Genomic DNA, 55,238 nt, shown 5'->3' with positions numbered 1-55,238 from the left:
CGCTGCCGCTGCTCGCGGCTTTTCATTTCCTGCAAGGCAAATTCTTTCTGGGCGTTAATACGCGCAACCTCGGCGGGGCTGGCCGCTTTCTGCGCCTGTATTTGGGCTTCCGCCTGAGCGTGCTGCATTTGCGCCTGGCTTGCGGCCTGCTGGCCCTTGATAATCACCTCCTTCGCCTGGCGAAAGATCGCTTTCGCCTCGGCCGGGCTTTCCGTGTAAAGGATGTCGATGAGTGGTTCCAGCATTTCAATACCTCCGCTGCTCAGCACACTTATCACCGCGTTGTCGATGATCAGCTTCTTATCTTTCAGCATCGCGCCCGATTCGAGAAAGATGTCATAATCCCCAAACCTGAGCTCTTTCATCAGTTTAAGAATTTGCCTTTCGCCGGTGCTCAACGTCACCGTCATGTAGCCCTCCCGGGCGTAGACATACTTGGCCACGTCCGCCGTCCGCTGCAATACCTGGTTCATGAACAGGTTATGCTCGTAAAACTTCTCTACCTTCAGCTGGCTTTGGTTGGCGATATTCTGCTGCTGCTGGCGGACGCCATCATAGGGCTGGGAAATCCCCTGCACCTGCTCGCTGACACCCACCATCCGGTTGTAAATCTCCGACAGCAGGCCTATCATGGCCATCATATTGTTGATCTCCTCGATATGGTTCCCCATTTTCAGGATGCCCAGGTGTTGGGCTGTAAAGGAATTGCCGCCCACCATCCGCGAGCTGTTAAACATTACCAGCCCGGCCTTTTTGGCGTTATAGAGCATACCTTTCGCCTGTGCGGCCCCGAGTACACTCTCATCGATCATGATCGCCGTCGAGAGCCCCGCTTGGTTCAAAAGGTCTTCCACGCGGTTGAAGAGGATATTTGTCCAGCGGGCGATATTTTCGCCCACCAGCACCATCGATTTCTCCCGGCTGATCTGCGCGACGATGGGCATGCCCACATACGCTTCCTTGCCTTTTTTCAAAGAGGCGTATTCATACCGCCCGACATTGATCAACGTACCATGGCCAAGCCTTGTGGCTTCCCACAATTCCTGCTTGTACTTGGAAACCACATAGCCACCTTTGGGAGCTTTTTCTTCCTTGCTGAGCTCTTTGAAATCAGCAATCAGGCTCCGGTCATAGTCTGCCTGTTGCCATCTTTTGAATTCCTTTTCGTTGGTAAATTTTCCATTGATTTCAACCAAGTACCGCTTAGGTACAAACACTTTGAAAAACATCCGGTGCTCCAATAGACTATGACCTAAGCCGTAGGGCGCCTTCCGGTACGGATAGAACATTCCCTTCATATAATCGGCCCGCCCGAATACGCTGCCGCCGCCAAGGCCATCACGTTCAGGCTGCGAGGTCCAAGTGCTTGAAAGATAATATTCAGAGAAGTAAGGCCTGGTTGGATCATAGGAGAAGTGCGCCCCTTCTTTCAGTTTGTCAATCGCGTCCAATAGGCCAGCCGGGCCAGTACCGGTATCGAGCTTATCACCATATTTGTTGATGAGCTCCGTGAAAGTCAGGTAATTCACCAGCGAACATGCCGTAACCGCTGGATCTTCAAAAGTTTCCACCGGCTTGGACGCGATCCATCTAACCTGTGAAGGATGTACATGTGAGGGGATCACCTGGCCGTTTACGACATCGATGAAAGCAAACTCTGCATTCACGTCAAACTTATTGTCAAAGCATTTCCTGGCAAGGCCCAAAATGTTATGCTCATAGGAAATACCCTGAATGATCTTGTACATCAGCAGTTCAAGCTGCTCCTGGCCGAAGAGCCGGTCCAGCACCTCGTCTTTCGTCCCGTTTAGGTTCAGATCTGCATCTTCCAGGAAAGAAACGTTCGTCCCATCTTCCTGCATCATCATCTGAGCAAACAATGTACGGATCAGCTTTTTAGCTACCGCTTTGTTTTCTTCCAGTTTACGGGTTGTGTACTCATTGCTGATATTCTTACACGAGAACCGGAACGGCTGTTTGACGATCTCGCCCAGCGTATGGCTCTTGGCCGGGTAGAAGAAATGGTTATCTCGGATCGGCGTATTTCCCTTATACCCGTAGGCATATTCGGCTGCGATGTAATCCTTCGGGTCAATCTTTCCTTTCGCGACGTTGAACAGATCTTGATGATTCGGATTTTCGTCATCAAACAATCCCGCGCCATTCAACAGCATGTAGTCGCTGGTCTGCTGGATAAACGTCAAAAACTCAGCTGGCTTGTCCTCATACTTCGCATCCCAAATGATTACCGGAGCTTCCAGAATCTTACCGCGTTTATACATAGACGTTAGGCCTGAGTGCTTCTCAGGCACCCATAAATCACGCGCTAAATCGAAGTCTGGTTGATACATTTCCTCGAATTGAAATATGCATTCATTTTGTAAAAATATGCATTCATTTTTAGTAAATGAATGCATATTTTTAATTAATTTCTTCGAGGCAGTTCACAAACAAAATCGCTAGGGTGGCAGGCGGCGGGCACGGGCGGGTGGCGTGTTTTGGCAAGGCCCCCGTCTTCGAGAAAAATGAGGCTGAAAGGAATCTATTAGGGGTTTTGAAGCAATTGCAAGGGAGAATACGCGAATCAAGCAAGCTATTAAACTCGCACTTGCGGACTAGCAAAGGCAAAGGGATTTATTAATGGTGAGCTACCTACACTACTTTCAAGGTGGGGATTGCAAATCCATAAACGACCGTTTAAGGATTTGCAATTGATAATCAGGCATTCCAGCTAAACGGCAGGGTTTCAGGATTAAAATAGGCCGTGCGGTCGCCTTTCCATGCAATCAACGGATTGACATAGTAGTTGTTATAATCTCCCTTGTGCCTGAATATCAGCTTATTTATCTGCAATTCGCGCATTGCATTACTAGCCTTCATCATTTTGCGCGATTCGCCTATTATCGCCTTCAAATGCCTGATTGTTAGTATGATCGGCCTGTCATTTCTTTCTAGAAGGCTGAGCAGTACAAAGAAGCAGCGGACCGCCGTAGGGCTCAAAGCAAGGGTCAGCGGGTAAAACCGCGCTGCATCAATGAAAAGGGCTTTTGAGTGCCCGAAATCCGCTATTCTGCCGGAGCCAGTGAGCACGATAGGCAAAGATTTTTCAGGAAGAGCTCCCAATATCCGAAAGTCAAACCCTAATTCACTAATAAACAAGTCATTAGCAATCTGATCCGATCGTATCTCCCTTTTAAAGTTCATGCAGCGACATAAAAACTAGCAGCTCAAACTAAGCGTTGACAAACCTAAAAAAATATGCATTCATTTTTCAAAAATATGCATTCATTTTCTTGCAAATATCGCTTTCAAGATATATCTTCGTATCGTTCAATTACTCATCAGGAAAGCAGGTGTAAGCCCTGCGACAGTAACAGAAAGCGCACCCCATGTATGCAGCGGCGTTATGTCTTAGATGATACTATTTCCTCAACTTCCGTTACTCGTTCCGAATAAATTCCCTTGCGCGCAGGGAAGTACTCAACCGTTCCTTTTTGCATGCTCTGCCTGTCGCCAGCTTCCGGGCGATACGTTAACAAATTTTTATGCTTGCTTCCTTCCTGTGGACGAAAACAAAAACAGGACAACAGGAAGAACCGGTTGATTATCAACATTTATGCACATTCACTATGAGGAAAACAAATGAACAGGTAAAGGCGATCCTGAACAGGTACATCGAGCGGCAACGTAGCCAATTGAACGCAGTGATTGAGAATAGAGCCGGCTACGAAAGCGAAGCCGAATACAACAAAGTAGTATTTAAGCTATCAGAGGACATGATCAGGGCACAAAACCACTATCTGAGAATCCTAGGGTTCAACATTTAGCCATTTGCATTATTCACAATTTAAATTTCACCACTATGTCACATTTAATTGATGACTCGAAAGGGTTCAATGCTTTTGTTTCATTCGCTGCTCCTGGCTGGCACGGGCTCGGGAAGACATTTGAAACCGAACTTACCACCGCGCAGGCGTTGGAATTCGGAGGCTTAAATTTCCCCGTTATTAAACTCCCAAATATTCATTGGCTACCTGACGGCCAGGAAATTATTAGTCCTGATTCATTTTTTACCTGCCGGACTGACGTTAACAAAATCCTCGGTTCCCGGCTCGGAAAAGATTACACAGTGCTTCAAAACGTCGAATGCTTTGATTTGGTAGATGAGATTTTACAATCGGGAAGGGCACGAATAGAAACAGCGGGTAGCATTGATGAAGGTCGTAAAGTTTTTATCTGCCTGAAAGTGAATGATTCTATACGTGTCGGTTCGTCCGATTTTGTTAATCAATACGTGTTGATCGCCAACAGCCACGACGGCAGCATGGCAATAACGGCAACCCCTACAAACATCCGCGTAGTGTGTAACAATACCCTTACCGCCGCATTGGATCACGCAAAAGGTGCTATCAAGATCAGGCATACGGAAAGGGCTCCTGAAAGACTTGCGGAAGCTGCAAAGGTGTTAGGCCTGATCGCTAACAATACCAGCGCTAACACTGACAACTACAACAAAATGAGAAGTTTCGAAATTTCCAAAGAGCAGATGTTTGACTACTTCGGTAATGTGTTCTGTACTCCAGAAGAAATCAAAGAATTGCAGAAAGGTAAGATCACAAAAGAGGTCATTAGTACGCGGAAACAAAATATTATGGGAGAGGTTTTAAGGTTCGCCACTCAGGGACAGGGGCAGGCGATGGCGATGGACGGCGAAAATCTCAACATGTGGGCTGCATACAATGCTGTCACCGGTTACATCACACGTAAAAAATTCAGTAATGTGAACGACCGGGCTAACAGCCTTCTTTTTGGCTCATCGGCTAATGTGATACAAAGCGCTGGGGCACTCGCATTATCTCCGCAAAAGCTTCAACCCCTTCGCAAAATCATATTCAATGATTTTAGCCTGAACTAATCCAAGGTTTTCACAAGTGGGCGGACGTGATAACCGCCCACCAAAATATTTGATCCAATGAAGCCAGAAACCAGAGAAAAACTCCTCGCAATACTCTTAGAGGCGCAAGCCAAGGTGCCATTTACAGCCTATTCTATCAAGCCTGAACAACTTAAAGAAATAGAAGTGACAAGTCAGCCGGACAAGAATATTAGAGACTTCGTAACCCGCGGGGCCGATATACAACCTGCGCAAAAAGGGATAGAAACTGTCAACATCTTCCCACCGGAGACAAGGACAAGGACGGTGCCTTATCAGGGCTTCCGCACAGGAAAACATCAACCGAGCCGGAAACGTCAAGGGAACACAGTTGCCTCAACGGCGAACAAATTCACTGTTGAGGCATATAGTGAATGGTCAATTGTCGTACGTGGCGATACAAAACCCATTAAAGACCAGCTCAAAGCGCTAGGCGGTCGTTTCAACTTTCGCCTCCAAGGCGGGGCAGGCTGGATTTTCCCCAAACGGCAAGAAACACAGTTAAGGCAACTACTTTCCTAATTCACCACAGCGCGCAGGCTGTCGAAGGCCTGCGCGCAATTACTGAATACCACCATGAAAAAGAAAGACTACGCTAAGCTCAAACCGCATGAACAAGCCGCCGTGCATGAGCTGATCCGGGACACCCCCACAGCCTTACACACGAAAGCCAGAGACCGCAAAAAAGGTCACACGGATTTATCACTTGTCCAGCCAACGGCACATCAAACCGCCCTGAATTTGGGTGACGATGCGGGACAAAGGGAGGTAAATAGAATAAGCGTATGTAGTATGCCGTTCAAAGCAAATTCTGATAAAACCCGCTGATATAATGGACGAAACAATGAACGGTATTCCCTTCGACTGGTGGGGATGCCAAACAGCTACAATTATCAAGTTGTGCCCGCAAAAAGGGATCCATTCAACATATGACATCGATCGCGCGAAAGCCTGGCTTTTCACGAACTATCGTATCAGAAAGATTTCTGTTTACTGGGTCAACGATGACCTACAAACCCCCTACACATTATGAAAAAGCTTAAAACGTTGGACGTTCTTTTGCTGGCAAACTATAAGGTAAAAGTAGCCAGGCAGAGGGCGGCAGAATCGGAATTTATCACCTTTTCAACCCGATCGAATATAACATTTCAGCAATTTATCAGCGATGATCAGCCATTTACATGCTGGATTGAGCCTGTGACTGACGCTGTGTTTTATATTCATCCTTATCAGTCAGACGAGGACCAAACGATAGTCCTTGTGAAAGACAAGCATGGGCTTTCCCTGTATTACTCCGAAGCTGGCATGAGCATGCTTGCATGGGAAAATTTACAGGAAATCGAAGCTGCGAAGCAAACTCTGCAACGGGCGGGCTTCTTACTTCCCGTCTGGCAGCGTGATGATATTGTTTGGCAAGCAAATAAAATGTCCGAGAAAAGAAAGGCATGCGGGCTTGCGCCGTACAAAATAACAAAAACAGGTATTGATCAGGTAATGACTTCGCTGGTTGAACATCACGAACCAGAAACCGGAATCAACTGGTTTACAATCAAAACGGCGATTGCAACCATACTTTCTACCAAGTAGCAATTTATCCATCCTCATCATGGCTTACTTAGACGACGCGCCGAAAGACGTGCTACCGATCGCGCGAGTTCTCCGGGAGTTCGGGCAATACCGCTACGATCCGGCACAGGTGTTTTCAGACTTCATTGATTACGCTGTTGCCTGTTTTCTGACGACCGGCGACCGGTCTGTGGCAGAGCAGCTTCGGCAAACATACGGCAAAGAATACCCGAAATTTCAACAAATGTTTGCCGCATGGATAACCATTCTCCATCAGCAATTTAACAGGAATAAGGCTTGGTTCGACGCGCTCGGCATGCTCTACGAGTACCTCGGACACAATAGCAAAAAGAGCATCCTAGGCCAATTCTTCACTCCGCCTGACCTTTGCGATATGATGACCGCGCTGAACTCGCCAGCAGAAAAACTAACGAGCAGGCGTGTCAACGATCCAGCCTGCGGATCAGGCAGGACGCTACTGAGCTTCAATGCAGCGCATCCAGGTAATTATTTATTCGCAGAAGATAAAGATCAAATTTGCGCAAAAATAACTGCAATAAACTTCGCAGTTCACGGCGTCCAGGGGCAGGTAACCTGCATGGACTCCCTTTCCCAAGAGGATTGGCGACTTTGCTATCAGGTCAACCGCTACCATCGGTTTGGTCTGCCGCCTATTCCTCACCTGGAAAGCATTTCAAGGAATCAAAGTTGGTTATGGCGTGAACAAATTTCTGACAATGGCGGGGAGCCTACTATGGAGCGACCCGACGCACCGGTCACAGATGTCGTTGCCGAAGCCAAGCCGAAAATGAATAAGAACGGGCAGCTATTAATCTTCTAAAAATGAAACCTAAGACGATCTACCATCAAAGGGTGCAGAATTACATCCATGATGCACGGAAGTTCGCAAAACTAAGTCAAAAACAGCTTGCGAAGGAATTGGGAGTAAATCAAAGTATGATTTCTGCATGGGAGAAAGGTGTAAAGACACCGTTTGCAGCCGTTGTTTTCCGCATTATGGAGGTTACCCATTTTCGCCCAGATAATTTTTAACAATAAACACTTATGGCACACTACATTGCTTATCTCAGGGTAAGTACCCAAAGGCAAAAAAACTCTGGTCTTGGAATAGAAGCCCAACGCGCTATCATCGAGTACTACGCCAAAATTGACCAAGCAATCATCGTCCGTGAAGTCGTCGAGTCTGTTTCTGGAAAGGAGACCGGAAACCGGCCACAACTGCGTGCTGCTATCACCGAGTGTGTTCAACATGGATATACACTTGTTGTAGCTAAGCTTGACCGCCTTAGCCGCGACGTGCAAGACACCTTTCAAATCCTGAAAGCCCTCGAAGGGCGATTAAAGTCGTGCGACATTCCGCAACTTGACAGCTTCACGCTGGCGATTTTCGCAGGCTTGGCGCAACGGGAACGGGAGCTGATCAGTATCCGCACCAAAGCCGCCCTAGCCGAAAAGAAGAAGCGAGGATTTCAGCTGGGCACCCCTGCAAATTTGACGATCGATAACCGAAAGACAGGAATCTTAGCGGCAGCAGAAAAAGCGACAAAGCACCGATCGAACAGGTTAGTTCTTGCCCTGGTCGAAAAGTGCCGACGGGAGCACAAAACCCTTCCTGAAATCGCGCGCGAGCTCGATGAAAGTGGTTTCAGGACCGTCCGCGGAAAGAAACACTCAATCTTTTCCGTCCGCCGCCTGCTCAAACCTGACGGATGCAAACCATCCGCTCGGCCTATCTACGAGTCTCCAGAGCACAACTCCTGATCCGTTCTATATGATCGAAAAAAAATCGATCAATTGCTTGAACGAGAAGTACGTATCACAAAGGTCCGGCACATGCCCCTGCTCTTTGAGCGAGACTATATAGCCCGTAAAAATCGTCCCGCATGACACATTCTACCCCAAACCCCGGCATACACCAAGGCCGGAATCTAAGACGCTTTCTCGAAATGCTCGGCACCAAGTAAGACTTCCTTGTGTTCGAGCTTAGCGAATCGGTTTCAAGCAAAAAATAGAATCCTTTCTTGGAGTTTCCAAACAACTCTAAACCAAACCTATACAGACAGGTTCGTTGTGGTACCAACTCTTGCTCTGCGAATTATTATTCGGGTAAATTTTATTAAACACGAACATTAAATTGAATTAACGAATCAAAAGCCGCAGAAATGCGCGTTAAGAATCGTTTAGGAACAGTAATTGCCTTTCCCCTAATCGTTAACTAACTACCTAGTATTTAATCACTCGGATTCAACCAAAAATATGTAATAACTGATGGAGCCATTCATAGAAGTAGGAAGTAATGAAGATTTATTCTTTATTCAAGTCAATGAAGACAAGAATATTTCAATCAAGCCGGTAAAAAAGGCGGAAAAGGGGTCGGTTATGTCCGCCGCGGATAAAGCAGCGGTCAGCTTAGAAAAATTGACAAAACCATCTTTGCTAACTGACATTGGAAAATGTATAAAACGGGTCAGCGATACAATCAAGCAAGGCATCACAGAAGGTAATTCTCAAACTTCAGTCAAGGAAATTGAGGTCGAATTCGCTATTAGCGTTAAGTCTGGAGGTACTATCGTGGTAGTAGATGTAGAAGGCTCTGCTAGTTTTAAAGTAACAGCAAAAATTGTTCTTTGATTAAACACTTGTGCTACAGCCATGGATTATCCTTGCAACCCCGCCATCCCCGGTCACTTGATTGTGCTGTTTATGCGTCAGAATGAATTTGCCGTAAATTTTTTTGCCCAGCCAGATGTTTCCGGTCCGGAAGGATACGTAAGGATTTTGGCCCAAATGACACAAAGTTTATCAGAAAAAGATATAGATATTTCCAACACTGCCTATGAATCTTACCTGATTGAAGTCGATCATGGAGAAGAGCTTTTGAAAATCAACTGGATTCAAATGGAATACTATAAGTTCTTATTCTCGGATGAAAATAATTTTGCTCAGTTTAATCGTCAGTACATGCTGAATAACTGGCGATTTTTTGCACTAACAATCGACAGAAACTCACCATACACGCTAAATTCACCCCCTCATTTCTCATACGGGTTTTCCCCAACTCACACTACCAATATGGGTATCATAAATCCATCTGGCAAAGCAAGCTCTTCACCGGCGCCTGTCGCTTTGATCGATAGCGGGATCGACGCACTCCTTGGAGCAAATATCGTAGGTAACCAAAGTTTTGTGACCGACTCCTTGGGTGTCCTATTAACACCAGATGATGAAAATGGCCATGGTACGCAAATGGCTCAGATAATCAGCGAATTAAGTCCCAAAGTTGAGATATACAATTATCGTGTGGCGGATATTTCCGGCGACCTTTTTGAATGGGCGCTTCTTTCAGCTTTGTTCACAACCCTAGTTGATGATTCACAAATTATCAATTTGAGTTTAAGTCAAGGGATTTCCCAAGATAATGACTGTGGTGATTGTGGGTTAGCCATCAAACAAGCGAGATCGCTTGTCCTAGAATTGGTCGTACAGGAGGTTTACTCAAAAGGGAAGCTGTTGATTGGCGCTGCGGGAAATGCTGGATTAGCAGAGTTGAATTATCCTGCAAAGATAGAGATGGTCTTAGCGATTTGTTCAATAAATACCGGTTCACAAATCAGCGATTTTTCAAACTTCGGAACCGATGCTTATAAAACTTTGACTGGCGTTATTCCCCATAAACATGTCTACGTCGCTCCGGGCGGCAATCGCAGCCCTTCTGAGAGTATTTTTTCGTCAACGGGCTACTACGGTACATCCCATGCCGCCGCTTATGCGTCAGGGGCAATTTCGGTACTTTGGGGTAATAACCCGTCATGGTCGTTAGCGGATCTCCTAGACCATCTTGATACAACCTACAATGTAAGTATGGTATCAAGAGGGAGTACTTGGAGGCGAATTAAAATATAAGCTAAAAGTGAAGCAGTTAAAATGAAGTACTATCACATCGTTGCCACTTCTGTGAAAATCATCTCGAAAATACTTCTGAGTCCTGTGAAATCGAAATCCGAAGCTTGCGTTTTCTTACTTTCGATAGAGTCCATAGCGGCATCAAACCTGTCCTGAATCTCGCCCTTTTCAGAAATAGCTCCCTGATAAACTAGAGTTTTGTGATTCCAAGACCCCCACTGTACAGGTATTAGCTGATTGTTAGCATTCCTCAATACCGACTCCCCTAGATACAACTCGGTACTTGCCGCCTTGCCGTTAATGTCTACCTCCACCTCCCCCTGCGGCCCGACGGTCGGATAATTGGACGCTAGTCGGTTGTATGGTAACACCAGTGGTTTGATGTTACTCGGAAGCCTCGTGCTGGAAATATATTTCCAATGTTCTACCCCTGCGGCATCATTATCAAAAAGAGCTACTATCTTGTTATTAATTCCAGCAGCTGCAAAGGATTTTATTGTTGAAACCAACGCTGGTGCGCCCCCTTCTGTTTTGGACGGGCCAAAATCCATAAAAGAAAAATACTCACATAGATGAGGATATAGAATTCGTAGCGTCCTTTCGAATATTCGAGAATCGGATTTCCCTTCCGTTAGAATTAGTATCTTGTCAAACTGCCGCGTTTCAGATAAGGCATCCTCAACGGTGCCTGAACAGATGTGGTCGTCAGGCAGGTAGTAACCGCCGCCAATAAGTTCGGTAATATCCAAGATTACATTAATCTCGCTAGGAATGTCTTCTATCACGGCACGGAGGAACATGCCTATTTCCGCAACCGGAAAACCTAAAAACGTGTCCCTCCGCTCGAAGAATACGCTATAAGGAGGACTCAGCGTTTTTGAATAAGCTTCGTCGGTAATATTCGATCTGTTACTTACAAAACAATCTGCGATCAAAGCAGATATTGCTCTGCGCCAGCCATCGAAGCCATATTGTTGCAGCTGTTGAAGAGTGTGAAACTCGCTCTCGTGGTAGTCGTCCATCACACCCTCGCGTAATTCCCTCAATTCGTTTTGCTCCTGTAGGGCTTCTTCAATACCATCTAAAAATTGTTGTCTGACCGCACGCTCAGTAAAGCCCAATAGATTCAATCTGTCCTTTGCACAGTTTAGCGACATGACTAATTCATAACGGGTAGCATAATCATCGTCGCAGTCTTCAGGTGGATCAGAATAGTAGTCTTGATAAGGAACCTGACTGACAACCAAATCCGTATCTCTGAAAATTATCGCAAGTTGAGATGGCACATGCCCCTTAAATGAATCGACATGATAGCGACCAATATATAATTCGCAGTAGCTTCCCATAATAAGTTATATAGTGGAATTCTCTCATTGACAGAACGGTGACAGCTTAGTAACATCAGAAACTCCGTGAATATCTTAGGCAGTTCTAGCGTGTCACCTCCAGAATTAGCTTCTGTAAATCTTCCTCGCTATGACTGCCGGTCGCACGAATCCTCAAAAGCTTATGACCTGCTTTGGCGATGATCTTATCTTTCATCCGATCCTTTCTGAGTTGTTCTTCATCATCATGGTACAGGCTATCAATTTCCAACATTTTAATCGGCCTGAATTCGTTCTGCGCGTCGACGACGACACAGTCAATCAGAGCGGTAAAGAAGTAGGCGCGCTCTTTTTGATCCAGGTGGTGTTTAACGGACTCGAAATCAACTACTGCTGAGATTGCTACATTCGGAAGTACCAAGTAGGTATGAAAAATCGCACGGACTGCCATATAAAATCGGCGTTCGTGTTGTGACTTAAAAACGCTTGTCGTTGAGTCAACTGGTTCTATCTCACGATTTTCAGTAACCTTTATTGTTGAAGACAAAGAATGCTGAATAACCTTAGGTTGGGAGTTCTCTATTTCCGCCAAAATTTCAATACTAACTGGTAAATTTGCGTACTTTTTGGCATAAAAGACTGCTTTCTCCAAGCTATCGGCACGGTAGATACCTATGATTTTCTCGACGAGAGGGTCTACATGTATTGCCTTCAACGAAAATTTGTAGTGAGGACTTACATGGAGAATGTGAAACTGTTCAAGGTAGAAAAGGTATTCGGGGTCGTCATCAAAGCCGCTGCCTCCAATGAGCTCCGAAATGAACTCCCTCTCCAGGATCGACTGAATAATCGAGTCTTGCTCAATCTCCAGGTAGATTCGATTATCCTTGAATAAATCAATCAATGAGTTCCAGTCGCGCTGCTGCAGCATTAAAAGCGTATTCTCCCGATCGTATTTCATGCTTCTTTCCGGTAGTAGACACAAAGTAAGTTTCTAAAAATTGACGTCAAAATCAACCTCTAACCTTTGAACGATTAAACTGTAATTTTTACGTGCTTCAAATAGTTAGCTAACAAAGCTTCTCGCTAGTGTCTTTGATTATCATTCGAGACAATCCTCTATCACAGGAGAGTCATCTTCTGGCATATCGTCTTCATCCACACCCTTAGTCACCTCCACAAATTGAGGATTCGAGCAAATAGTCAGTGTGCCACTATCCCTAAAGTCCTTGGAGATTAACTTCCACCTCAACTCTATCAGCTGCGACTTTGCTAAGGGCTTGATATAAATTTTATCAGTAGTGTAAAAGTCTTCCCCAATAAGAATTTCCTTCCGAGGGAGGATACGAAGTAACCATCCGGATTCAGAGATTTGATAATCAGTGCTTTCTCCAAGTGGCAGGCCGGCAACATTTGCCAAAGAAGATTCTGATCTCTCTCTATTCGTAGTTGCGATCTGACTAATTTCTCCTTCAAAGTTTACACTAAGTTGAAACTTTTCTATCGGTAGTGTGCCGGTGTTATGAATCGAAAGCCTAAATCCGAAAAAGCTGTTATTTGTCCATACTTTACCAAAATTGTCTGGCATAGTAATCACAATAAAACCGTCCCCATCATCATAGTATCTTGGCTCGAAATACTTTGACGGATCTATCAGATACGTGACCTCATTAAAAATTGGCCAAACCTCCTGTCGATCTGTACCGCCATCAAAAACGACCTTAACTGACTGGGTAGACCTGAATTTTTGATTGTTCGCATACCAATCATGTGTGCGCCGGTTTTCGTCGATCAACTCAACGATGTCCTCCCAACAGAATAAGTGGATTTCAAACATACCGGCCTTTATACTCGAGAGGTTTTGCGCACGAACAAATTCTTCTGTCTTAGCATCTTTCACAGCTGTGGTAGCCAGATACAACTTCTTGAGTGGCGGTTGAAACAATTTGGCTTTGTCGATTTCCTCAATAATTTCCGGCTCGGTAAATTGCCGATGAGTATACTCATCTTTTCCTTTGCACTGGATCCCGTAATATTGAATTTCACCGGACGGTATTCCATACACGTCCACACCATTCTGATTTTGCCCACTTCGCCCATTCTTTTTTATTTCGGCGCAGTTCCATATCTCCCCCCAGAGCTTTTTGCATAACGTTTCAAAATCTTGCCAATTTGTAGGTTGTCGTAATGACTTTGCTGCTTCCATGTCAGCAAAATAAAAAAATATCTCTCATGTTAGAAGAACGTTCTCAGATTATGGGACGATTTGGAAGATCTTTAAAGCCTTCTTGAATATACTCCGGTAACCACTGAGAATTCGAACCAATGCCGTAACTTCGTGTAGTGCCAGCGTGATTGCGGTAGATGATACATAAGTTTTTAACTTACTTTTTATGATTGTTGGGTATCGGAATGTGCTTATATTAGCTGGGCACATATCCCTCGATCTATGTCAAACAGAATTCGGCCCTACATTTCGCAGCTAGAAGCTCCAAGTGCTCTTGCTAATCCAGTGGCAGATGTTGAGCGTATCCTACGTGAGATGCTTAACGTTATTGGCCAAAGAATGGTCTTAGGTCAGTATGTGCTTCACCCAGGTGACGCAGCTCACGGAATCCCTTTTCACGAAATTATTCGTGTTCGACCACATCGCCTCGATTCAGAAACCTTTACGACAAGAGAAAGCCTGTCATTTAAACCACAGGAATTTAACACAACGTTCCAACGAGCCAGCACGCCTGACCAAACAATGTTTTATGGCGAACTTAAAGACCATAGAACAAATGGCTTGCCGAACAGATTGACATCCACTGTAGAGGGTGTTCCATGGCTGCGAGACACTGGCAGTTCAGGAAAGCAAAAAGTCACATACAGTAAGTGGATTGTAAGAGAGCCTTTGTTGCTTTTCCCGGTGATTTTTAATAGTGAATATTCGGGAAATCCTCACGTCGCAGCGTTGCTAACCAGAACAATCAATTTTATTAATGAACTTAACCCTGAATTTGCTGACGACATAAGGGGTTTCTATGAGTACATAGCTTCCAAATTCGCAACGATGCACCTCGGTAATGATGATATGAATTATCTAGTCACAGCCATCTTCACAAAGATAATGCTTGAAAAGGGAGCAGGTCGTTTTGACGGCGTTTTGTATCCTAGTTGTCGAGTCTATGGCGAAGGTACTAACGTCGCAATTTTACCAGAGTCAACGGCAAAACTTGATCTTGTGACTGCGGGCGAATGTATGATATATAAGCATGGCGAGCACACAATAGTAGACAATCTAACTGTATCAGATTCTGATGGTATTACGCCGTTAAGCTCGTTTAACTACAGACCAATATCCAACGAATTTACGCGAGGAGAGCACGCTGTTTATCGAGAGTTAGGGATAGCTGCTCTTGACTATAGATCTTAAGGTGTAGATATAAGACCAATGACCTTATATTTCATACACAAGACTGGAACAACTACGTCTATTGAGCCGCAGTTTCAGGTCCCCCGACAGCGGAATTTTGTCGAAGGTTAATAAAATAATTAGCGATCTTTGGTTTCGCCCTTATAAATTTGTGATTCGGTGATTCTGCAAGAATATGGTCAAAATAGCCTTTTTGGGCTGCGTCCGTTGCCATATTGTCCATGAATGCTGTGTGCTCATCCCTAACGATTGCTTGTAGACACGTCGAAAATTTCGAAACTATGTGCTGCTCGTTAACGTCACAGCCAAGGGCTTTCAAGTAAGATGTGATACTTGAACAATAATTGACTACACGATATGGCGCACATGGATGTGCCCCCGTAAATTGATATACGCTGAATTTGCCGTGCGAAAGCTCATTGTGCACAAAGAAAATTCCTAACATTGCGCAAACCACAATGTCTTGTAGCACCCTGGCATTTTTCTGTCCCGCAGGGACTTTTGAGTAAACTCTCAGGATATCTTCTGCCACTATTATGCTCGAGAAGTTGTCCGCATCCCATTCGGCGAGATGTGATTCTATAATTTCTTCACTGGGCAGCCCTTTTGTATCGCCATCCTCAATGCTTTCGTCAAACTCTTGCGCTGTATTAGTTGATTGCGCTGCATGCCCAACTTCATGATATATGATGGCAGATGCTCCAAACATGAAAATCAACATATTTGGGGGTAACGCAAGGTCGTTTTCAGCCAACAACGAGAGAACGGGGAACATTTTGAAGGTAGGCTCAGCAGTGTCGACTATTTTCAACATCCGCTCAAAGAGTCCAGTACTGAATTTTATAGTGCATAGGTCACTGCCACCATTAAATTTGAAAATTGTGTCCTCATCCTTTACGAAAAAGACGTAGGTCGGTCGCAAATCAATGGATGACACAAGACTGTTAATCATATCGTGGACATATTCATATAGCGTGTGGTATACCCACCTGTTCGGCTCGTCATCTCCCCAATATTTGTACAAAAACTTATAGCCTCTGGCTTCATCTAGATAGGACATCATCCTACTGTAATGTAGGGCATCGATGAAATTCTCATCATCTTTTTCTTCCCCTGGATATATAATTTCGTCCATGGTATGTGCTGAATTGCTCCTTTCTCCAATGTTAACGGGTGAATTCCCTTGATTTTCAACCGGCAATATATAAAGCATTGTGATGATATGAGTCCCGAATTCAAAGTTTTGCCAATTTTCGCGTTGCTGATTGTTATGTGTTCATGATGATTCAGGTTGTCTAAGATCTGCTAACCGGACAAGGATATTCTTTTGAAAGTCCGTATCGACCCGTGCGTGGACATTATGGCCGACTTTGGTAATAACTGCAGGTATGATAATTCTATCGGAGTTGCGGGTGCATTCATGGACAATCAGCACCTTATCACCCACATGCAGGGGATCATACTCATCCATTATATGGTTAGTCAGTCGTACAAGCTCCGAGCTAAGTGATACATATGCATTGCGTCTGCCTCGTTGTCATCATCGCCGAGGTACCCGTATTTTTCTCTCGCTGCTGCGATCATTTCCGCCTTCTTTGAACCTCCCTTACCCGTCGCAAAAACCTTGATCTCTTTAGCGGAAAAGGCCACGTATTGGATACCCATCTCCTCGCACATAGTCTCTATAATACCAACCATTTTCGAAAGTAAAATCACCGAACTTTTATATTGGCTGGCCACTCTTTCGTACGCCACCAGTTTGATGTCTTCACTTTGGATCACTTCCCGCAATTTAGCTTTGAACCTGATCAGCCTCATGCCTGAGCTTTCATCCTTGCGGTTACTGATATCCCACATGCCGTATAAATCTTTTCCACAACACCAGCCACAATGAGTGGCTTGGTCAATCGCAAGAATCTTCATTTTATATTTAGCTTGATTCAAAAAGGTGCATCATCGCGAGGCTCGTAATCGAAACTGGTTGGCTCACGGACTTTTGGAGAACTGATCGGCTCGACATGTGGCAAATCGCTAAAATCCAAGGATGTCTGTTCACTTTGTCGTAGCAGCAATTCCAGTTCGCTCACGTATCCGTATCCTTCTGGTGTATATCTACCGGTAGGCATATCATATTTGAAACTGCAACTGCCCGGCCGGCCAATGAACTTGAACTTGATCTTCTGGATATAAACAGTGACAATGTTCGTTTCAAAATCCCGGTATACTGAAATGCCGTTATCGGTCTTATTGAAAAAGTGCGCCGATCCTGCAATGTCATACATGGTCGCAACGGCATACTTTCCTGCTTTATCCTTTGCAATTTTCACCGGGTGGGCAATCAGGAAAATGTGCACTAGGTTAGCTTTTGCAAAATTCACGACCTTAGTCATCAGCTCGGAGATATACTGTGTCTCTGTATACCCTTTGGGAATTTTATGCTCGATGTAGTTGTATGGATCGATGAGCAGGATATTTATCCCTTTTCTGACAATCAGTTCCCGTGCCTTCTGCAAAATGCCGTCAATCGTAGCATCAATCTCGCTTACCTTCATAAAGAAGAAATGATCGTTGAGAAAGCTCAGGCCCTGGTTCAACCGATGTTGGTTCATGGAATTATTGCCTACAAACCGGTCGCCTACAAACTTGGCAATGATTGCTCCCGCATGTAATTCTGGAGGTTGATGTTCCGGAGAAAATATCCCGCAACGGCTCCCGAACCTGGCTGCGAGCCTTACCATCAACTGATCCACAAATTCCGACTTTCCGCTTCCAGGAATGCCAGTAACCACGGTAACCTCTCCATACCGACAGCTCCAATGATCGTCGAAGCCCACAAAGCCTACTTTCAAGCCTTTTGGAAAACCATTGTTATAAATCTCGATTACCCGATCCGAGATATCGTCACCAGTAAAAATCCCTTCCAGTGGCACCTGCTGGGCCTCGCGATACATTTTCCGTACCGCGTCTTCGCCAAGCTTCATCAACACTTCATTGGTGTCTTTGCAACCAGGTGGATAACTCACAATCCAACACCTTTCCCGGCCCAACCTCCTTATCAGCTCATCCCTCAGCCTCAGTCCCGGCTCGTCGTCATCCGTTGCAACGACTATCTTTTTTTTGTTCTCGAAGTACTCCCAGCAGTTATCAAGATATTCCAGTTTTTGCGTGCCCTTGCTGGCGCCATTAGGTACTGAAACTGACTTAAAAACATTGCATTGGTAGGCACTCATTGTATCCAGCTCGCCTTCCTGAATCGCACATTCTTCGCTTTCCCTGATCTGGTTAAGATTGAAAAAAATTAGCTTGGCATCCTTGTACAGCCTGAAACGCTTTCCAGACGCCCTGAATTTGACATTGATCAGCTCTTTGCCCAGGTAGTAGTTAAAATTAATACAGGCCGTAATCCCGGCTTTTACGCCCTGGTCTTCCTGCATCCACTCTTTGGATTCATTGATTTGAAAGAATTCCAGCGTCCTTTCTGCAATACCGCGGCTTTTAAAAAATGCAAGGGCTTTAGGTGAAAGGGGTAGCGGCTTAACAACAGGCGTCTGATATCTCTTTGGGATGTATCCCTGGAAGTCCTGTTTTCGAACCACAAACACAGTTCCGCAGTTATGGCAATTAGCAACCCCATCCTTTGGCTTGACCGACAAGCACTTGTTGCTGGCATGCTTTCTGCTTTGAGAGCACTCGGGGCACACTGTCTTCATGCTCGTCACATTGGGCCGGACGATAATCCCCGCGTCTTCCCAGCAGTCAAAATATTTCGTTTCAGTGCCCATCACACGATGATCTTCTTCAAACCGTTAGGCCATCTGGAATTGTCCTGCTGTTGTTGGGAGGGCTTCTCATCCTCCCAATTTTTCCACCTGAGGTAAACCGCCGGACTTTTTTGGAACTGCTTATCCGGATGCCTTCTGTTGTACTCGGCGGCATCTGCAAGCGCAAACTTGCGATCGGCCTCAGTTAAGCCCTGCCAGATTTTTAGGGCCCTGAGCTTGTCAACCTTTTTGCCGTAGGCTTCATAAAATGCCTCAAATTTTTGCTGAATTTCTTTTTCTTTTTTCTTGATTTTTTCTTTTTCTAACTCTTCAGCTAGTTCCCTGGAGTTATTAATATTTAAATAATTATTATTTAACTCTTTAGCCGCGCGAGGGAAAGGCGATTTGTGCTGATTATCAGGCGTTTTGGACACTCCAAAATTTTGCTCGTTCACCGATTGTTCACTGCTTGCGCTCTGCCTGTTCAGTGCCGGTTCAATGTCTGTACGGTGCTCGTTCACTGCCTGGTCATTGCCTGTACTTTGCTTATACAATGCTAGTTCACTGCTTGCGCTTTGCCTGTTCAGTGCCTGTTCACTTTTGAACAAGCAAAGCTCAATTACATACGGCTGAAATTGATTTTTGCCATGTTGCAGAATCCTGACAAACTCCCATTTTTCAAGGTCTGCCAGCGCATTCGAGTACGTATTTCTGTTGCCAATCTTCAATGTCTGCATCGAATCGGCCGTCGACAGCACCAGTTTATTTTTGGCCGCTGATCCACCGTTATGCCTAAGAATCAGCATGTACAATGCGATGTGTTGCACCTTGCATTCGACGCAGTCTGAGGCAAAGTCAAAATAGCGGTTCATCAGCGCAGATAGCAGCTCATTATTCTCCATAATATTCCATGATCGGCATAGATGGTCAATTACCCGATACCGGCAGGGCCCAGTGTGCCCACAATAAGCTCTTCTCAGATAGCAATCAGGAAACCGAAACAGTACCTAACGCTAACTGATATACGATTAGATTTTTCTGTACTTTGTTTGAGTTCACGTACCATCTTTTTCATGCGTGGATTTCCAAACAGCATAGAACAAAAGCAGCAAAATGCCATAAAGTAAAAGGGTGAAAAACCTCTCTATCGCTTCCATATCTTACTCAGAAAATATAGGCCGGCATATTTGCCGGCCCAATTGTCACTACTACCTACGACTCGTTAGCGAGTTTCTTTGCACACTTTTTTCCAGCTCTTCGCTGGCCCGGAAAATAATTTTGTGTCGTGCAGGGATACGGACGGAAACCCCTCTGTTGATATCTTGGCCGATCTTGCTCTTTCTCTTCTCAATCACGAAGCTTCCAAATCCGCGCACGCTCACGCGCCCCTGCACAACCATTTCTTTTAAGGCGTCGAACACATCTGCAACCGCCTTTTTAGCTGCCTTGCGATCATAGCCGCCACACCGATAAACCTTGTTGGTTAAGGTTTCTTTGTTGGTATTCATGTAGGATAGACATTGATAGTTATTTGTTTGGTAGTGTTGCCAACAGGCTTTCCACGAATTGATCCACGGTCATACCTTTCTCACGCGCTTCCTGCGCCTTTTTGTGAAATTCGTTATGCTGGGTAGGCTGCTTCTTGGTTTTGATTTTCATCAGCAATTCACTTAGGCTTACCGGGCCGCGATTGGCAAGAAGTTCGGCCACTTTTCTGGTTGCGAAATCCTCTGATGTGTCTTTCCCGGATCCATGCCTGGTGATATCATTAATCACCGAGTCAAACAAGTCACGCAGCAGCGATGAAATCCCCGAGAACCGCCCCAATCGGACCTCGGCCTGCTGCTTATACGTTTCTGAGACAGCATACAACTGTTCGGGAGAAATCCCGTGAATAAATGTCCGAAAGTGATCGGAATGCCCGACTCCTGTAATAGTAGTCAACGTAAAACCATCAATTTCTTCCTGACTGGCAAACTGCCTTTCCAGTTCCTGGAATACCTCGTTTTTGGTCATAGCTAAGTAATTATTGTGATAAGATATAATTGCGTATTGTAAACGCGTCAGTCACTTGGTTTTCCACAGGTGCTAATTTGTCAGAGTATTAATCTTCAACACGTTAAAATGGGTAAATGCCAAACCCGTCGATGCACATTCCTGCCCGAGCAATGTGGGTAAGCTTCCCTGTTTGTTGTTGAATAGATTTCTGAAATCCAGCTGGATCAGCGTTGCGTTTAGAAAGGTGTATCAGCACAATGTTGGCAACATTATCCAAATCGCTGGCGAGAAGAAAATCCCTGCACGAATCGATAGACATGTGGTTTTGTTGCACTCGTTCTGCAACCACTGCTGGCACCAATCCGGCTTCTACATTCCTTCTTAAAATTTCCGGGTCGTAATTGCATTCAACTATAAACTGATTGACACCTTGAAATTTGTATTCAACAAAATAGCTATCTGTGACAAAACAGATAACCCCACTTTCCGGATGTCGTACCAAAAAGCCCAGTGGTTCTGGGGCGTCATGAATAACGCCAAATGCTTTTATCTCGAATTTGCCCGCGGTGTACCTCCCACCATCAGCGATCGTTTTCAGATGATGCCCTTGTATATGCAGTGAATCCGCTGTCCCCTTACTGGTCAACACGTCTACACCGGCTTCCAACGCACCGGCCACGCCCATACTATGGTCATTATGACAGTGGGAAACGATTGCAATTTTCACACACGAAGTATCGAAATCCAGCGCTTGCAGTACCGTATTCCACGGCAGACCAAGTTCAATGATCAATGTTTCTTGTTCACTTTCCAGTAAGTAACAATTCCCTCTTGAACCCGAGTCCAGGACTTTCAATCTCATCAGAAACCACGTTCATCTTCCGCTGGTGCGGCCTGCTCTTGATCGAAGATTTCAGGGTCGGGGCGTGTAAGTCGTCCTTTTCCGGATTCCTTTTTGTTATTTGGTGCATCTTCGGATTGTTGGACGTTTACCGCACCAGGCCGTGTATTGCTGTCAATAATCTCCGCTTCGTCGAAAGCCATCGGCTTACTATTTGCCTGGTGGATCAGGTCTGTCTGTGTTTCTTTGCCATATGCATGGTCAACGTCCAAATCCCTGGAAATTACGGTGCTCAATTCAGCGGACAGTAATCCATAATGGCTCAGCAGATATCGTAACACAGTTTTGATCCCCATCCCTTGCTCATTCGTTACCCAAATGTTGTTCTTTTCTTTCGGATCATAGGATTTACTGTTTTTGGCTGCATAGGCATGCAGCTCGGCCACAGTCATGTACATTGTCTTTTCAAAACCATAGAGCAGCTGAATGTAGGCAAAGTAGCCAATTACAGTATCGCTGGTCCTATTACCATTCAGGTCATAAACACCCGTTAGTTTGTCGACCGTGCGAAACTCGCCTTCATAAACCACACCCGCGTTGATATAGCGATATTCACGGGTTCGGAGCGCGAGCTGGATATAACCCTTGTATCCTGGGACGAATGTCGGTTCAAGCCGCTTTTTCCATTTGCCATGCTCATCCTGATAGGACACGTTGTAAGGAATGATGTAAGCAAACCCAAGTGACCTATCCACAGGAAGTTTAAGTAAAGCTGCTTTTAACGCTTCCCTGATCAGTGCTTTGGGATCACATTCCAAAAGTTTTGAATCCCTAGCTACCAGTTCGATCATAGCAGCGGCAAACGCGTCCTTATGTTCCCGCCAAGCGTTGACAAACTGCTCCTGGACGCTAGCCGAGTTCATCATATTTTTCAACACCTCCACCTTGGAAAGCCTGGTTTCCGCCGGAGTTTGTACTTCCGCGCTCATCTTCAATTCACAGGTTCAAGTACAGTTAAGTTTTTATGTGCCGCATCCGCTATCAGATGAACAGTCTGGCCATTGGCTTTTGGCAGCCCGATAACGATACTTTCCATATTGTCGATCCACGCCGGCAGGCAAACGCCGTAGTGTTCGGAGAAAGTGCTGACAATATCCAAGTACATAGATGCTTTGCCTTCGGTGTTTACTTTGGGATAGTACACCCCGTTTAGCGTCGGCATACAGAACTCCTTGGGAGTGCCGTCATTCAGGTATTTGAAAAGCTGGAACCTGACAATCTTAAATCTTTGGTTTACTTTCTGTTCGAGTGCCGCGCTTCTATCTTTGGAAAATTGCTCCACAATAAACTTCGCCCTCAACCACTCGTTCAACTGCTGATTGACGGCGGCTTCCTCATCTAGTAATTGTTGCATCCGCGCCCGGCTTGAAATCAGGCTTGCTGTGAGCGCTTCGGCTTGATGAATTTCGCTAATCCGGCGGATCAACTCCGCCTTTTCTGCCTGTAAAGCCGCATCGTCTACTTCCGGCGGGTTTGCAAGGGCCAGTTCCAGTTCCTCTATTTCTCTCAGCACCTGAACATAGGGCGTAAAGGTTTCAATGGCAGCTTCCTGGTCAACAAGCCCTTTTAGTTGAATTTCGGCCTCCCTACATTCTTCAACCAAGCGCTCTTTGAGTGGGATACTTTGTGCCAAAAGTTCTTTGAGCTTATTCAGCTCGTTCGTTTTGGTAATGCCTTGTGTTCTTATTTGAGAAAGGGAGGATACTTTTTGCTCGTTGAAATTGCTGATCAATTGTTGAAGGCCTGTCTGTAACTGTGCCTTTGAGAACGGTCTTTTGCACACCGGGCAATTTTCGTCCGTTTCGCCCTCAAATTCCTGCTGCTGCACAGAGTCGTAGCGCTGCCGAAGGCTTTCAATCTCAGAGTCCAGCCTGTTAATTTGGTCTTGCGTTTTAAGGATCTGGTAACCTATTTCCGTTGCCTGCTCAGAATTTCTGTCGATAACCCCTTGAAACCTGACCCTTTTTGATTTTAAATCAGCCTTTCTTTGTAATTCCTGGGAAGCAAAGTCCAGCCGGATTTGCTGCTTTTTAAGCATCAGCGTGTTCTTTTTTTCATGTGCAGCCCTGAATAGGTCAAACTCTTTTCCAGAAGAGAGTTTGTTAATAGCCAGTACTACCTCGTCAAGCTGTGTTTGCAACTCTGGCAAGCTAACTCCCTCTATATGAGACAGGAGTCCAAGTTGCGCTTCGATGCCATTTATATCCAAGGCCTTCTCATTGATCCTCGGCTTCAATTCACTCTTTTGTTTTTCCAGCGTGGCTAGGTTGGCATTTACCTCTCGGCAGTATTGGTCATAAGATTTACGCCGAAGTACTTCCCCAAGCTTTTTATACCGCTGGTTTGCCTCAACAATCTGCTGTTCAGAGATATCCCCGCCGACAAGTTCCAACAGTATCTCTCGTTGTGGCTCAGGCTTCATGCTTAGAAAGTACTCAGGGCTGGAAAGAATTCTAAAACCTTCTGCTGATATTATTTCATTCAGCTGCTGCCGATACACGGTTTCCGTTTTTTGCAGAACACCGTCGATGTAATAGCGCGTCGAGTTCGTTTTTAGGTATGGTTCCCGGGTTTCAATAGCAGGTTCCCAGACCTCCACAAATTCCCTCTTCAAAGAAAGTTCCTCACCATCAGGTCTAATCCACGTCTCGCACACCACCACATCCACGGAAGGAGTCGTCTTACCCCAGGCATCCCTTGGCTTAATCTCATAATTCTCTCTATCCAACGCATCCTTTCCTGTCCAAAGCCAAAGGTGTGCATGCAGCAAAGTCGTTTTTCCGCTACGATTTATTCCTGCAATGGTCGTGCTTTCGCCGAATTGCACCGCAAATGATTTGATACCGGAAAAGTTATGCACTTCCAGTGATTTCAGCCTGTACACCCTCATTTTCTTCCTCCTCTAAAATTCTCACGGATCACTATATAGGCAAGAGTTAATCAGGGCCCGGTCAAACCGCCGGGCCTGAATTGGAAACCCTCTTCTATGTAAAGTCATAGTAATACTGCCGCCAATATTATGCAGCCAGCTCTAAACTTAGCACCATCGCTTCAACTTCCCTCAGGTCGTTAGAAACTCTCGCCTCCTTTGCTGCAATCTCATGCTCTATCCATTTCACGACGTTTTTTATCAGCAAATTTACCTCGGGCCTGTCATCAACCGGGCTCACGAGGTTATTCTGATATAATTCAGCTAACGCAATGCAACCGTCGTTAAATTTTAGTTCTGACGCATTAAAGCACCCATTTATGTCTAGAGCCAGATAAGCGTCACGCTCACCGAATTGTTTGATTTGTTTGTTGCCGGCCTCAATCAGGCTGGCAAGAAGAACCCTGGTAGGTTCTCGCAAGTCCAAATAGTGTACTAGTTCCGATCTCATTTTTTGATTTTGTTTGCGGATCTGGTAAACCTGATCCGTGGTGGTCTCGCAAAAAATTCATGAGTCGAGGAACTTGTGTTGAGTTTAGAATTAGGTTCTCTTTTGTGGGATTCCATATAAGCGATTAGATCGCTCTTTTTAAAGTAAACCTTAGTCTTAGGTTTGTAGAAAGGAATGGTTGATTTTAGGTGATAGACGTAACTTTCCTTCAACTTCAAGAATCTGGCAGCCTCTGCTAGGGACAGATATTCAGGCTCCTCAGTAACGTTGCTCGCAGTGCTGGCCCTGACGACCTCCTCTCGTAAAATATCGCGTTCTTCCCTCAAAATATTGCGAAACTGTTCGAGAATTTCTTCGAACGGATTGCTTATCGCGGCCATAGCCCAACTTCCTTAAGCAAATCTTGGCTCTCTCTTTCATGCTTTTCCCTTTCCGTAGCCATCTCTTTAAGCAGCGCCGTTGATTTTCGCAAAAATGCTACCCTCTCGTCAGATTTTGGTGCGTAGACCCCCCTTCTCCATTGACTTAAGATGGCAGATTTCTTTCCAGTTACTTCGCACAACCGGTTCACGCCCCCCTTCACTTTTTTGGCCTGATCCATAATTTGTCCAACTGTTTGAGCAAAGCTTATCTCCTTTTTCATCCTCCAAAACTTTTCTGGTTGATACTTGCATTTTATTTGCAATTGCCAAGTATATTTGTTGGAAAGCTGGAATTTTACCGTTTGATAATTGCAAACAGATTCAAATGTACAATTTGTTTGTAAATATGCAAGCAAAATTCACAAAAAGTGCCAAATAGTTTACTTGGCACATTGACCACTTATATTATGTCAACAACACCAGGTGAAGAATTAGAGAAAATCCGAAAATCCAAAAATCTGAACCAAACTGCGGTAGCTCGCGAATTAGGCCTTTCCCGCGAGTCAGTTCGGTTGTGGGAAAAAAATAAGTTGATGATAAGCGGAAGCCACTTCGACTCCCTGGCTAAACTTTACAAGATTTCCCCAAACGAATTTGCAGTAAAGTTGGGATTATCACGATCTGGCGTAGATTTAGAAAAGGGGACCGATAAGCTGACTAGACTTGACCCACATGAGGCGGTTGGTCGGAACGTCAGCCTCGTTGCTGGTTGTGAGTTTTCACAGCTTAACGAACGGGAAATGCTTGTTTTGATGCCCCTACTGGAATATAACCTGTGGAAAGATTATTTATCCCAACATTTGGATAACGATTTCTTGACTCGATTGCCCAAACATAGTATGATTGTCCACCCGAAAGATGTAGGCACCTACCGAGGGTTTAGAATTCATGGGGATTGGATGGACAACGGGTCAAAACAATCTCTCGTCGCTGGGCACATCGCTACTGGGCTAGCCGTAGATTCAGACTTACGGAAAGAAAAACTAAGTTTGCATACCTTCGTCGACTACGCTATTGTGCATCGGCATGAAGGTCCTATGATTAGGCGAATTATAGACCATGATGTATCAAAGCAGAAGTTGATATGTCAAAGCCTCAATGAGTCATATCAAGGTTTTAATATTGATTTGGAAAACGTTTTGGAATTATACAAGATTGTTGCTACAACAAGAAGGTTTGGTAACTTATGACGGATAAACTTCTGTTAGCGTCTCTTCTAAAGATGGTGCGTAAGCAACATAAGATCAGCCAAAAGAAATTGGCGGAAATGTTAGGTTTGGACCAATCCGTCATTTCCAGAGTAGAAAGAGGGCTCGTTTATAGTTTGAGTGATAACTATTTGGAAACATTAGCAAAGATTTTCAATATCGACAAATCGCTATTGCCCGAATCTCGCCGAGGCAAGTCACTTCCAATCGACAACACCGCCGATGAAACCGTGGTACTGCACGGGCAGTCAGACTTGTACAACAAGTTACAGAATCTCATACTTTGGAAAAGTAAGGGCATCATTACTTCGGAAGAGTTTGAAATCGCTAAGCAGGCTCTGTTCGGCAGCCTGAAATCATAGCGTTATACTTGCAATGAACTTGCAATGTTGTAAGCGCAAGCCGCATCCAAAAGAGTCAACCCAACACCAACAAATTTTTAAAAAAGGCAAAAAACAGGTAGTTTGGTATTGCTAAGTGAAAAAATGTCTAACAAAAGATATAAGCTGACTGACTTGTAATCAGTAGGTCGTTGGTTCGATCCCGACTGGGGGCTCTTAACAAAAACACTTAGCAACTTTGCTAAGTGTTTTTTGCTTTATACCCTTCCTTAGGATCAGTCCGAAAACTTGGGGGCGGAGAAATCATTCGCCGACTGAACTTTCATTCGTTGCGGGCACCACCTTCTCAATCCGTTCCGCAACCGTAGTATCTCCATGAATCTCGACCACCCGGCACGAAACCTTCCTGAGCCATTCTTCATGGACCCCCACATTACGACCGGTGAAATCCCTGTCATCGTATTTCGATGCCCAGTCGTAAAATTCGCGGAAGAGGCGGCTACGCACCGGATCGGTGTAAATAATGTCCCCGTACCGCTCGATTTCGCGGTCTACCAGGCGCCGCATTCTGATTTCGTTAGGAACGTAAAGAAAAACTACGAGGTCGAACATCGACAGCCATTCGTCTCCCCAGCTGATCAGCGACCCGCCGATAATGTAGCTGTCGTTCCGGGAAATAGCTTCTTGCAGCATCCGGCTTCGCGTAGGCGCATCCCTGCGCACCGTATAAGGCACGGCCGAGCGCTCCCAGAAAAAGTCATCGGTATCGAAATAGGGTATTTTTAACCTCGCGGACAGCGCATTTCCCAGCGTAGTCGAGCCCGCACAAGAAGCGCCCATGATGTGAATTTTCATAACCAATAATAAACAATCGGCAGCAAAGTATTTAAAAAGTTATGTCGGAGGTAAAAGCCACAAAAAGAACCCCACCAGCACTAGCAATGCCATATTGGTGACGGTAGCAATGCGGTATGCCGAAATGTATGCCGCCACATCCGGCGATGCGCCGAGACTCGAAAAGAAAACCCCTCCTATTACCCCGATTCCCAGCGCAATTGCCGTTTGCTGAAAGGTGGAAAAGGTTCCGGACGCGGCTCCTGCGAGTTCTACGGGTATATTTTTCAATCCGACAGCCAGCAGCGAAGGTAGTACCGAACCGCAGCCTGTGCCATAGGCGAAAAGAATCGGGTATAGCAGCTGCCGATCAGCCTCCGGGCCATCCAGCACGACGATATGCAGTACCAATGTACCAATCATGATCAGCACGCCGACTTGCAATACTTTCTTGCCAAACAGCGGAACCAGCCGCAACGAAACCAGCGAAGCGATCACATAACCAACTCCCTGAAACACGAAGAACATCCCCGTTTCTGCGGAACTGAACCCTAGGCCCGTTTCAAGCAGCACGACATTGATCAGGAAATAAGAATCCTGGACCATGAAATAAAACAGGACAACGGCCATCCCGATGTTGAAATCCCGGAAACCGAATAACCGGACGTCCAGTAAGGGCAACCGGCCTTTCAGCCGCTTTTGTTCTTGGTTGCCTGCAAAAAGTACCAGCAAAATACCTCCTGCGACGAGCATTAAGATGCACCACAACGGCCAGCTCAGTTCGCGTCCGCGTATGAGCGGGTATATCAGGCACACGAGCGCTCCCGTGAGCAGGAGTACGCCCGAAAAATCGAACCGGCTACGCTGCCCACGCCGGTCGGGAGGCAAAAGAAACAGCGCCATCGGTACCACCAGCAGGCCTATGGGTAAGTTAATAAGAAAAATAAGCCGCCAGCCTTCCAGCAACGTGTCCGTTTCAGGCAGGATACCTCCCAGAAACTGGCCGATCACCGAGGCGCTTCCAGCGATAGTCCCGTAAATACCAAGGGCTTTGACGCGCTCCCGACCAGCGGGAAACAGCTCCTGAATGTAGGTAATGCCCTGCGGGATCATCCACGCAGCGCTGACGCCCTGGAAAAACCGGGCGGCATTCAGTTGCCAGGGCATTTGCGCAAACCCGCACACCGCCGACGTTACCACAAACATGAGCATTGCCACTACAAAGACCTTCTTTTTACCAAAATAATCCCCCGCCCGGCCACCTGTCACCAGAAAACTCGCGTAGCCCAGCAAATAGAGTGCAATCACGAGCTGGATATCGCTATCCGCGCCTTGAATGCCCGTTTTAATATGTGGGATCGCCACATTTACGATGAAAATGTCCATCACCGACAGGAATACCGATGACGAAATAATGGCCAGCAGAAGCCATTTTGAAATTTGTATGTTCATTGCGTTGTTGGATGATCAGGGCGTTCCGAAATGGTCGGTCCGCATTCATTGCAGCCAAAAATCAGGCAACCAACGCTCGTAATCAAGTAGTTTATAAGACGATACCAGGTATGGCGAATGATACTATTAATGTAGATCAACCGGTTACAAATGCAGATTCTGCATCTTTTTCAGAAAAAAATAATCCGATGAATATTGCGCTCGACATCATTGGCGGGAAATGGAAGCTGATGCTCCTGAACAGGATCCGGGAAGAGTGCCCGATGCGTTTCGGTGTGCTGCGCCGCAAGCTTCCCCACATTACGCAGGCGACGCTTACGGCACAGCTGAAACAATTGGAACGGGACGGTATTCTGCTGCGCGAAGCTTATGCAGAGTCACCGCCACGGGTGGAGTATAAATTGACGGAGCTCGGCAAAAGCCTCATCCCCATTATGGATTCGCTTTGTGCATGGGGCGAGGATTACCAACGGCAAAACCAGCCCGGTGAGGCGTCACCCGGTGAGGCGTCACCCGGTGAGGAGTCACCCGGTGAGGAGTCACCCGGTGACGCAGTTATTCTCTGACTACGGTTGCTTTTAACACTTTCTCGGGCGCTTTGCGCAAACTCAGCACCTTGAAAGTCTTCGCCTCCGCATTCACGCGGGTGAATGCATACGCGCACGAGCCGGCGAGGACGATGAACAGTGCGTCGATAAAGAAAATGTCGAAAGCGCCCTGCTGCCAGGTGTTCCAGATCCAAAGGCCTGTGGAAATGCCGTTCGCGATGGGTACGCCCAGGCAAAGAACAGTCGAAAGGATCAAGGTATGACGGTTCATCCGCGGCAGGCTCCGAAGGACCATCAGGTAAATACCCAGCACAAGCCAGCTGTAAAAATAGGTACGGTAAATCACGGCCTGATCGACGTGGTTAAGCATTTTGACCATGATAAATGTAAATGCCGTCACAGGCAGCATGCTCAGACAAGCCGCCAGGAAGAAGTTGCTCGCCCAGAAATTGAACCGGCGCTTGCGGAGTTCAGTAGCGACCTTGTCGCGTGCCACGAGCCAGATCATAATACCCGAAATAATTACGGCGCAGCCCATCAGTCCCAGCAAGAAGAACACGATCCGCAGCGGCTTCCCGCCAAAATCCCCAAAATGCAGATGGTACACCAGGCTCTTGACGCCGTCGATATAGTTGCCGTCGGTATTAGGCGACTTTTGTTCCAGCACTTTTCCACTGGCGATGTTGACCGTCGCAAATCCCGATCCGGCGAAGTTGGTCTCCGCGTTCGGCTTTGCTTCGAGACTTACCTGCATACTCTCGTCCATGTAATTGCGGATGTAAATGCGCGAGATTTGGGCGTCTTTCCACTCCTTCTGCCATTTCCCTACAAATGCGTCCATGTCGAACGTTCCGTTCATAGGCTTGTAGGTATAATCCACCTTAATGGTCTTGTTGTATTGCAGGCTTTCATACAACTTGTCGGAGTCGCCGTTGTAAAGCAGGTTGGCAAATGGAGCCAGCAACACATAGTTCACGATCAGCACGACGCCCGTCACCGCAAATACCAGCTGGAACGGGAAACCGATCACGCCCAGAGCGGTATGCATGTCAGTCCAGACGGTCTTCCATTTGCTCATCGGCCTAAACAGGAAGAAATTGGATTTGATCTTGTCCCAATGCAGTAACAAACCCGTAATCAGCGCAAACAGGAAAAGAAATGCGACGATACCCGCCACCAGGTAACCAAACGGTGTGCCGATATTGATACCAACCTGATTCAGCTGCGCCAGGAAATGCAGACGGTACAGGAATTCAGCCATGTCGTAGCTGTCGGAATAATCACCCGCTTTCTTATCGGCAAAATGGTAGCGAAAATAAGCCGCGTCATCGTCGCCCCCCCGCCCTTTTCTCCTTCGTCCTCCCTCCTTTTTAGGTTTCAGCTTGGGTTTGCTGATGGTCGTATCCTGCGAGGCCGTCATATCCACATATGTCCCCTGTCCCTGGCGAAGCAAGTAAAAATTGAAGTTACGCCCCCTGAGGTTATAATGCTGTGAAAGCGAATCGAGCAGGTGATTGTAGGGTGGATCAAATCGCTGCCCTACTTCCGACCTCCCCTTTTGCCAGGCAGCAATGTCGTCTTTGAAAAAGGAAAAAGACCCGGCGAAAAATATGACGTACAACAATGCGGCAATGATGATCCCGCTGATCGTGTGGGTGTGAAAATAGATGTTATACTTCCTAGGATCCATGGTTGAAGTTGAATTTCAGTAGATAAGGCAGCGCAAACACGAGAGTCAGGAGAATGTAAAGTCCCCACACACGCCATACGTTCGTAGCGATGAATGCGTAAAGCAACAGGAACGCCCAAAGGAGATAGCCCGTGAAACAGGCCGTGATAATGACATTTTCTTTGGGCAGGAAAGCCGCAAAAAACAAATGCAGGCTCATCATAACGGCATATCCGCCGACGCTGCCGGCGAGAATTTTGCTCAGCCGCAGCCAGGGTGATTTGGTCAGATATTTCTTATTGGCAGGCATAAATCAGTTGGTAGCAAGTTCGAGCGTCAATGCACACAGGTAAAGTATCGCAACTCCCGCCGAGCCGAAGTAGCGGAACGGAAAAAGCAGCACGGATACCGAGCCGGCCATCATCAGGATCACCACCGCGGCAAACAAGCCGCTCCCTACCCCAAGTAAACTGACGCAAAGCGCAGTGGCAATCAGAAACAATGCGCCAGCGGCCGAGCGGCTATACACTCGATTAGTGGCCATAAAGGCCATTACCTCGTTTTTATCGGTCCAGGGAATGCGCGTGGACGTGTTCATCCAGAACATGAACCCGAGGAGAAAGAGTAGACAGATCGTACTAAACATAAGATTGATTCAAAGACCGCATTCGGGAACAAACGCGTCTCAGGCTATTGGTTATGAGAAATTTGGAATCAATTATTTATAATTAGTTTAAATAAATTTCACAAATATAAATTGAAACCTGGAAAGTAGCTGTAAAAATCGCTTGATTTTGAAAAAAAAGAGACGGGAGGTTACATGGAAAACCAGGCGAGCAACTAGCAGTTAGCTTTAACGGGCAGGCTGTCTATTTGAAGTATGCCGGCCGTGTCAGGAATCATCTATCACCGTACTTATAGAAACCTATGATCTATGTTATTTTGAGGATACATTAATCCAGTGGAATTTTGTAGCCACAAATATCATATTGATCAAAATGGAATACAGAAAATTAGGAAATACCGACCTTGAACTATCAGCGATTACCTATGGCGCATTTGCGATCGGCGGCACGATGTGGGGCGGAAATGAGAAGAAAGATTCGATTGAAGCCATTCATGCGTCAATCGATCATGGGGTTACTTCGCTGGACACCGCTCCATTTTACGGTTTCGGACTGAGTGAACAGCTGATTGCGGAAGCACTGAAAGGCAAAGACCGGACAAAGGTACAGATCCTGACCAAATTCGGGCTCGTCTGGGATGGCAGTAACCACGGAAAAGGAATGCATTTCTTTGATATGGAGGACAATGGCCAAAATCTTTCGGTTTACAAGTACTCCTCGAAAGCGAATATCATTAAAGAAGTGGAGGAAAGCCTCAAAAGGCTGAATACCGACTATATCGACTTGTTGCAGCAGCACTGGCCGGACATTACCACGCCTATCGACGAGACGATGGAGGCAATGGAAATGCTCATTCAACAAGGAAAGATCCGTGCGGCGGGCGTCTCCAACCATGGCCTGCCATTGCTGAAAGATGCATCCAAGACATTCGTACCGGCCTCCAACCAGGTGGCTTTCAGCATGCTGAACCGCGCTATCGAGACCGAGCTGGTCCCTTACACGGTGGAGAATAATATCGGAATCATCGCTTACAGCCCTATGGAAAGAGGGCTGCTGTCGGGCAAATATTTCCGGAACGAATCCCTGAAAAGCGACGACCATCGGAATGGCTATTTCGGCCAGTTCGACCTCGCCAGAGTGCAGGCGCTGCTCGAAAAACTTTCGCCGATTGCCGAAGAAAAGAATGCGACGCTCACCCAGCTGGTACTTCGTTGGACCACGCTTCAAAAGGGCATTACCGTCGTGCTCGCAGGCGCGCGCAATGCAGAACAAGCTGTTTCGAACGCGCAGGCAATGAATATCACACTTTCTGGTGATGAGCTGCAGGCGATCAATGGATTCGTTTTGGGGTTGGGGCTTTAGGCTATAAGCTGTAAGCTGTGGATATAGGCCATACGCTTACAGCTTATAGCTTACCATTGTTACACGCGCAGCGTCCCGCGGAACCCTCTGGCGGCATAATATGACTCCGCGCCGTTGTGATAATAGAAAACCGTGTCGTACCGGCGGTCGCAGAATACCGCGCCGCCGAGTTTACGGATATCGGCCGGCGTTTTGACCCAGCTCGACGTCTTGAGATCGAACTTTCCGAGCGTCTGCAAATGGCGGTATTCGGCTTCATCGAGGATTTCAATACCTATTTCGGCGGCTATGTCCAATGCGGTGTTTTCCGGCTTGTGTTCCTTCCTGAAATTCCACGCGTCGCGGTCGTAGCAGAGGCTCCTGCGCCCTTTGGGACTTTCGGGTGCGCAGTCGCAGAAAATGTATTCGCCCGTCTTTTTGTCGAAACCGATCACATCCGGTTCGCCGCCTGTAAGCTCCATTTGATCCAGCGACCACAGCTTTTCGCTTTTAGCATTTAACCTCGCCTCCACGTCGGCCCATTGAATGCCCTCGTGGCGGTTTTTATGTTTTTCAAAACGTGCTTTTAAGGTCTTGAACAGTTCGTCGCGGCCTTCCGCCGACAATTCTTTTTTATCAATGGCCATAATGTATTTTCTTTTAATTAAAAGTCTCTAAAAAACGCTAGTCGTTCAAACCTTTGCCATTCAGGATCCGCTCGATGTTTTTCTCGATGCGGAGCTGGCGGGTCTGGGATTGTTTTGAGGCAGTGAAATAGATAATATATGCCCGCTGCCGTCCGGGCGTCAATGCATCGAAAGCTCTTTTCAATGCGGGTATTTCGTCGAAGGTTTCCTGCAATTCTGGCGGCGTAGGTAATGATTTATCGATCCTCACCTTCACACCCGATTGCTCGGCTTGCACCGCTTCGCGGATGTAGGCTTTCAGCACCGGTTCCAGGGCGACAACATCCTCCGCCGTGGCGAAGCGAATCTGCCGTCCGACCTTCGTATTTTCGCCCGTTTTGATGAGAATGTTCTCAGGGTCGCTCAGCAGGTAACCTTTCATGAATAGCAATGCGCAATAGGCCTTGAAACCCTGAATAACCACGATGTTAGTCCCTTCGAACGAGTAGCAAGGTTTGCCCCATTTAAACTCCTCGGTCAGCCCGCAGTCTATCGCGATGGTTCGCAGTTCCTCTATTATTTCCCGCCATTGTCCTGCCTGGACTACATATGCATCGACTTTGCTATTCATGATAAAGTGCTTTTAAATTTGAACAGGGACCAACCTTCTGCTTGCCGGCCGGAAATACCACGATATGATGGTCAATACGAGCAGCAAAAGCGGCGGCGCCACCTCACCGATCGGGTCGCCGAGTGCTATGTGAGAGACAATCGCGCCAGACATACAAAAGAAGAACCCTGCGTACGCCCATTCTTTCAGAAGCGGGAATTTAGGAATAAGTACTGCTACCACGCCCAAAATTTTCCAGACACCGATGATCGTCAGCAGGTATTCCGGATAGCCCAGGCGTGCGAACATATCTACTTCTTCCTTCATTTTCATAAGCTGTACAATGCCGGTCGAAGTCATTCCCAGGGCGAGCCAGGCGGTAAAAATCCAGTAAATAATTCTGTTTCTCTTTTCCATGGTAGTTTATATTAATTGTTTGATAACTTGTTCCAACCGGTTGTGCGCCATATTGATACCTTTCGCAAATGGCAGTTTCAGCATGGCCTCGCGGTCGGCCGGTGATTTATACACAATCTGCATCGTAAGCTTGCTGGTGTTTTCGGCAAGTTTTTCGAACACGAGAAATTCAAGCTGCACGGGGAAGGGCGTATTCTCCATCTGAAATGTACGCGTGATCCTTTGCTCCGGTACAAACTCATGGATGACCCCATTCGTTCTCAATACCACATTACCCTGCGCGTCGGACGTTTCATACTGCCAGCTTCCGTGGGGTTTGCATTCGAGTTTCACCACTTTGGTACCCATCCATTGCTCCACGATTTCCGGCTCCACGTACGCTTTGAAGAGCAAGTCCAGCGGCAGATCAAACTCCCGGGTGATCACCAGGTCCTGCCGGCCGTCCTCAGCATTGATTTTCGTTTTCATTTCCATGTTCTGCTACTTTTTGGATTGATAGTTTTTCATAATGGATTCCAGCTTGTTGAACCGGTCATCCCACATTTGCCGGAAAGGCTCGATGAAGTCGGCGATCTCTTTCATTTTGCTGGGATTTAAGTGATAGTGAATTTCCCGGCCGGTCTGCTCCTGTTTCAGCAGTTCGCATTCGGTCAGTATCTGCAAATGCTTGGAAACCGTAGGTCTGGCGGTATCGAAGTTCGAGGCAATCGCCCCCGCCGTCAGGGATTGCGACGCCAACAGCAGCAGGATCGCCCTTCTCGTAGGGTCTGCTATGGCTTGAAAAACATCTCGTCTCAGGTTCATTGCGTAGTTATTTGGCTACGAATTTATATGTAGCCACTTAGCTACGCAAATTTTTTGTGAATTTTTTTGAAAAATTTATAGTTAAATGACTTTTCGTAAGTGTATTGGGCATTTTAAACTAATGCAGAAACATGACACGCCGCTATCTTCTTCTGATTGTATTGCTTTTGACGGGCATCGTCGCGCAGGCAGCACAGCCGGTCAATATCATATTCATCATCGGTGACGATATCAGTTGGGACGACATCGGCGCCTATGGCAATGGCAAAGTAAAGACGCCGAACCTCAACAAGCTCGCGCTTGAAGGGATCAAGTTCACCAATATGTTCCTCACGGCCAGCTCTTGCAGTCCCAGCCGTGCGAGCATTCTTACAGGCCGTTACCCCCACAATACCGGTGCGGCCGAGTTGCATTCACCGTTGCCCGCCCATTTGAAATACTTTCCTGAACTCCTGAAACAGAAAGGATATTACACGGCGTTGGCCGGTAAATGGCACGAGGGCCCCAACACGCGCCGCGCTTACGATACCTTGCTGGTGAACCAGGCGCAAAATGGCGAAGGCGGTGAAGCACAATGGATTAATCTCCTGAAATCCCGGCCCCGGACCAAGCCGTTCTTCTTCTGGCTGGCACCCTACGATGCGCACCGGCCCTGGTCCGCTTCGACCAACGGCCCGCAACACGATCCCGTACGCGACGTGGAGGTGCCGCCTACGCTCGTGGATACTCGCGAGACGCGGGAGGACCTGGTGGCCTATTACAATGAAATCGCCCGGCTGGACCACTATGTGGGAGAACTTGAAAAAGAGCTGGCAGCCCAGGGGCTTTCAGAGAATACCCTCATCATTTTCACGGCGGACAACGGCCGGCCGTTTCCCGGAAGCAAAACGCGACTGACGGATGCCGGCATTAAAGCACCTTTCCTCGCAAAATGGCCGGGCGGAATTGGGGCCGGCCAGACTTGCCAGAGCCTGCTCAGCGCGGTGGATATTGCCCCCACATTGCTGGCGCTCGCAGGTGTCGACGCCGGGCCGACATTTCAGGGCAGAAGCTTCGCACAATTATTCAAAAATCCGGCCCAGGAGTTCAGAAAATACGTTTTCGCCGAACACAACTGGCACGACTACGAGGCTTACGAGCGCGCCGTTCGCACGAAGGATTTTTTATACATCATCAATAAAAGGCCCAAACTAGACAACGGCGGCCCGATCGACGCTAACCAGAGCCCGTCGGCCAAAGCACTGAAAGCCGCGCGGAAATCCGGCAATCTAAGTCCATTGCAGGAAGATGCATTGAAGGTACCGCGACCATCGGAAGAGTTCTTCGACAATTTCAAAGACCCGGCACAAGCGGAGAACCTGATGGAAAACAATGCCTATGCCTCGCAAATCCAGGCATTAAAAAAGGTGCTGGCCCAATGGCAGAACGACACCGGCGACACCGTCCCGGAACACCTTACCCCCGACTGGTACGACCGCCAAACCGGCGAACCGCTTCCCGCAAAGGACAAACGTGGCGAAATGCCCGGCGCCGCCAAACACGCCGACCATGTGAACGGGAAGGGGCCGTTTTGAGATCAATCGGGTCCATTTTCAAAACCTACTTCTTAAAATACCGATCCTGCGTGTACTTCGGCTGGAATTTGTCCATGGTCCGGTCGTACTTCGTGGGGTCGTATTGCATCGGCAGAATCGTTTTGGCCGTGTAGGCCACGGTATCCCCGGTTTGCTGCTGCCACTGGATCAGCAGTTTTTTCAAACTTTCCTCCTTCTGACGGTATTCTGCTTTGCCAGATAAGTTTTCCGTTTCCAGCGGGTCTTTTTTGAGGTTGAAAAGCTGGGTGTAATCGCGGTTCGGATAGCGGATAAGCTTCCATTCCTCATCACGCACCGCCCTGATCAGGTTTCGGTAAGCCGTAAAACTGCTTTCCCTCACGCCTTTGGATTTTCCGCTGACCACTTCCGAGAGGCTTTTGCCGTCGACCGTCTCAGGTTCGGGTAGGCCTGTCAACGATGCCAGCGTCGGAAAAATATCGTAGAGGTACACGAGCGCATCGGACACCCGGCTTTTTGGAATACCTGGTCCTGTGATAATGAAAGGTACCTTCATGCTGTGTTCGTACAGGCTTTGCTTGCCGAGCAATCCGTGGCTACCCACCGCCAGGCCGTTATCAGCGGCATAAACGATGATCGTGTTATCGTAAAGCCCCTTTTCCTTCAATGACCGGACAATGTCGCCCACGCGGGCGTCGAGGTGACTGATCAGGCCATAGTAGTCGGACAATGTGGCTTTGATGATTTCCGGCGTACGCGGCCAGGGCGCCAGGTTTTCGTCACGAACCTGCGCCTCACCGTAGTCGAATGGGTGCACCGGCTTGAAATTCCCAGGCAATGGAATGTCCTTTTCGGGGTATTTACCGATATAATCTTCTCGCGGCGAACGCGGATCGTGCGGCGCGGTATAAGCAATGTAGCAGAAGAACGGCTTAGTCTTTTCGCCTTTTGCATATTCATCAATATAAGAAAGCGCTGCTTCGGTGAAAATGTCGGTAGAAAATCCTTTCACTACCGGCTCGCCGAGCTTGCCATTGTTCAAATCCCGCACAGGCACCTGGAAATGGTCGCTCATACCGCCCAGCATGACTGCCTTACCCTTCTGAAACGAGGCTTCGAAGGTTTGCCCGCCGTTATGCCATTTACCGGTGCCGAAAGTTTCATACCCATTTTCCGCGAAATGCTGGGGCATGGTATGAACGCCGTCGAGCATATCGTAAACATGGAAAAGACTCTTCCCGCTCATGAGCATCGCGCGGCTGGGCGCGCAGATTGCCCCGTGATGCCCACCCATGACGTAGCAATTCGCAAACCGCGTTCCCGATTTCGCCAGCTGGTCGATATTCGGCGTTTTCACCACGCTGTTGCCGGCTATCCCCAGCGCGTCGGCGCGCTGATCGTCGGCGAAAATGAACAGGATATTGGGTTTGGCGGCAGGCCTGGGGGCGGGCTGCTTTTCAGGGAGAGATTGAAGGAAGAATGGCGCGGCCAGCAAAACGGCCCACAACCAGCGCATACTTGTAAAGCTTTTCAATGCAGGTTTAGTGTTACAGTGGGAACTTGAACAGAGATAAGTGCTAATTTACATACAAAAGCCGGCACCCAAAACCATTCCTGCCTTCGGGTACCGGCTCGCTCAATAATGCCTGTCTCTTATTTCCCCAATACTTCAAGCATCGCCAGTCCTACTGCTTTCGCCGACTGGGGGTTTTGCCCGGTAATCACCCGGTGATCGGTCACGACATGCGTCTGCCAGTTGCCCGATTTCTCGAATTTCGCCCCACGTTCAATCAGCCGCGATTCCAATGCGAAAGGCACTACCTTCTCCATTCCTACCGCCAACTCTTCCTCATTGGTGAATGCATTGATTTTTTTGCCATTGACGAGATAACTCCCATCGGCGAGTTTGATATTGACCAGCCCCGCCGGGCCATGGCAAACAGCCGCCACCACGCCATTTTGCGCGTAAATCTCAGATGCAATGGCCGCGATTTTCGCGTCGTCGGCTAAATCCCACATCGCCCCGTGGCCTCCGGCGTAGAAAATCGCCTGGTAATCCTGCGGTTTTACGGCGTCGGGGGTGAGGGTGTTCTCCACCTTTTGGCGGGCCTGCGCATTGTCCCAAAATTTCTTGTTGACTGGGTCCGTCAGATCTAAACCGTCCACCGGTGCCTTGCCGCCTTTCGGGCTCACAAAATCAACCTCATATCCCGCATCACTCAACACTTCCCACGGATGGGACACTTCGCTGAGATAATATCCGGTAGGTTCGCCGGTACTGCCTTTCGTATCGTGGCTCGTTACCACGAAGAGAATTTTCTTTTCCATTTTTTGTCCTGTCTGGGCTATCGCGTCACTGTTCGAACTGATCACAGAAGCCGCGAGGGCGAGTTTTACCAAAGCGTTTGCCATGTTTTCCTGAATTGTTTTGACAATGCAAAATTGCTGCCCGCACCCGGGAAGCGACAGGAAGAAGGTCACAAGTTTGGTGTGATGTACATCACACTAGGCAGACAGCCGGCTGAGTGTTTCGCGAGAGACGCCCAGGTAAGAGGCCAGCAACGTCTTGGGCAGGCGCTGTGCCAGCGAAGGGTACATTTGCAGCAATTCGTGATACCGTTCGGCGGCGCTTTGGTTCATAAATGACAGAATGCGCCTTTGCAGGGCAACATAGCCGGCATTCGACTTTTTCCTGAAAAAGTGCTCGATCCGGTGCAGCTCGCTGCAAAGCTTTTCGCGGTTCGCCAGCGACAGACAAAGCACTTCCACATCCTCCACGCAGGTAATATCGAGCGTGGCGTCGGTTTGGTTGAAGTATGCCTGGTAGTCGGAGATCCACCAGTCTTCCATCGCCAGTTGAAGAATATGCTCTTTCCCCTGCTCATTGATAAACGAGGATTTCAACAGGCCTTTCACCACAAAAAAGTCATGACTTACCGGCGAGCCTTGCTGGACAACGAATTGGTGTTTCCTGAATTTACGGCTCGTAAAATGCGAACTGACGTAGGCAAACTCTTCGGGTGTGAGCGATACCAGCTTGTCAAAATGGGTTTTGAGTTCCTCAAACATTACTTGCAGATCAATCCGTAAAATGTCATTAATGGCAATTCTACGAATTTATACATTAAATCATTCAGCGTTCCCCGCCGAAGTTCTGCACGAGGCTTCCGTAAGGAGCTTTTTTATGAAGATAAGGTTCGGGCGACAGCCGGGCGGCGCAACCCAAATAAGTATATGCGGGATTTAATAAGTTAACACGGTGAGGAGGCGACGCCATCCATTGCTCCACAACAAACCGCGCGTAGGCCGCATAAGTGTACGGAATACAGCGTTTTTGGTCGCTTTCATTTAAGAATTCATATTGATTCAAGCGACGGTCCCATCTTGCGATCATAAAATCGCCGCTTACCAGTGTCTGGTATTTGCCGATGTTTTCGGCAACCCTTTTAAATCTTTTGGTATATAATTCCACCCGCCGCTGCGCCGTGCGTTCGTAAGGGCTGTAAGGGTTGGTATGGTTGAAAAACATGCGATACACCATCGCAGTGGCATGCCCGGACGATGCCAGGTACAAACCGGGGTCATATTCAAATGGCGGTAAATCATGTTTTCGTCTCATTTCATTACTGGCATGAAAAACGGCCGCGTCCAGAAAAAGCGTGTCTGGATTTCGCAACGGAATCAGCTCATTGCATTTGGGTAATGCAAAAAAACGGCTGTCATCGACTGCATAATATCGATTTCTATGCAAGTCGGTTCCTAAATGCGAATACAAATAGAGGGCAAAAACGATAAGGGCTTCCATGGCATTGCAAAATGAATCCAATCATTTAGAACAATATGTATGAAAAATAATAATAAAATAACACTTAGAAAATTTTGCAGTGTAGTAATGCTTTCTCTGACTGGATTTTCAATTACCGGCGCTACCGATTTTATTGTCGGAGGAACAACCGCTGTTTTTCAGCATTGTGCGACACAGCGCCTCACCAATTCCTACGTTACCGCCAGGCTCCCAACCCGCTATTTCGCCATAAGCAAGCCAGATTAAGGCTGCGCCAATTTCATGATTTTTCCTGTGCCGTAGTTGCAGATATAAAGTTCGTCGGATTGGTCGGTGCCGAAGGCGGATATTTGCCCTACGCCTTCGGCAATAATGCTGTTCTGAACCGCTTTGCCATTTTGGGTTTCTAGCGCGAAAAGTCGCCCGCTTACGTAATCGCCGAATACATATTTGCCCGCGAGCGACGACACCGCCTTGCCGCGGTACACAAACCCGCCCGTGACCGAATGCTCGCCGTTAGCCTGCGGCAGGTCCAGCACAGGGTCGATCAGCCCTTCGGCATTGCAATCGCGCTTGGGGTTATAGCAGTCGATACTTTCCTTTAACCGCCAGCCATAGTTGCCGCCTTTAACGATGATATCGATCTCCTCCCGTTTGTTCTGCCCCACATCTCCGGCCCAAAGCGTATTGGTGGCATCATCGAAGCTAATCCGCCACGGGTTCCGCAGGCCATAGGCATATATTTCCTCTCTGAATCCTTCCTTGTTGCCCGCAAACGGGTTATCGGCCGGAATTCCGTAGTTGCCCTTTGTCTTGCTGTTCACATCCACACGCAGAATCTTCCCTAGCCAGGAGCTTTTGTTCTGGCCGTTATTGCCCGGGTCGCCCCAACTGCCGCCGTCGCCTGTGGAAATGTAGAGGTAGCCATCCTTGCCAAATTTCACAGCTCCCCCATTGTGATTGTCAAAAGGCTGATCAAATGTAAAAAGCACCGTTGCACTTGCTGGGTCGGCCTGATTGGGATCGCTGGCACTCGCTTTATAGCGTACAATGGCCGTTTCGAGCTTGCCCGATACTTTCGTGGTGTAATTCAGGAAGAAATAGCCATTGTTTTTATAGTCAGGGTGAAAAGCGAGACCCAATAACCCTGCCTCACCGCCATAACTCACCAGTTTTTTGATATCGAGAAACACTTTTGCCGATGACGTTGCCGCGGCGTTTTCGAAAACACGGATCGTTCCTTCCTGTTCCAGCACAAAAAGCCGGTTGGAACCGTCGTTCGAGTGGGTAAGATCAACGGGATAATCGAAATGCAGTTTGGGAAATGCCTCCACTACCTTCACTACCGCCGCGGCACCAGGCCTGTGCGGTCTTGACGCATTGCAAATGACTAGAAGCACAAGCCCGGCGAGGCCTTTTATGACAAAACGTTTCATGGTAAATCGGGTTTGGGTTAAAACAGCAGCCAATTTCCTGCCGGATTACAAGTCAACTGCGGTTCAGATTTACTTTCTATTGCCTTACCCGGCAAATGCAGAATTTTAGTATTTAAACTTTCAAAAAGTTTTGAAAGTTTAAATACATCACTACCTTTGAAACATGGAACTCGAAGACGCGAAACGGAAATTTATCGAATCATGGGGCAAATTGGGCTCGGAATGGGGCATTAACCGCACCATGGCGCAGGTCCATGCGTTACTCCTGATCTCTCCCGACCCGCTTACGACCGAGGAAATCATGGAAACGCTCAGCATTTCGCGCGGCAATGCCAACATGACGCTCCGCGATCTGATCGGCTGGGGCCTGATCGAAAAGCAACACAAGCCGGGTGAGCGGAAGGAATATTTCTTTGCGGACAAAGACGTCTGGAATATCGCCAAACAAGTAGCCAAAGAACGTCGTAAACGTGAGTTGGAGCCGGTTATCAAGGTACTCGACGAGCTCTCGAAGGTGACCGGTGATGCCAGCGATCCCGAATTCAGCACGTTCAACAAGTCGGTTACGGACATCAACAAGCTGGCTAAAAACGTCGATAAAACCCTGGAAACCATGCTGGGTGCGGAAGAGAGCTGGTTTTGGGGTAGTATTTTCAAATTGTTTAAATAATATTTTTTTTAAATTAAACTTTCAATTTTTTCTGAAAATTCAAAATATACTATACAAATGAAAACACTGCATAGCTACACCATTTTGTACGACGCCGAATGCCCGATGTGCGATCTGTACACGGGCGCATTTGTGCGCAACGGCCTGCTGGACGCCCACGGTCGCGAGGCTTATCAGGAATATGCAGGCGCGGCCTGCCCCAATCTCGATTGGCAACGCGCCGTCAACGAAATAGCGCTCGTCAATCAGGCCACCGGAGAAGTTACCTACGGCATCGAAAGCCTGCTGAAAGTCTGCGGAAATGCTATCCCGCTCCTCGCGCCATTATTCCGCTGGAAACCGTTTTTATGGATTGCCTCGAAAGCCTACGCATTCATTTCCTACAACCGCCGCGTGATCATCCCGGCAGCGGCATCTAAAAATAAATTTGGGTACCAGCCGTCATTTAATGCGAAGTATCGCATCGCGTGGATAATATTGGGGTGGGTTGTTACGTCGTTGGTGATGGCTACCTACCCCTCGTTACTGGGCGGCACTATTACCAGCGAAATGTTCGTTGGGGAGTTTGCAATCTGTGCCGGGCATATTTTGCTCCAATGTCTCATGTTAATGCTCGGCAAAAAAAGCAAAATATGGGATTATCTCGGGAATCTCACAACGATCTCTCTTGCAGGGGCATTAGTCTTTTTTTTGACGACGCTTACCTGTATGCTCCTCAATCTTAGCTGGCAAATCGCCGGAATTAGCGGTTTAATCATCATTGCACTGATGATCCGGGAGCACGTGCGGCGGTCCAGGCTGCTTGGAATAGGTTACTGGCCGACCATAACTTGGATTTTGTACCGTGTAATTATTGTCATAGTTTTAATAAACCTGCTTACCTGAATACTATCGCAACCTTATTTCCTCATTATTACCAAAACAAATGCAGCAGCTCCGCGCGAAATTTGATACTTATGGCAAGCTTTCGGAAGAAGCAATGGAAGATCTGGCGAAGCTCGTCAAGCCGCATTGCTATGCGAAGGGCGATTACTTTTTGAAAGAAGGGCAAACGCCTAAAAACGTCGGATTTGTGGTAAAAGGGCTCCTTTCACAATACTATGCGTCGCCGGACGGGGATATGGTGGTCAAGAAGTTTTTCCCCGAAAACCATTTTGCAGGCTCCCTACCTGCCATGCTCACGCATTCTCCGAGCATTTTCGCGATCAGGGCGCTTGAACCTACGGAGACCTTGGAATATAACTTCTACGATTTCAAATCCCTTACCGAGAAGCATCACGACCTGGCCGCATTCTATATCCGGTATATGGAGCTCCATTGGATCATCGAAAAGGAACCGCTGGAAATCTCCTTCCGGTACGACAATGCCAAAACACGTTATGCCAATTTCCTGAAAGAGTATCCCAATCTCGAACCGCGCCTCAAACAGCACGAAATCGCATCGTACCTCGGCATTACCCCTACCCAGCTCAGCCGCATCCGTGCGGAAATGTAATTTTCCGAAGTCTCAACATTTGTAAATGTTTTCGGCCGACGGGAGCCCGACATTTGTCCTGTTCAAACCAAAACAATGACAAATGCTATGAAAAATGAAACCGATTTCCTGACAGACACCCTTGAAAATAAAGCCGTCCTCTTCGCACCGGGCGAAGGCGAAGTGCTGGCCATGGGCGGCAACAGCGTCACGTTAAAGGTCACCAGCGACATTTCAAATGACCAGTTGGGCGTCTACGAAATCAAACTGGCCCCGGCCACGATCGGAGCCCGATTGCATTACCACCGTTTTATGGACGAGACATTCATTGTCCGCAAAGGCACGCTCACAGTCGAACTGGCCGATGGTCCCATCCGCGCGCACGAGGGCGCTGTGGTGTACGTCCCGCGTATGACCGCGCACGGGTTTTCCAATCAATCCGACGAAGACGTGGTGATTAACCTCATATTCAACCCCGGCCAGCAGCGGGAAGGCTTTTTCCGCGGGTTGAAATCTATATTGACCGAGCCGGTGATCGACCCGGCGAAATACCTGCAATTGTACCAGAAATATGACAGCTTCCCGGTGGACGTACAGAATATGCTACCGGTGGGCCCTCCGCAGTAGCCGCTAAGCTTCCGCATTCCGCAACTTCTGTTTCAGCATCCCCGCCGCTTTGGTATAACCGCCCTCTGCGCCGTCGATGAAATGAATATGGCCGTCTTTGAGGTCATGGACGTAGCACGACATGACGGATTCGCCGCTCACATGCAATCCGTAATGAATCTCCCGCGCTGCTTCCATGGCGTCAAGGGCGGCTTGAAGCCGTTCACGCTGTGCTGGTGTGCCGGTAATGACCGTGTTGATCTTCCCGTCGATGACCAATGTGTCCGACATTTCGACCAGGCTGTTGAGATAACTTCTACCATATGACGTCCGGAAGTATACGTAACCAAAGAGCCAGGCGATCCAGGACGCCGCCAGGCCGAGCATGCTTGTGCTCCCTTCCCTGACCCGCATCTCCATTTCCATCTTTTTGAAAGTCGTCCGCCAAATCAGCCTCGCAACAGAAATAGGCCGCCGACTCGGAAAAGGCCCATAAATGCCGTCGATATGCTCCATTACCTTCGCGAACAATTCCGCCTGTTTTTTCCCGGCCGGGGCAGTCACGAGGAGCGTCACCACTTCCTGGTCCATTTCCGGTGGACCGATCTTGTCCCACCGGCACTGCATGCCGCGCAAGTCGAGCTCGTCATCCGGTTTGGGCTCGTACTCGAATCGGTAATGCTCGCTTTTAATGAGTTTTTCGGCATAATACAGTCCGTCGCCCAGTATGACGGGAATCGAAAATGCGCCGGACACCCTCAATTTACTAAGTCTCAGCTCGTATCCGTTAGCATAAATTTCGCTCACCGCGACGATACCGATGCGAAGATCGAGCGCAAAATTTTCCATGGTATTTTTCCTGAAAACAGCCAGCGCACGCATGGCCGCGTCGGCAATCGCAGGCGGCATGATGAAAGTGGCCCCGTCGCCGCCAAAAAAGAATGGTACGGTAATGCCCGCCTTGAATGCGATATTCAGTACGCTCACGATACTGCCCGTCGCAATCAGGTTGACCGTCTCATGCACTCCGCCCGCGACGGCACCGGTCGAATTCCGGATGTCGGTAATCACCACATGCCACGACTCGGGCACATTGTAAAAAAGGTGCTCTTCCGTTAGCAGTTCGCCCAACGAAATATGGTTGGCAGGCAAACGCGAATAAAACTGTTCGTTCCGGGCCAGCGACATGATTTCTGAATAAATTCGAGGTTAATTTAAACCTATTTTCTCAAATAATTACCCCTGTGGAAATCGATAATCCTGTCAAGTTTTTGTTTTTTGCAGGTTAAAATTGAATGCCTGCCACGTTCCTCGACTTGCAGATAGTTCTGCGTAGTGGCCGCGACTAACCTGAAACCTGCGTTTTTTGAATGCTTCGACCGACTTTTTATCATCTTACATGCCTGTTTCTTCTGCTGCAATCGGCCTGGGCCGCGGCTCAGACAACGCCCGTCGGCAACAAAACATGGCTGAAAGAATACAATGAATACCGTGAATACGACGATGTGTATGTCGTGAAGAAGGTGAGCATCCCCTGCCGGTCGTATGAGACATTCATCACCGACAAAAGCGGCCGTAAGCTCTCACCCGCCTACCGCGACATCGGCGACTTTGCCGAGGGCCTCGCCGAGTTCGTACCGATGGAACTGGGGCCGGAAGGACACGGCCTGCACGGCTTTATCGACAAACGCGGGAAAATTGTCATTGAACCCAAATACACTTCCACCGATCGCTTCCGCGACGGTAAAACCTGGGTTATATATCCATCCGGCAAACATTACGGACTTTCCTACATTGATCTCAAAGGAAATGAAATCTACAAAATCCCTATTCACCATTATACCAAAGACTACCTGATCAAGGATTCCGATATCGATTTCCTCTGCAATCATGACACAAAAGAGGATGTTTTATGGTGGGTACAAAGGCCGACGGATTTTCATATACTGAACTTCAATTTCAGCCGCTTCATCGAAAAGGAAATCAAAGCGTCAAAATTTATTTACCATTTCCTTTACAAAGGCAAATATGGGATCATTGATAAAAATATGATGCTGAAAGTCCCTGTGGCACTCGACGACATCGATCCCGATTACAAATACTCCGGCCAGGGGATGGAACGCGTGCAGTATGGCGATAAGTACGGTTATATTAGTCCCTTCACCGGCGATCTCATTGTCCCGTTTGAATACACCGATACCCGCAAACCTACCAACGGCTTATTTTGGGTTAAAAAGAATGGAAAATGGGGTTGTATCGATAAAACCGGCAAATTGCGTATCCCGCATTTATACGACGAAGCCACGGGTTTTACCGTCGAAAACCGTTCTGCGGTCGCTATTGACGGTAAATTCGGGCATATCGATAAGTCGGGCAAGATACGGACCCCACTGAAATACGATTTTGCTTCCTATTACAACCATGGCGTTTCGATGATCCGGATAGATGATAAGTATGGTTATATGGATACAACCGGCCGTTTTATCACCAAAATCGTTTACGACGAAGCCCTTCCTTTCGACCATGTTACCACCACCGTCGAGCGCTCCTGGCTCCGCTTTGAACTTTCACTCGATGGTAAGGAGAAATTCGTGGGCTTCTCTTATAAACTGAATGCGGTGTTTATCATCCTGGGTGTAATCATTTTCATCTGGCTGAATAATTTGCTTTATCAGCGGGTGTTGAAAAAGCGTTTGATGAAAATGACTAACAAAAAGTAGGAACGTCATTTCAGGAAAGTGCCATAATCCGCTTGCGGATCGCCTGTTGGTCGGTAGCGGTCCTTGCAAGCCGCAATGCATTTTCCAGGTTTTCCAAAGCCTTTTGCTGGTCGATTCCGTTATAGAGTTCGCCCAGTAAAGCGAAATAAAAATGATTGCCTTTCAGCGCCAGGGCCTCCGTTTCGCGGATCGCCTCGGTTTTCCCTTTCCATTTGAATACTGCAAATGCCCGGTTAAGTGCAGCTACGGGAGAATAATTGAGTTTCAGTAGCTGATCGTAGTAGTAAACAATGCTGCTCCATTTTTCGGGACTGTCCTTCTTTTGGGTATGCCAGTATGCAATGCCCGCTTCAAGATGGTACCGCGAAACCCGATCGCCCCTCGCTGCCGATTTCAGAAAAGCGCATCCGTTCCTAATCAAATCGGCATTCCATAATGCGGGATCCTGTTCCTCGTATAGCACCAGCTCGCCCGGAGCGCCCCTGCGCGCATCCAGCCGCGACGCGTGAAAGCACATCATCGCCATCAGCGCATTGACCTCCGGCTTGTTCGTAGCATTGTTTTCGATCAGCATCGTACAGAGCCGCATCGCTTCCAGGCATACATCCTTTCGAAGCGTATAATCCTGACTCATAGAACAATATCCTTCATTGAAGAGTAAATAGAGGGTCGTCAACACAGGTCCGAGCCGCGTGTCCATCACAGCAGCAGCCGGCATCTCTATACGAATATCGACCTCCCGAAGCCGCTCCTTAGCTCGGGTTAGCCGTTTGTTAATGACCTCTTTGGTCGTAAGAAACGCGTCGGCAATCTCCTGGATGCCAAATCCGCAAAGCACCCGCAGCGCAAGCCCCACCTGCGATTCTTCCGAGATCGCCGGGTGACACACCGCAAACAGCATTTGCAACTGGCTGTCTGTAATATTCCCGGGCGTAAGGTCTATCTCTGCCGCCAGGTCCTTATCCAGGCCGGCCCGGAGCTCCGGCAAAACCCGCTCCTCGTAGATCGAATGCCGGTGCAGGTAATTTTTCGCCTTGTTTTTAGCCGTATTGTAGAGCCAGCCCGCGGGGTTCGGCGGCGGCCCCTCGATGCCCCATGCCTGCGTTGCCACTAGAAATGTGTCGCTGGCAATATCCTCCGCCACTTCTATTTCCCTGAAGCCGAAATGTCGGCAAAGTACCGAAACGATCTTCCGGTACTCCGTTCTGAACAAATGCGGGATCAGCGGTTCAGTGTTCATGCACAGAAACGATTTTCCGCACCTCCACGCTATTCCCATCGCCATTCAGGATAGGGCATCGCGCCGCCAGCCTCACCGCATCATCGAAGCTCTCCGCCCGGATCACGATAAAGCCTGCGAGCGATTCCTTGGTTTCAGCATACGGACCATCCGTCACCACATTATTGGCTTTAAGAACTTTTCCTTCCGTAGAAAGCCCTTTCCCGCCGGCAAATTTCCCTTCCTCCACAATGCCGCTGACCCAGTGGTGGTACTGCTTCATGTATTCCTGCATTTGCTCGGGAGAAGGCTGTGCACCCTTTGTCATGAGATCAAGGCGCATGAGGATCAGATATTCTTCCATGATCGTTCCAGTTTAAAGATTTCAAATCGCCTCATAGCTCAACAGCACGACCCCGCTTTTAAACACACGGTGGTTAATCAGCTTCAAATCCAGTTTCCGTGTCAACCCCTGGAATGAAGGCGTACCTTCCCCGATCGCAACGGGGTCGATCATGAACTGGTACTCGTCAATCAGCCTTGCTTCCGCGAGTTGCGCGATAATGCTGCCGCTGCCCAGAATGGTCATGACTTTGTCTGGAATGGCTTTAAGTTTTCGAACGGCTTCTATGAGATCTCCTTTAATGAGCGTGGTATTCTCCCAACCGGCGCTTTCGAGGGTGGTTGAAAATACGATCTTCTCGGATTCATTCATACCTTGGGCGACTTCCGGCATACTTTCGATGGCCATGGGTGTCGGCCAGAAACCTGCCATCATTTCATAGGTTACCCTGCCGAAGAGCAGCGTAGCTTTTGCTTCGAGATTGTCTGCTGCAAACCCGTTTTCTTCTTCGCCATGCCGGTGCCAGCTGATATCGTTATCAGGGCCTTTGAAATAACCATTGAGCGTCGTGAAATTGTAGGCAATGAGCTTTCCCATGATAGTTTGTTTTTGAGGTGAATATTGTTTCAACTACTCCCATTACAAACGGGATGCCGGAAACAGGACAGACCCACCGCTTTTTTTCTCAGCGAAGCAGGCTCGCAACGCCCTTGTAGTTCAAAAACGACCCGTTGGTCAATTCTACCCTGATTTTACAGGCATAAACACCCGACAAAATCTTCCGGCCGCGGCAGAGCCACCCCAGCCAGCCGATGGATCGGAGCAGCGAAATTGGATTTCCCGTAAATTACTTAGCCCCGGCGAGTGAAAAAGGTAATCTTTTTGGATTGGCTAGTAAGCAAACTATCTGAACAAAAAATCCTGTGTTTGGGACTGAATACCAGCGTAAAAGCGGTGTCGCTGCTGCTTTTATCGGCATATCAGGCACAGTGAAAATAATTACGCGCCAGTGATGGGGGGGATAACATGAAATATGTGTCCTCATTGTGAATGCAGCCTGCTTGCAATGGCATTTTACAGAAGCGTTTATCTATCCTAAACCCTTAATATTTATGAGAGCTTTCTCCCTTTCAGCCCTGGCGGTGCTCTTGATGCTGTGTCAGCCAGCCTGGTCGCAAAACAAGAAATACAGCATCGTGATTAAAGGCGGACATGTGATCGACCCGAAAAACAATATCGACGCCGTTATGGACGTGGCCATCGATGGCACGCCGGGCGGTGAGGACGGGAAGATCGCCCTCGTGGCCAAAAACATCGATGCCAGCCAGGCCGTACAGGTGGTGGATGCCAAAGGGCTCTACGTCACGCCCGGGCTGATCGACATTCACGTACACTTTTTCTGGGGTACCGACCTCAAAGGCACTTATCGCAATGGTCCAAACGGCCTGCCCGCAGACGGTTTCACATTCCGTTCAGGAGTAACCACCGTTGTCGACGCGGGAAGCTCCGGTTGGAAAAATTTTGAGACCTTCAAAAAACAAACCATCGACCTTTCCAAAACCCGCGTGCTCGCATTCCTGAACATCGTGGGCGAAGGAATGGCCGGCGGGAAATTCGAAAACAGCCTCGAAGAAATGGACGCGAAAGCCACAGCCGAAATGGCCAAAAAGTATCCCAACGACGTCGTAGGTGTAAAGCTGGCACATTTCGTAGGTCATGACTGGACACCCACCGACCGCGCATTGGAGGCCGGTACGCTCGCCAACATCCCTATTATGGTCGATTTCGGCAGTGCCAATCCGGTTTTACCATTGGAAGAATTGTATTTGAAAAAATTCCGCAAAGGCGACATTTACACCCATTGCTTCGGCGGCAATAGCAATAACAGCGGCCGCGGCCGCGAGTCTATCGTCGACGTATCGACCAATAAAGTGAAATCCTACGCGATCGAAGCACAGAAACGCGGGGTGATATTTGACGTGGGTTTCGGAGGTGCGAGCTTCCTTTTCTCCCAGGGACGGCCGGCGATCAAGCAGGGCTTTTATCCCAATTCAATCAGTACCGATCTCCACACAAGCAGCATGAACTCGGCCATGAAGGATATGAATAATATCATGTCTATGTTTATGGCCATGGGCATGGATTTCAAAAGTGTGATCAAAGCCAGCACCTGGAACCCCGCACAGGAGATCCGCCGCGAGGAACTCGGGAACCTGTCCGTAGGCTCGCCCGCCGACGTGGCCATACTGAACTTGCGTGAAGGTAACTTCGGCTTCTACGCCCGCGATGGTAAAATCACCGGCAAAAAACGCATCGAAACCGAAGCAACCATCCGCGGCGGCAACATCGTGTACACGCTCAATGCGCGCGTAGAGCCCGTTAACCTGCCCCGTCCGGAACGCCCTGCAACCAACCAGGGCCCGCAAACCCCGGGAACAGGCCCCAGGTAATTAAAAGGAAGATATTTATTCAAGAAAAAGGGTATTCCAAACCCAATCAGGCATCCTTACCTCAACACCTGACCAAACTTGACAACACCTGATCAACACTTGGCAATACCTGATCAACCTGACAACACCTGACAACACTTGACAATACCTGACCAACCTGACAACACCTGACCAACCTGACAACACCTGACAACACCTGACCATTTCCTGAAAAAGCCCTTTAACCATTCAAACCCCCAATACCTTAACACCAATGAAACGCAGAGAACTTTTAAAAGATCTTTCCATGATCCCGCTCGCGGGAAGCGTTCTGAGCGCGGCGGCCAGCACGTCTGCGGCCTTTGCCGAAAGCAGCAAACCGAAATGGTTTCAGAAGGCGGCTGGCGCCGTGTCGGCACCCGGGCCATTGAAACCGGGACCGCAAATCTATCAGTCGATCGGCGTGGAGCCGATTATCAACTGCCGGGGGACATTTACCATTATCGGGGCGTCTATTGAGCTGCCCGAAGTTCGTCAGGCCATGGAGTATGCGTGCCAATATAATGTACAGATCGACGAGCTGGCATTTGGGGTTGGCCAGCGCCTTGCCGAGATCACCGGCGCCGAATGGGGCATGGTATCATCGGGCTGCGCGGCGGGGATGAACGAGGTAACCGCGGGCATTATTGCGGGTGGTAATCCTGAGAAACTGATCCGCATTCCCAATCTGGAAGGTTTTGAAAAAACAGAGGTGATTATCCCCAGGTCCTCGCGCAATGTGTATGACCACGCGATTCGCAATGTGGGCGTGAAAATCATTACGGTTGAAACCATCGAAGAGCTCAAAAAGGCCATTACTCCGCGCACAGCGATGATTTACATGATGCCTGGCGACGAACCGTGGACTGTTAAGGCCGTAGCAGATATCGCCAAGCCTGCGGGAGTTCCGCTGCTGGTGGACGCCGCTGCCGAGCGTTTGACGATCCCTAACATCCATTTGCAAGCCGGCGCAAGCGTGGTGGCGTATAGTGGCGGAAAGGTAATCCGCGGGCCGCAATGCGCAGGTTTGATGCTCGGCGACAAGGACGTACTCATGTCGGCATGGCAGGCCAGTGCGCCGCACCACGGACCTTGCCGTAACAATAAAGTAGGCCGCGAAGAAATGATAGGGATGCTCGCAGCCGTGGAAGCATGGGCCACGCGCGACCATAAGGCTGAAATGAGAACCTGGGTATCATGGCTGGAAAACATTTCCAAAAAACTGAACGGTATCCCGAGCGCCAAACTCGAAATTAAAGAGCCGGCAGAAGGGGCATTAGATAATGCTACACCGACATTGACCATAACCTGGGACCCTACCAAGCTGAATATCACCGGCCAGGAAGTAGCCGACGAGCTGCAAACCACCAAACCTCGTGTGGCCGTAGGAACCGGCTTCCGCAGGGGCCAGGCAGCACAATCGGGCCCTCCTACCACGTCGATTACCGTAGCCGCTTATATGATGGGCCCCGGCAACGACAAGATTGTGGCGGAACGCATTTACGAAATCCTCACCCGCAAGCGCAGCGCACCAAAAGCCGAAGCGGTCATGAAAGCGCCAGCAGCAGAAATCGCAGGCCGTTGGGATGTGAGCATCGAATTTTACACCAGTGCCAGCAAACATACATTCATTATCGAAAGGCAGGACGGCAACTACCTGTACGGAACCCACAAAGGCGAGTTCGCGACACGCGAGCTGTTTGGTAACATCGACGGCGACGAAGTCCGGTTCCAGAGCCGGTACAGCGTGCCGGGCGACAACCTGACGATGACATTCTACGGGAAGCTTTCGGGCGACACCATTACCGGCGAAATCGATATGGTGGAATATGTAAATGCGAAGTTTACTGCCAAACGAGCGACCTTCCCGAACAACCGCCAACGGATCAATATCCCTGCCGGCCGCCCATTGTCTACCTAGGCACCGGATTTCACATAACGGTAATTAACATAAAAAGCCTTGGATCGATGCCAGGGCTTTTATGCTAATTACTAAATCTAAAATTTTTAATATTTCTGAGCCCTCGTCGGCCAAAAGGCTGAACAGTCTGATCCTTTGGGTACTATCCCGTTTTCGGGGCATAAAACTACGACCAAATTGCGCAAACACGAAGTTTTTTTGCGCAATGCGCGATATTTTCTCAAAAAAATCGGGGTACAACTGTTGCGCCGAATCATTAAAATACTACTTTTGCATCACGATTGACGGCCAGGTGGTGGAATTGGTAGACACGCTACTTTGAGGGGGTAGTGCCCGTTCGGGCATAGGAGTTCGACTCTCCTTCTGGTCACAATTAAAAGTGCGTTTGGAATTAACCGACGCACTTTTTTTATGCCTGAAAAAGCAAATTAGGAAGCTAGGCCAGGTCAGGCAAATGCCAGCATTCCCATTTCGTTCATCGACTCTTCCAAGAAACTTTTGGCAGAAACCAGCGAATAATCTGCGACAAAACGAATCGAACTTCCTGGCTTGGTAAATGTCACTACCTGCTCCAACATGATTTCCGCATGCTGCGCATTGGTAATGAAAGAAGTAATGCGAACGATTTCCTCGCCCTCCTCGCTACGATCGCGATGCAGGCAAACCTGAATACCTGTTTCAGGAATCCGAATGATTTTAAAATTCATAGTGGTGTTTAGCTTAATAGGTGATAACGTTTGCTGTCTCGGTTTCGCACCAGGAACATTGGAATGCTTCCAGTTTTACTATATTTACAACTGCGCTTAACCTAGACAATATTGTAAATATAAAATTCCATTTGGAAAGGTAAAATTTCATATGGAATTTATATCACATTAGAACTGACAGCAATGATAGAAGTTGCAAGAATAGCGGCCATCATGAAAGCACACCACTTAAA

The 55,238-nt window shown here is 47.9% G+C and carries 61 protein-coding genes and 1 tRNA gene (2 of these 62 only partly in view); 25 read left to right on the top strand and 37 right to left on the bottom strand.

Annotation, left to right across the window (positions count from 1 at the left end; translation table 11 throughout):
* Positions 1-2,282, bottom strand: the 5' portion of a protein-coding gene (locus tag ACQ4MZ_RS16420; protein WP_430846310.1) for a hypothetical protein. It extends 142 nt beyond the left edge of the window; only the first 2,282 of its 2,424 coding nucleotides appear in the window; its start codon is at positions 2,280-2,282; its stop codon lies off the left edge, out of view.
* 436 nt (positions 2,283-2,718) lie between these two features.
* A complete protein-coding gene (locus ACQ4MZ_RS16415; protein WP_430846308.1) occupies positions 2,719-2,913 on the bottom strand; it encodes a hypothetical protein in 195 nt (64 codons plus the stop codon).
* Between the two features lie 716 nt (positions 2,914-3,629).
* Here ACQ4MZ_RS16415 and ACQ4MZ_RS16410 point away from each other — a divergent pair.
* The 10 genes from ACQ4MZ_RS16410 to ACQ4MZ_RS16365 all read left to right on the top strand — a co-directional run bounded on the left by ACQ4MZ_RS16410 (position 3,630) and on the right by ACQ4MZ_RS16365 (position 10,423).
* The gene (locus tag ACQ4MZ_RS16410; RefSeq protein WP_430846306.1) at positions 3,630-3,827 is read left to right on the top strand and encodes a hypothetical protein; all 198 of its coding nucleotides are present in this window, start codon (positions 3,630-3,632) and stop codon (positions 3,825-3,827) included.
* 35 nt (positions 3,828-3,862) lie between these two features.
* Positions 3,863-4,915 carry a DUF932 domain-containing protein gene (locus ACQ4MZ_RS16405; protein ID WP_430846304.1) on the top strand — a complete coding sequence of 351 codons (1,053 nt, stop codon included), beginning with the start codon at positions 3,863-3,865 and terminating at the stop codon, positions 4,913-4,915.
* A 57-nt stretch (positions 4,916-4,972) separates the two neighbouring features.
* Entirely contained in the window at positions 4,973-5,455 is a 483-nt protein-coding gene (locus ACQ4MZ_RS16400; RefSeq protein WP_430846302.1) for a hypothetical protein, read from the top strand.
* 54 nt (positions 5,456-5,509) lie between these two features.
* Positions 5,510-5,761 carry a hypothetical protein gene (locus ACQ4MZ_RS16395; RefSeq protein ID WP_430846300.1) on the top strand — a complete coding sequence of 84 codons (252 nt, stop codon included), beginning with the start codon at positions 5,510-5,512 and terminating at the stop codon, positions 5,759-5,761.
* Positions 5,762-5,962: 201 nt separating this feature from the next.
* The gene (locus tag ACQ4MZ_RS16390; protein ID WP_430846298.1) at positions 5,963-6,520 is read left to right on the top strand and encodes a hypothetical protein; all 558 of its coding nucleotides are present in this window, start codon (positions 5,963-5,965) and stop codon (positions 6,518-6,520) included.
* A gap of 19 nt (positions 6,521-6,539) precedes the next feature.
* Entirely contained in the window at positions 6,540-7,340 is an 801-nt protein-coding gene (locus tag ACQ4MZ_RS16385; RefSeq protein WP_430846296.1) for an N-6 DNA methylase, read from the top strand.
* 2 nt (positions 7,341-7,342) lie between these two features.
* Positions 7,343-7,552 (top strand): helix-turn-helix domain-containing protein, encoded by a 210-nt coding sequence (locus tag ACQ4MZ_RS16380; RefSeq protein ID WP_430846294.1) that lies wholly within the window; start codon positions 7,343-7,345, stop codon positions 7,550-7,552.
* Positions 7,553-7,564: 12 nt separating this feature from the next.
* Positions 7,565-8,281, top strand: coding sequence for a recombinase family protein (locus tag ACQ4MZ_RS16375; RefSeq protein ID WP_430846292.1), 717 nt, complete (start codon positions 7,565-7,567; stop codon positions 8,279-8,281).
* Between the two features lie 507 nt (positions 8,282-8,788).
* Complete coding sequence (locus tag ACQ4MZ_RS16370; protein ID WP_430846290.1) at positions 8,789-9,151, top strand: CU044_2847 family protein; 363 nt, start codon at positions 8,789-8,791, stop codon at positions 9,149-9,151.
* A gap of 21 nt (positions 9,152-9,172) precedes the next feature.
* On the top strand, positions 9,173-10,423 hold the full coding sequence (locus ACQ4MZ_RS16365; protein ID WP_430846288.1) for a S8 family peptidase: 1,251 nt from the start codon (positions 9,173-9,175) through the stop codon (positions 10,421-10,423).
* Between the two features lie 32 nt (positions 10,424-10,455).
* Here the strand turns inward: ACQ4MZ_RS16365 and ACQ4MZ_RS16360 are convergent, their stop codons facing one another.
* From ACQ4MZ_RS16360 to ACQ4MZ_RS16350, 3 genes are all read right to left on the bottom strand, one after another.
* A complete protein-coding gene (locus ACQ4MZ_RS16360; RefSeq protein ID WP_430846286.1) occupies positions 10,456-11,769 on the bottom strand; it encodes a HEPN/Toprim-associated domain-containing protein in 1,314 nt (437 codons plus the stop codon).
* Between the two features lie 85 nt (positions 11,770-11,854).
* The gene (locus tag ACQ4MZ_RS16355) at positions 11,855-12,709 is read right to left on the bottom strand and encodes a DUF2726 domain-containing protein (protein ID WP_430846284.1); all 855 of its coding nucleotides are present in this window, start codon (positions 12,707-12,709) and stop codon (positions 11,855-11,857) included.
* A gap of 141 nt (positions 12,710-12,850) precedes the next feature.
* Positions 12,851-13,954, bottom strand: coding sequence for a hypothetical protein (locus tag ACQ4MZ_RS16350; protein ID WP_430846282.1), 1,104 nt, complete (start codon positions 13,952-13,954; stop codon positions 12,851-12,853).
* A gap of 243 nt (positions 13,955-14,197) precedes the next feature.
* Between ACQ4MZ_RS16350 and ACQ4MZ_RS16345 the strand changes: the two genes are divergently transcribed.
* On the top strand, positions 14,198-15,166 hold the full coding sequence (locus tag ACQ4MZ_RS16345; protein WP_430846280.1) for a hypothetical protein: 969 nt from the start codon (positions 14,198-14,200) through the stop codon (positions 15,164-15,166).
* 58 nt (positions 15,167-15,224) lie between these two features.
* On the opposite strand, the gene ACQ4MZ_RS16340 is transcribed toward ACQ4MZ_RS16345, so the two are convergent.
* The 12 genes from ACQ4MZ_RS16340 to ACQ4MZ_RS16285 all read right to left on the bottom strand — a co-directional run bounded on the left by ACQ4MZ_RS16340 (position 15,225) and on the right by ACQ4MZ_RS16285 (position 25,849).
* Positions 15,225-16,301, bottom strand: coding sequence for a hypothetical protein (locus tag ACQ4MZ_RS16340; protein WP_430846278.1), 1,077 nt, complete (start codon positions 16,299-16,301; stop codon positions 15,225-15,227).
* A gap of 347 nt (positions 16,302-16,648) precedes the next feature.
* Positions 16,649-17,089: a crossover junction endodeoxyribonuclease RuvC gene (locus ACQ4MZ_RS16335; RefSeq protein ID WP_430846276.1), complete on the bottom strand. Its 441-nt coding sequence runs from the start codon at positions 17,087-17,089 to the stop codon at positions 16,649-16,651.
* A gap of 17 nt (positions 17,090-17,106) precedes the next feature.
* Positions 17,107-18,762 carry a toprim domain-containing protein gene (locus ACQ4MZ_RS16330; protein WP_430846274.1) on the bottom strand — a complete coding sequence of 552 codons (1,656 nt, stop codon included), beginning with the start codon at positions 18,760-18,762 and terminating at the stop codon, positions 17,107-17,109.
* A gap of 185 nt (positions 18,763-18,947) precedes the next feature.
* Entirely contained in the window at positions 18,948-19,829 is an 882-nt protein-coding gene (locus ACQ4MZ_RS16325; RefSeq protein WP_430846272.1) for a hypothetical protein, read from the bottom strand.
* Positions 19,830-20,135: 306 nt separating this feature from the next.
* Positions 20,136-20,435 carry an HU family DNA-binding protein gene (locus ACQ4MZ_RS16320; RefSeq protein ID WP_430846270.1) on the bottom strand — a complete coding sequence of 100 codons (300 nt, stop codon included), beginning with the start codon at positions 20,433-20,435 and terminating at the stop codon, positions 20,136-20,138.
* Positions 20,436-20,454: 19 nt separating this feature from the next.
* Positions 20,455-20,943 (bottom strand): hypothetical protein, encoded by a 489-nt coding sequence (locus ACQ4MZ_RS16315; protein WP_430846268.1) that lies wholly within the window; start codon positions 20,941-20,943, stop codon positions 20,455-20,457.
* A gap of 103 nt (positions 20,944-21,046) precedes the next feature.
* The gene (locus tag ACQ4MZ_RS16310) at positions 21,047-21,787 is read right to left on the bottom strand and encodes an MBL fold metallo-hydrolase (protein WP_430846266.1); all 741 of its coding nucleotides are present in this window, start codon (positions 21,785-21,787) and stop codon (positions 21,047-21,049) included.
* Complete coding sequence (locus ACQ4MZ_RS16305; RefSeq protein ID WP_430846264.1) at positions 21,787-22,755, bottom strand: recombinase RecT; 969 nt, start codon at positions 22,753-22,755, stop codon at positions 21,787-21,789. The genes ACQ4MZ_RS16310 and ACQ4MZ_RS16305 overlap by 1 nt, the downstream gene beginning before the upstream one ends.
* A gap of 2 nt (positions 22,756-22,757) precedes the next feature.
* Positions 22,758-24,686 (bottom strand): hypothetical protein, encoded by a 1,929-nt coding sequence (locus ACQ4MZ_RS16300; protein WP_430846262.1) that lies wholly within the window; start codon positions 24,684-24,686, stop codon positions 22,758-22,760.
* 157 nt (positions 24,687-24,843) lie between these two features.
* A complete protein-coding gene (locus ACQ4MZ_RS16295; RefSeq protein ID WP_430846260.1) occupies positions 24,844-25,206 on the bottom strand; it encodes a hypothetical protein in 363 nt (120 codons plus the stop codon).
* Positions 25,203-25,586 (bottom strand): helix-turn-helix domain-containing protein, encoded by a 384-nt coding sequence (locus tag ACQ4MZ_RS16290; protein ID WP_430846258.1) that lies wholly within the window; start codon positions 25,584-25,586, stop codon positions 25,203-25,205. The genes ACQ4MZ_RS16295 and ACQ4MZ_RS16290 overlap by 4 nt, the downstream gene beginning before the upstream one ends.
* Entirely contained in the window at positions 25,574-25,849 is a 276-nt protein-coding gene (locus tag ACQ4MZ_RS16285) for a hypothetical protein (protein WP_430846256.1), read from the bottom strand. Before ACQ4MZ_RS16285 ends, ACQ4MZ_RS16290 begins: the two co-directional genes overlap by 13 nt.
* A 186-nt stretch (positions 25,850-26,035) precedes the next feature.
* Between ACQ4MZ_RS16285 and ACQ4MZ_RS16280 the strand changes: the two genes are divergently transcribed.
* Positions 26,036-26,818 (top strand): helix-turn-helix domain-containing protein, encoded by a 783-nt coding sequence (locus tag ACQ4MZ_RS16280; protein WP_430846254.1) that lies wholly within the window; start codon positions 26,036-26,038, stop codon positions 26,816-26,818.
* A complete protein-coding gene (locus tag ACQ4MZ_RS16275) occupies positions 26,815-27,198 on the top strand; it encodes a helix-turn-helix domain-containing protein (RefSeq protein WP_430846252.1) in 384 nt (127 codons plus the stop codon). The genes ACQ4MZ_RS16280 and ACQ4MZ_RS16275 overlap by 4 nt, the downstream gene beginning before the upstream one ends.
* A 282-nt stretch (positions 27,199-27,480) precedes the next feature.
* Here ACQ4MZ_RS16275 and ACQ4MZ_RS16270 read toward each other — a convergent pair whose 3' ends face one another.
* A complete protein-coding gene (locus tag ACQ4MZ_RS16270; RefSeq protein ID WP_430846251.1) occupies positions 27,481-28,032 on the bottom strand; it encodes an adenylate kinase in 552 nt (183 codons plus the stop codon).
* 39 nt (positions 28,033-28,071) lie between these two features.
* Positions 28,072-29,463: an MFS transporter gene (locus ACQ4MZ_RS16265; protein ID WP_430846249.1), complete on the bottom strand. Its 1,392-nt coding sequence runs from the start codon at positions 29,461-29,463 to the stop codon at positions 28,072-28,074.
* A gap of 188 nt (positions 29,464-29,651) precedes the next feature.
* On the opposite strand from ACQ4MZ_RS16265, the gene ACQ4MZ_RS16260 reads away from it, so the two are divergent.
* Positions 29,652-30,029: a winged helix-turn-helix transcriptional regulator gene (locus ACQ4MZ_RS16260; RefSeq protein WP_430846247.1), complete on the top strand. Its 378-nt coding sequence runs from the start codon at positions 29,652-29,654 to the stop codon at positions 30,027-30,029.
* On the opposite strand, the gene ACQ4MZ_RS16255 is transcribed toward ACQ4MZ_RS16260, so the two are convergent.
* The 3 genes from ACQ4MZ_RS16255 to ACQ4MZ_RS16245 are packed head-to-tail and all read right to left on the bottom strand — an operon-like array spanning position 30,019 to position 32,326.
* Complete coding sequence (locus ACQ4MZ_RS16255) at positions 30,019-31,701, bottom strand: PepSY-associated TM helix domain-containing protein (protein WP_430846245.1); 1,683 nt, start codon at positions 31,699-31,701, stop codon at positions 30,019-30,021. The genes ACQ4MZ_RS16260 and ACQ4MZ_RS16255 overlap by 11 nt on opposite strands.
* Positions 31,691-31,990: a hypothetical protein gene (locus ACQ4MZ_RS16250; protein WP_430846243.1), complete on the bottom strand. Its 300-nt coding sequence runs from the start codon at positions 31,988-31,990 to the stop codon at positions 31,691-31,693. Before ACQ4MZ_RS16250 ends, ACQ4MZ_RS16255 begins: the two co-directional genes overlap by 11 nt.
* Before the next feature lie 3 nt (positions 31,991-31,993).
* Positions 31,994-32,326 (bottom strand): hypothetical protein, encoded by a 333-nt coding sequence (locus tag ACQ4MZ_RS16245; RefSeq protein ID WP_430846241.1) that lies wholly within the window; start codon positions 32,324-32,326, stop codon positions 31,994-31,996.
* 352 nt (positions 32,327-32,678) lie between these two features.
* Here ACQ4MZ_RS16245 and ACQ4MZ_RS16240 point away from each other — a divergent pair, with 352 nt between their 5' ends.
* Positions 32,679-33,668 (top strand): aldo/keto reductase, encoded by a 990-nt coding sequence (locus ACQ4MZ_RS16240; RefSeq protein ID WP_430846239.1) that lies wholly within the window; start codon positions 32,679-32,681, stop codon positions 33,666-33,668.
* A gap of 59 nt (positions 33,669-33,727) precedes the next feature.
* Here the strand turns inward: ACQ4MZ_RS16240 and ACQ4MZ_RS16235 are convergent, their stop codons facing one another.
* Genes ACQ4MZ_RS16235 through ACQ4MZ_RS16215 form a run of 5 tightly spaced genes read right to left on the bottom strand, consistent with a single transcriptional unit; the run spans position 33,728 to position 36,104 of the window.
* On the bottom strand, positions 33,728-34,294 hold the full coding sequence (locus ACQ4MZ_RS16235) for a DUF4256 domain-containing protein (protein ID WP_430846237.1): 567 nt from the start codon (positions 34,292-34,294) through the stop codon (positions 33,728-33,730).
* Between the two features lie 37 nt (positions 34,295-34,331).
* Positions 34,332-34,904, bottom strand: coding sequence for a YdeI/OmpD-associated family protein (locus tag ACQ4MZ_RS16230; protein WP_430846235.1), 573 nt, complete (start codon positions 34,902-34,904; stop codon positions 34,332-34,334).
* 12 nt (positions 34,905-34,916) lie between these two features.
* A complete protein-coding gene (locus ACQ4MZ_RS16225; RefSeq protein ID WP_430846233.1) occupies positions 34,917-35,300 on the bottom strand; it encodes a DoxX family protein in 384 nt (127 codons plus the stop codon).
* Positions 35,301-35,306: 6 nt separating this feature from the next.
* Positions 35,307-35,774, bottom strand: a complete 468-nt coding sequence (locus ACQ4MZ_RS16220; protein ID WP_430846231.1) for an SRPBCC domain-containing protein — start codon at positions 35,772-35,774, stop codon at positions 35,307-35,309.
* 6 nt (positions 35,775-35,780) lie between these two features.
* Positions 35,781-36,104 carry an ArsR/SmtB family transcription factor gene (locus tag ACQ4MZ_RS16215; RefSeq protein ID WP_430846229.1) on the bottom strand — a complete coding sequence of 108 codons (324 nt, stop codon included), beginning with the start codon at positions 36,102-36,104 and terminating at the stop codon, positions 35,781-35,783.
* A 131-nt stretch (positions 36,105-36,235) separates the two neighbouring features.
* Here ACQ4MZ_RS16215 and ACQ4MZ_RS16210 point away from each other — a divergent pair, with 131 nt between their 5' ends.
* Positions 36,236-37,678, top strand: a complete 1,443-nt coding sequence (locus ACQ4MZ_RS16210; RefSeq protein WP_430846227.1) for a sulfatase family protein — start codon at positions 36,236-36,238, stop codon at positions 37,676-37,678.
* A gap of 25 nt (positions 37,679-37,703) precedes the next feature.
* Here ACQ4MZ_RS16210 and ACQ4MZ_RS16205 read toward each other — a convergent pair whose 3' ends face one another.
* The 5 genes from ACQ4MZ_RS16205 to ACQ4MZ_RS16185 form a co-directional block, all read right to left on the bottom strand.
* On the bottom strand, positions 37,704-39,173 hold the full coding sequence (locus tag ACQ4MZ_RS16205) for a sulfatase-like hydrolase/transferase (RefSeq protein WP_430846225.1): 1,470 nt from the start codon (positions 39,171-39,173) through the stop codon (positions 37,704-37,706).
* 137 nt (positions 39,174-39,310) lie between these two features.
* Complete coding sequence (locus tag ACQ4MZ_RS16200) at positions 39,311-40,069, bottom strand: type 1 glutamine amidotransferase domain-containing protein (protein ID WP_430846223.1); 759 nt, start codon at positions 40,067-40,069, stop codon at positions 39,311-39,313.
* 93 nt (positions 40,070-40,162) lie between these two features.
* Complete coding sequence (locus ACQ4MZ_RS16195) at positions 40,163-40,726, bottom strand: Crp/Fnr family transcriptional regulator (protein WP_430846221.1); 564 nt, start codon at positions 40,724-40,726, stop codon at positions 40,163-40,165.
* A gap of 64 nt (positions 40,727-40,790) precedes the next feature.
* On the bottom strand, positions 40,791-41,276 hold the full coding sequence (locus ACQ4MZ_RS16190) for a CAP domain-containing protein (RefSeq protein WP_430846219.1): 486 nt from the start codon (positions 41,274-41,276) through the stop codon (positions 40,791-40,793).
* A gap of 428 nt (positions 41,277-41,704) precedes the next feature.
* Positions 41,705-42,877, bottom strand: a complete 1,173-nt coding sequence (locus tag ACQ4MZ_RS16185) for a PQQ-dependent sugar dehydrogenase (RefSeq protein ID WP_430846217.1) — start codon at positions 42,875-42,877, stop codon at positions 41,705-41,707.
* A gap of 163 nt (positions 42,878-43,040) precedes the next feature.
* On the opposite strand from ACQ4MZ_RS16185, the gene ACQ4MZ_RS16180 reads away from it, so the two are divergent.
* The 4 genes from ACQ4MZ_RS16180 to ACQ4MZ_RS16165 all read left to right on the top strand — a co-directional run bounded on the left by ACQ4MZ_RS16180 (position 43,041) and on the right by ACQ4MZ_RS16165 (position 45,648).
* Positions 43,041-43,547, top strand: coding sequence for a GbsR/MarR family transcriptional regulator (locus tag ACQ4MZ_RS16180; protein WP_430846215.1), 507 nt, complete (start codon positions 43,041-43,043; stop codon positions 43,545-43,547).
* A 57-nt stretch (positions 43,548-43,604) separates the two neighbouring features.
* Complete coding sequence (locus tag ACQ4MZ_RS16175; RefSeq protein WP_430846213.1) at positions 43,605-44,432, top strand: DCC1-like thiol-disulfide oxidoreductase family protein; 828 nt, start codon at positions 43,605-43,607, stop codon at positions 44,430-44,432.
* 40 nt (positions 44,433-44,472) lie between these two features.
* Positions 44,473-45,042: a Crp/Fnr family transcriptional regulator gene (locus ACQ4MZ_RS16170; RefSeq protein ID WP_430846211.1), complete on the top strand. Its 570-nt coding sequence runs from the start codon at positions 44,473-44,475 to the stop codon at positions 45,040-45,042.
* 87 nt (positions 45,043-45,129) lie between these two features.
* Positions 45,130-45,648: a cupin domain-containing protein gene (locus ACQ4MZ_RS16165; protein ID WP_430846209.1), complete on the top strand. Its 519-nt coding sequence runs from the start codon at positions 45,130-45,132 to the stop codon at positions 45,646-45,648.
* 3 nt (positions 45,649-45,651) lie between these two features.
* Here the strand turns inward: ACQ4MZ_RS16165 and ACQ4MZ_RS16160 are convergent, their stop codons facing one another.
* Positions 45,652-46,815: a DUF3095 domain-containing protein gene (locus ACQ4MZ_RS16160; RefSeq protein WP_430846207.1), complete on the bottom strand. Its 1,164-nt coding sequence runs from the start codon at positions 46,813-46,815 to the stop codon at positions 45,652-45,654.
* 182 nt (positions 46,816-46,997) lie between these two features.
* Here ACQ4MZ_RS16160 and ACQ4MZ_RS16155 point away from each other — a divergent pair, with 182 nt between their 5' ends.
* A complete protein-coding gene (locus ACQ4MZ_RS16155) occupies positions 46,998-48,347 on the top strand; it encodes a WG repeat-containing protein (protein WP_430846205.1) in 1,350 nt (449 codons plus the stop codon).
* Between the two features lie 10 nt (positions 48,348-48,357).
* Here the strand turns inward: ACQ4MZ_RS16155 and ACQ4MZ_RS16150 are convergent, their stop codons facing one another.
* From ACQ4MZ_RS16150 to ACQ4MZ_RS16140, 3 genes are read right to left on the bottom strand one after another with little or no spacing between them, the layout of a single operon-like run.
* The gene (locus ACQ4MZ_RS16150) at positions 48,358-49,587 is read right to left on the bottom strand and encodes an RNA polymerase sigma factor (protein ID WP_430846203.1); all 1,230 of its coding nucleotides are present in this window, start codon (positions 49,585-49,587) and stop codon (positions 48,358-48,360) included.
* Positions 49,577-49,930, bottom strand: a complete 354-nt coding sequence (locus ACQ4MZ_RS16145) for a YciI family protein (RefSeq protein ID WP_430846201.1) — start codon at positions 49,928-49,930, stop codon at positions 49,577-49,579. Before ACQ4MZ_RS16145 ends, ACQ4MZ_RS16150 begins: the two co-directional genes overlap by 11 nt.
* Positions 49,931-49,951: 21 nt before the next feature.
* Entirely contained in the window at positions 49,952-50,506 is a 555-nt protein-coding gene (locus tag ACQ4MZ_RS16140) for a dihydrofolate reductase family protein (protein ID WP_430846199.1), read from the bottom strand.
* A gap of 515 nt (positions 50,507-51,021) precedes the next feature.
* Between ACQ4MZ_RS16140 and ACQ4MZ_RS16135 the strand changes: the two genes are divergently transcribed.
* The 3 genes from ACQ4MZ_RS16135 to ACQ4MZ_RS16125 all read left to right on the top strand — a co-directional run bounded on the left by ACQ4MZ_RS16135 (position 51,022) and on the right by ACQ4MZ_RS16125 (position 54,668).
* The gene (locus ACQ4MZ_RS16135) at positions 51,022-52,359 is read left to right on the top strand and encodes an amidohydrolase/deacetylase family metallohydrolase (RefSeq protein ID WP_430846197.1); all 1,338 of its coding nucleotides are present in this window, start codon (positions 51,022-51,024) and stop codon (positions 52,357-52,359) included.
* Between the two features lie 253 nt (positions 52,360-52,612).
* Complete coding sequence (locus ACQ4MZ_RS16130; protein WP_430846195.1) at positions 52,613-54,298, top strand: selenocysteine synthase; 1,686 nt, start codon at positions 52,613-52,615, stop codon at positions 54,296-54,298.
* A 286-nt stretch (positions 54,299-54,584) separates the two neighbouring features.
* A tRNA-Leu gene (locus ACQ4MZ_RS16125) sits at positions 54,585-54,668 on the top strand.
* Between the two features lie 76 nt (positions 54,669-54,744).
* Here the strand turns inward: ACQ4MZ_RS16125 and ACQ4MZ_RS16120 are convergent.
* Positions 54,745-55,005, bottom strand: coding sequence for a hypothetical protein (locus ACQ4MZ_RS16120; protein WP_430846193.1), 261 nt, complete (start codon positions 55,003-55,005; stop codon positions 54,745-54,747).
* A 183-nt stretch (positions 55,006-55,188) separates the two neighbouring features.
* Between ACQ4MZ_RS16120 and ACQ4MZ_RS16115 the strand changes: the two genes are divergently transcribed.
* Positions 55,189-55,238, top strand: the 5' end (the start) of a protein-coding gene (locus tag ACQ4MZ_RS16115) for a helix-turn-helix domain-containing protein (RefSeq protein WP_430846191.1). It continues 286 nt past the right edge of the window; the window shows 50 of its 336 coding nt (coding positions 1-50); the start codon lies at positions 55,189-55,191; its stop codon lies beyond the right edge, outside the window.

Source organism: Dyadobacter sp. BHUBP1 (assembly GCF_050587785.1).
Classification (GTDB): Bacteria; Bacteroidota; Bacteroidia; order Cytophagales; family Spirosomataceae; genus Dyadobacter.
This window is presented reverse-complemented; position numbering and strand designations above follow the sequence as displayed.

Coding starts and splice junctions, on each gene's coding strand:
- ACQ4MZ_RS16410 (WP_430846306.1), top strand. CDS start 3,630: ATGAGGAAAACAAATGAACAGGTAAAGGCGATCCTGAACAGGTACATC.
- ACQ4MZ_RS16405 (WP_430846304.1), top strand. CDS start 3,863: ATGTCACATTTAATTGATGACTCGAAAGGGTTCAATGCTTTTGTTTCA.
- ACQ4MZ_RS16400 (WP_430846302.1), top strand. CDS start 4,973: ATGAAGCCAGAAACCAGAGAAAAACTCCTCGCAATACTCTTAGAGGCG.
- ACQ4MZ_RS16395 (WP_430846300.1), top strand. CDS start 5,510: ATGAAAAAGAAAGACTACGCTAAGCTCAAACCGCATGAACAAGCCGCC.
- ACQ4MZ_RS16390 (WP_430846298.1), top strand. CDS start 5,963: ATGAAAAAGCTTAAAACGTTGGACGTTCTTTTGCTGGCAAACTATAAG.
- ACQ4MZ_RS16385 (WP_430846296.1), top strand. CDS start 6,540: ATGGCTTACTTAGACGACGCGCCGAAAGACGTGCTACCGATCGCGCGA.
- ACQ4MZ_RS16380 (WP_430846294.1), top strand. CDS start 7,343: ATGAAACCTAAGACGATCTACCATCAAAGGGTGCAGAATTACATCCAT.
- ACQ4MZ_RS16375 (WP_430846292.1), top strand. CDS start 7,565: ATGGCACACTACATTGCTTATCTCAGGGTAAGTACCCAAAGGCAAAAA.
- ACQ4MZ_RS16370 (WP_430846290.1), top strand. CDS start 8,789: ATGGAGCCATTCATAGAAGTAGGAAGTAATGAAGATTTATTCTTTATT.
- ACQ4MZ_RS16365 (WP_430846288.1), top strand. CDS start 9,173: ATGGATTATCCTTGCAACCCCGCCATCCCCGGTCACTTGATTGTGCTG.
- ACQ4MZ_RS16360 (WP_430846286.1), bottom strand. CDS start 11,769: ATGGGAAGCTACTGCGAATTATATATTGGTCGCTATCATGTCGATTCA.
- ACQ4MZ_RS16355 (WP_430846284.1), bottom strand. CDS start 12,709: ATGAAATACGATCGGGAGAATACGCTTTTAATGCTGCAGCAGCGCGAC.
- ACQ4MZ_RS16350 (WP_430846282.1), bottom strand. CDS start 13,954: ATGGAAGCAGCAAAGTCATTACGACAACCTACAAATTGGCAAGATTTT.
- ACQ4MZ_RS16345 (WP_430846280.1), top strand. CDS start 14,198: ATGTCAAACAGAATTCGGCCCTACATTTCGCAGCTAGAAGCTCCAAGT.
- ACQ4MZ_RS16340 (WP_430846278.1), bottom strand. CDS start 16,301: ATGGACGAAATTATATATCCAGGGGAAGAAAAAGATGATGAGAATTTC.
- ACQ4MZ_RS16335 (WP_430846276.1), bottom strand. CDS start 17,089: ATGAAGATTCTTGCGATTGACCAAGCCACTCATTGTGGCTGGTGTTGT.
- ACQ4MZ_RS16325 (WP_430846272.1), bottom strand. CDS start 19,829: ATGGAGAATAATGAGCTGCTATCTGCGCTGATGAACCGCTATTTTGAC.
- ACQ4MZ_RS16320 (WP_430846270.1), bottom strand. CDS start 20,435: ATGAATACCAACAAAGAAACCTTAACCAACAAGGTTTATCGGTGTGGC.
- ACQ4MZ_RS16315 (WP_430846268.1), bottom strand. CDS start 20,943: ATGACCAAAAACGAGGTATTCCAGGAACTGGAAAGGCAGTTTGCCAGT.
- ACQ4MZ_RS16310 (WP_430846266.1), bottom strand. CDS start 21,787: ATGAGATTGAAAGTCCTGGACTCGGGTTCAAGAGGGAATTGTTACTTA.
- ACQ4MZ_RS16305 (WP_430846264.1), bottom strand. CDS start 22,755: ATGAGCGCGGAAGTACAAACTCCGGCGGAAACCAGGCTTTCCAAGGTG.
- ACQ4MZ_RS16295 (WP_430846260.1), bottom strand. CDS start 25,206: ATGAGATCGGAACTAGTACACTATTTGGACTTGCGAGAACCTACCAGG.
- ACQ4MZ_RS16290 (WP_430846258.1), bottom strand. CDS start 25,586: ATGGCCGCGATAAGCAATCCGTTCGAAGAAATTCTCGAACAGTTTCGC.
- ACQ4MZ_RS16285 (WP_430846256.1), bottom strand. CDS start 25,849: ATGAAAAAGGAGATAAGCTTTGCTCAAACAGTTGGACAAATTATGGAT.
- ACQ4MZ_RS16280 (WP_430846254.1), top strand. CDS start 26,036: ATGTCAACAACACCAGGTGAAGAATTAGAGAAAATCCGAAAATCCAAA.
- ACQ4MZ_RS16275 (WP_430846252.1), top strand. CDS start 26,815: ATGACGGATAAACTTCTGTTAGCGTCTCTTCTAAAGATGGTGCGTAAG.
- ACQ4MZ_RS16270 (WP_430846251.1), bottom strand. CDS start 28,032: ATGAAAATTCACATCATGGGCGCTTCTTGTGCGGGCTCGACTACGCTG.
- ACQ4MZ_RS16265 (WP_430846249.1), bottom strand. CDS start 29,463: ATGAACATACAAATTTCAAAATGGCTTCTGCTGGCCATTATTTCGTCA.
- ACQ4MZ_RS16260 (WP_430846247.1), top strand. CDS start 29,652: ATGAATATTGCGCTCGACATCATTGGCGGGAAATGGAAGCTGATGCTC.
- ACQ4MZ_RS16255 (WP_430846245.1), bottom strand. CDS start 31,701: ATGGATCCTAGGAAGTATAACATCTATTTTCACACCCACACGATCAGC.
- ACQ4MZ_RS16250 (WP_430846243.1), bottom strand. CDS start 31,990: ATGCCTGCCAATAAGAAATATCTGACCAAATCACCCTGGCTGCGGCTG.
- ACQ4MZ_RS16245 (WP_430846241.1), bottom strand. CDS start 32,326: ATGTTTAGTACGATCTGTCTACTCTTTCTCCTCGGGTTCATGTTCTGG.
- ACQ4MZ_RS16240 (WP_430846239.1), top strand. CDS start 32,679: ATGGAATACAGAAAATTAGGAAATACCGACCTTGAACTATCAGCGATT.
- ACQ4MZ_RS16235 (WP_430846237.1), bottom strand. CDS start 34,294: ATGGCCATTGATAAAAAAGAATTGTCGGCGGAAGGCCGCGACGAACTG.
- ACQ4MZ_RS16230 (WP_430846235.1), bottom strand. CDS start 34,904: ATGAATAGCAAAGTCGATGCATATGTAGTCCAGGCAGGACAATGGCGG.
- ACQ4MZ_RS16225 (WP_430846233.1), bottom strand. CDS start 35,300: ATGGAAAAGAGAAACAGAATTATTTACTGGATTTTTACCGCCTGGCTC.
- ACQ4MZ_RS16220 (WP_430846231.1), bottom strand. CDS start 35,774: ATGGAAATGAAAACGAAAATCAATGCTGAGGACGGCCGGCAGGACCTG.
- ACQ4MZ_RS16215 (WP_430846229.1), bottom strand. CDS start 36,104: ATGAACCTGAGACGAGATGTTTTTCAAGCCATAGCAGACCCTACGAGA.
- ACQ4MZ_RS16210 (WP_430846227.1), top strand. CDS start 36,236: ATGACACGCCGCTATCTTCTTCTGATTGTATTGCTTTTGACGGGCATC.
- ACQ4MZ_RS16205 (WP_430846225.1), bottom strand. CDS start 39,173: ATGCGCTGGTTGTGGGCCGTTTTGCTGGCCGCGCCATTCTTCCTTCAA.
- ACQ4MZ_RS16200 (WP_430846223.1), bottom strand. CDS start 40,069: ATGGCAAACGCTTTGGTAAAACTCGCCCTCGCGGCTTCTGTGATCAGT.
- ACQ4MZ_RS16195 (WP_430846221.1), bottom strand. CDS start 40,726: ATGTTTGAGGAACTCAAAACCCATTTTGACAAGCTGGTATCGCTCACA.
- ACQ4MZ_RS16190 (WP_430846219.1), bottom strand. CDS start 41,276: ATGAGACGAAAACATGATTTACCGCCATTTGAATATGACCCCGGTTTG.
- ACQ4MZ_RS16185 (WP_430846217.1), bottom strand. CDS start 42,877: ATGAAACGTTTTGTCATAAAAGGCCTCGCCGGGCTTGTGCTTCTAGTC.
- ACQ4MZ_RS16180 (WP_430846215.1), top strand. CDS start 43,041: ATGGAACTCGAAGACGCGAAACGGAAATTTATCGAATCATGGGGCAAA.
- ACQ4MZ_RS16175 (WP_430846213.1), top strand. CDS start 43,605: ATGAAAACACTGCATAGCTACACCATTTTGTACGACGCCGAATGCCCG.
- ACQ4MZ_RS16170 (WP_430846211.1), top strand. CDS start 44,473: ATGCAGCAGCTCCGCGCGAAATTTGATACTTATGGCAAGCTTTCGGAA.
- ACQ4MZ_RS16165 (WP_430846209.1), top strand. CDS start 45,130: ATGAAAAATGAAACCGATTTCCTGACAGACACCCTTGAAAATAAAGCC.
- ACQ4MZ_RS16160 (WP_430846207.1), bottom strand. CDS start 46,815: ATGTCGCTGGCCCGGAACGAACAGTTTTATTCGCGTTTGCCTGCCAAC.
- ACQ4MZ_RS16155 (WP_430846205.1), top strand. CDS start 46,998: ATGCTTCGACCGACTTTTTATCATCTTACATGCCTGTTTCTTCTGCTG.
- ACQ4MZ_RS16150 (WP_430846203.1), bottom strand. CDS start 49,587: ATGAACACTGAACCGCTGATCCCGCATTTGTTCAGAACGGAGTACCGG.
- ACQ4MZ_RS16145 (WP_430846201.1), bottom strand. CDS start 49,930: ATGGAAGAATATCTGATCCTCATGCGCCTTGATCTCATGACAAAGGGT.
- ACQ4MZ_RS16140 (WP_430846199.1), bottom strand. CDS start 50,506: ATGGGAAAGCTCATTGCCTACAATTTCACGACGCTCAATGGTTATTTC.
- ACQ4MZ_RS16135 (WP_430846197.1), top strand. CDS start 51,022: ATGAGAGCTTTCTCCCTTTCAGCCCTGGCGGTGCTCTTGATGCTGTGT.
- ACQ4MZ_RS16130 (WP_430846195.1), top strand. CDS start 52,613: ATGAAACGCAGAGAACTTTTAAAAGATCTTTCCATGATCCCGCTCGCG.
- ACQ4MZ_RS16120 (WP_430846193.1), bottom strand. CDS start 55,005: ATGAATTTTAAAATCATTCGGATTCCTGAAACAGGTATTCAGGTTTGC.